Origin of the sequence: Rhodococcus sp. NPDC056743 (assembly GCF_042790355.1) — a bacterium.
Lineage (GTDB): Bacteria > Actinomycetota > Actinomycetes > Mycobacteriales > Mycobacteriaceae > Rhodococcus_F.
The window spans coordinates 493,235-550,905 of sequence record NZ_JBHTZI010000003.1 but is presented as its reverse complement, the minus strand read 5'-3'; the positions used below and the strand labels follow the sequence as shown (position 1 = coordinate 550,905).

Annotated in this window: 50 protein-coding genes, 2 tRNA genes and 1 riboswitch (2 of these 53 running past the window's edge); of the genes, 26 read left to right on the top strand and 26 right to left on the bottom strand. The window is 62.9% G+C overall.

What is annotated here, in order from left to right; all coding sequences use genetic code 11:
* The 4 genes from ACFRFQ_RS09800 to gcvP form a co-directional block, all read left to right on the top strand.
* On the top strand, window positions 1–520 hold the 3' portion of the coding sequence (locus ACFRFQ_RS09800) for a MerR family transcriptional regulator (protein ID WP_033231913.1). Its footprint begins 218 nt before the window's first position; the window shows 520 of its 738 coding nt (coding positions 219–738); the start codon falls outside the window, past its left edge; the stop codon is at window positions 518–520.
* 89 nt (window positions 521–609) lie between these two features.
* Window positions 610–1,083 (top strand): bifunctional nuclease family protein, encoded by a 474-nt coding sequence (locus tag ACFRFQ_RS09795; protein ID WP_138868827.1) that lies wholly within the window; start codon window positions 610–612, stop codon window positions 1,081–1,083.
* A 380-nt stretch (window positions 1,084–1,463) separates the two neighbouring features.
* Window positions 1,464–2,042 carry a MerR family transcriptional regulator gene (locus ACFRFQ_RS09790; protein WP_313905575.1) on the top strand — a complete coding sequence of 193 codons (579 nt, stop codon included), beginning with the start codon at window positions 1,464–1,466 and terminating at the stop codon, window positions 2,040–2,042.
* 213 nt (window positions 2,043–2,255) lie between these two features.
* Window positions 2,256–2,384, top strand: a riboswitch (glycine riboswitch).
* 52 nt (window positions 2,385–2,436) lie between these two features.
* A complete protein-coding gene (gene gcvP, locus ACFRFQ_RS09785; RefSeq protein ID WP_378656193.1) occupies window positions 2,437–5,295 on the top strand; it encodes an aminomethyl-transferring glycine dehydrogenase in 2,859 nt (952 codons plus the stop codon).
* 22 nt (window positions 5,296–5,317) lie between these two features.
* Here gcvP and ACFRFQ_RS09780 read toward each other — a convergent pair whose 3' ends face one another.
* From ACFRFQ_RS09780 to ACFRFQ_RS09740, 9 genes are all read right to left on the bottom strand, one after another.
* Complete coding sequence (locus ACFRFQ_RS09780) at window positions 5,318–6,463, bottom strand: metallophosphoesterase (protein WP_378656190.1); 1,146 nt, start codon at window positions 6,461–6,463, stop codon at window positions 5,318–5,320.
* Window positions 6,463–8,124, bottom strand: a complete 1,662-nt coding sequence (locus ACFRFQ_RS09775) for a hypothetical protein (protein ID WP_378656187.1) — start codon at window positions 8,122–8,124, stop codon at window positions 6,463–6,465. The genes ACFRFQ_RS09780 and ACFRFQ_RS09775 overlap by 1 nt, the downstream gene beginning before the upstream one ends.
* A 133-nt stretch (window positions 8,125–8,257) precedes the next feature.
* A complete protein-coding gene (locus ACFRFQ_RS09770) occupies window positions 8,258–10,441 on the bottom strand; it encodes a malate synthase G (RefSeq protein WP_378656184.1) in 2,184 nt (727 codons plus the stop codon).
* Between the two features lie 106 nt (window positions 10,442–10,547).
* Window positions 10,548–11,816, bottom strand: a complete 1,269-nt coding sequence (locus ACFRFQ_RS09765) for a saccharopine dehydrogenase family protein (RefSeq protein ID WP_378656181.1) — start codon at window positions 11,814–11,816, stop codon at window positions 10,548–10,550.
* 44 nt (window positions 11,817–11,860) lie between these two features.
* Complete coding sequence (locus tag ACFRFQ_RS09760) at window positions 11,861–12,274, bottom strand: universal stress protein (protein ID WP_378656178.1); 414 nt, start codon at window positions 12,272–12,274, stop codon at window positions 11,861–11,863.
* 141 nt (window positions 12,275–12,415) lie between these two features.
* Window positions 12,416–13,858 (bottom strand): SDR family NAD(P)-dependent oxidoreductase, encoded by a 1,443-nt coding sequence (locus ACFRFQ_RS09755; protein WP_378656332.1) that lies wholly within the window; start codon window positions 13,856–13,858, stop codon window positions 12,416–12,418.
* Window positions 13,859–14,039: 181 nt separating this feature from the next.
* A tRNA-Leu gene (locus ACFRFQ_RS09750) sits at window positions 14,040–14,125 on the bottom strand.
* A 97-nt stretch (window positions 14,126–14,222) separates the two neighbouring features.
* Window positions 14,223–14,744, bottom strand: a complete 522-nt coding sequence (locus ACFRFQ_RS09745; protein ID WP_378656176.1) for a hypothetical protein — start codon at window positions 14,742–14,744, stop codon at window positions 14,223–14,225.
* 106 nt (window positions 14,745–14,850) lie between these two features.
* Window positions 14,851–14,936 (bottom strand) — tRNA-Leu (locus ACFRFQ_RS09740).
* Window positions 14,937–15,052: 116 nt separating this feature from the next.
* On the opposite strand from ACFRFQ_RS09740, the gene ACFRFQ_RS09735 reads away from it, so the two are divergent.
* Together ACFRFQ_RS09735 and ACFRFQ_RS09730 are read left to right on the top strand one after the other, a co-directional pair.
* On the top strand, window positions 15,053–16,405 hold the full coding sequence (locus tag ACFRFQ_RS09735; RefSeq protein WP_378656174.1) for a M20/M25/M40 family metallo-hydrolase: 1,353 nt from the start codon (window positions 15,053–15,055) through the stop codon (window positions 16,403–16,405).
* Between the two features lie 59 nt (window positions 16,406–16,464).
* Window positions 16,465–17,001: a YbhB/YbcL family Raf kinase inhibitor-like protein gene (locus ACFRFQ_RS09730; RefSeq protein ID WP_378656171.1), complete on the top strand. Its 537-nt coding sequence runs from the start codon at window positions 16,465–16,467 to the stop codon at window positions 16,999–17,001.
* A 52-nt stretch (window positions 17,002–17,053) separates the two neighbouring features.
* On the opposite strand, the gene ACFRFQ_RS09725 is transcribed toward ACFRFQ_RS09730, so the two are convergent.
* The 3 genes from ACFRFQ_RS09725 to ACFRFQ_RS09715 are packed head-to-tail and all read right to left on the bottom strand — an operon-like array spanning window position 17,054 to window position 19,466.
* Entirely contained in the window at window positions 17,054–18,124 is a 1,071-nt protein-coding gene (locus ACFRFQ_RS09725; RefSeq protein ID WP_033231922.1) for a quinone-dependent dihydroorotate dehydrogenase, read from the bottom strand.
* Window positions 18,125–18,168: 44 nt separating this feature from the next.
* On the bottom strand, window positions 18,169–18,438 hold the full coding sequence (locus tag ACFRFQ_RS09720; protein ID WP_378656168.1) for a DUF5703 family protein: 270 nt from the start codon (window positions 18,436–18,438) through the stop codon (window positions 18,169–18,171).
* Between the two features lie 2 nt (window positions 18,439–18,440).
* Entirely contained in the window at window positions 18,441–19,466 is a 1,026-nt protein-coding gene (locus ACFRFQ_RS09715) for a hypothetical protein (protein ID WP_378656166.1), read from the bottom strand.
* A gap of 187 nt (window positions 19,467–19,653) precedes the next feature.
* On the opposite strand from ACFRFQ_RS09715, the gene ACFRFQ_RS09710 reads away from it, so the two are divergent.
* On the top strand, window positions 19,654–20,055 hold the full coding sequence (locus ACFRFQ_RS09710; RefSeq protein ID WP_378656164.1) for a hypothetical protein: 402 nt from the start codon (window positions 19,654–19,656) through the stop codon (window positions 20,053–20,055).
* On the opposite strand, the gene ACFRFQ_RS09705 is transcribed toward ACFRFQ_RS09710, so the two are convergent.
* From ACFRFQ_RS09705 to ACFRFQ_RS09685, 5 genes are all read right to left on the bottom strand, one after another.
* Entirely contained in the window at window positions 20,036–20,929 is an 894-nt protein-coding gene (locus ACFRFQ_RS09705; protein ID WP_378656161.1) for a heme ABC transporter ATP-binding protein, read from the bottom strand. The two genes, ACFRFQ_RS09710 and ACFRFQ_RS09705, sit on opposite strands and share 20 nt — an antisense overlap.
* On the bottom strand, window positions 20,926–22,011 hold the full coding sequence (locus ACFRFQ_RS09700) for a FecCD family ABC transporter permease (protein ID WP_378656158.1): 1,086 nt from the start codon (window positions 22,009–22,011) through the stop codon (window positions 20,926–20,928). Before ACFRFQ_RS09700 ends, ACFRFQ_RS09705 begins: the two co-directional genes overlap by 4 nt.
* Window positions 22,008–23,021, bottom strand: a complete 1,014-nt coding sequence (locus ACFRFQ_RS09695) for a hemin ABC transporter substrate-binding protein (RefSeq protein ID WP_378656155.1) — start codon at window positions 23,019–23,021, stop codon at window positions 22,008–22,010. Before ACFRFQ_RS09695 ends, ACFRFQ_RS09700 begins: the two co-directional genes overlap by 4 nt.
* Window positions 23,018–23,701, bottom strand: coding sequence for a heme oxygenase (biliverdin-producing) (locus ACFRFQ_RS09690; RefSeq protein WP_378656153.1), 684 nt, complete (start codon window positions 23,699–23,701; stop codon window positions 23,018–23,020). The genes ACFRFQ_RS09695 and ACFRFQ_RS09690 overlap by 4 nt, the downstream gene beginning before the upstream one ends.
* Before the next feature lie 94 nt (window positions 23,702–23,795).
* Window positions 23,796–24,731 (bottom strand): aldo/keto reductase, encoded by a 936-nt coding sequence (locus tag ACFRFQ_RS09685; protein WP_378656151.1) that lies wholly within the window; start codon window positions 24,729–24,731, stop codon window positions 23,796–23,798.
* 245 nt (window positions 24,732–24,976) lie between these two features.
* Between ACFRFQ_RS09685 and ACFRFQ_RS09680 the strand changes: the two genes are divergently transcribed.
* The 4 genes from ACFRFQ_RS09680 to ACFRFQ_RS09665 are packed head-to-tail and all read left to right on the top strand — an operon-like array spanning window position 24,977 to window position 28,040.
* The gene (locus ACFRFQ_RS09680; RefSeq protein ID WP_378656148.1) at window positions 24,977–25,822 is read left to right on the top strand and encodes an undecaprenyl-diphosphate phosphatase; all 846 of its coding nucleotides are present in this window, start codon (window positions 24,977–24,979) and stop codon (window positions 25,820–25,822) included.
* Window positions 25,823–25,880: 58 nt separating this feature from the next.
* Window positions 25,881–26,576 (top strand): histidine phosphatase family protein, encoded by a 696-nt coding sequence (locus ACFRFQ_RS09675; protein WP_378656145.1) that lies wholly within the window; start codon window positions 25,881–25,883, stop codon window positions 26,574–26,576.
* 54 nt (window positions 26,577–26,630) lie between these two features.
* Window positions 26,631–27,230, top strand: coding sequence for a DUF3090 domain-containing protein (locus ACFRFQ_RS09670; RefSeq protein ID WP_138868808.1), 600 nt, complete (start codon window positions 26,631–26,633; stop codon window positions 27,228–27,230).
* Window positions 27,231–27,233: 3 nt separating this feature from the next.
* Window positions 27,234–28,040 (top strand): SCO1664 family protein, encoded by an 807-nt coding sequence (locus ACFRFQ_RS09665; RefSeq protein WP_378656142.1) that lies wholly within the window; start codon window positions 27,234–27,236, stop codon window positions 28,038–28,040.
* Here ACFRFQ_RS09665 and ACFRFQ_RS09660 read toward each other — a convergent pair.
* Window positions 28,037–28,480, bottom strand: coding sequence for a MarR family winged helix-turn-helix transcriptional regulator (locus tag ACFRFQ_RS09660; RefSeq protein ID WP_378656140.1), 444 nt, complete (start codon window positions 28,478–28,480; stop codon window positions 28,037–28,039). The two genes, ACFRFQ_RS09665 and ACFRFQ_RS09660, sit on opposite strands and share 4 nt — an antisense overlap.
* An 87-nt stretch (window positions 28,481–28,567) precedes the next feature.
* On the opposite strand from ACFRFQ_RS09660, the gene ACFRFQ_RS09655 reads away from it, so the two are divergent.
* Both ACFRFQ_RS09655 and mshC read left to right on the top strand, forming a co-directional pair.
* Complete coding sequence (locus ACFRFQ_RS09655) at window positions 28,568–30,697, top strand: MMPL family transporter (RefSeq protein WP_378656138.1); 2,130 nt, start codon at window positions 28,568–28,570, stop codon at window positions 30,695–30,697.
* A 10-nt stretch (window positions 30,698–30,707) separates the two neighbouring features.
* Window positions 30,708–31,949, top strand: coding sequence for a cysteine--1-D-myo-inosityl 2-amino-2-deoxy-alpha-D-glucopyranoside ligase (gene mshC, locus ACFRFQ_RS09650; RefSeq protein ID WP_378656136.1), 1,242 nt, complete (start codon window positions 30,708–30,710; stop codon window positions 31,947–31,949).
* A gap of 59 nt (window positions 31,950–32,008) precedes the next feature.
* Here the strand turns inward: mshC and ACFRFQ_RS09645 are convergent, their stop codons facing one another.
* The 7 genes from ACFRFQ_RS09645 to ACFRFQ_RS09615 all read right to left on the bottom strand — a co-directional run bounded on the left by ACFRFQ_RS09645 (window position 32,009) and on the right by ACFRFQ_RS09615 (window position 43,039).
* The gene (locus tag ACFRFQ_RS09645) at window positions 32,009–32,410 is read right to left on the bottom strand and encodes a hypothetical protein (protein WP_378656133.1); all 402 of its coding nucleotides are present in this window, start codon (window positions 32,408–32,410) and stop codon (window positions 32,009–32,011) included.
* A 128-nt stretch (window positions 32,411–32,538) separates the two neighbouring features.
* Window positions 32,539–36,714, bottom strand: a complete 4,176-nt coding sequence (locus tag ACFRFQ_RS09640) for a TIGR02680 family protein (protein WP_378656130.1) — start codon at window positions 36,712–36,714, stop codon at window positions 32,539–32,541.
* Window positions 36,711–38,141 carry a DUF2398 family protein gene (locus ACFRFQ_RS09635; protein ID WP_138868800.1) on the bottom strand — a complete coding sequence of 477 codons (1,431 nt, stop codon included), beginning with the start codon at window positions 38,139–38,141 and terminating at the stop codon, window positions 36,711–36,713. Before ACFRFQ_RS09635 ends, ACFRFQ_RS09640 begins: the two co-directional genes overlap by 4 nt.
* The gene (locus tag ACFRFQ_RS09630) at window positions 38,138–39,589 is read right to left on the bottom strand and encodes a TIGR02677 family protein (RefSeq protein ID WP_378656330.1); all 1,452 of its coding nucleotides are present in this window, start codon (window positions 39,587–39,589) and stop codon (window positions 38,138–38,140) included. Before ACFRFQ_RS09630 ends, ACFRFQ_RS09635 begins: the two co-directional genes overlap by 4 nt.
* Before the next feature lie 90 nt (window positions 39,590–39,679).
* Entirely contained in the window at window positions 39,680–40,765 is a 1,086-nt protein-coding gene (locus ACFRFQ_RS09625) for a helix-turn-helix domain-containing protein (RefSeq protein WP_378656127.1), read from the bottom strand.
* A gap of 160 nt (window positions 40,766–40,925) precedes the next feature.
* Window positions 40,926–42,095 (bottom strand): MFS transporter, encoded by a 1,170-nt coding sequence (locus tag ACFRFQ_RS09620; RefSeq protein WP_378656125.1) that lies wholly within the window; start codon window positions 42,093–42,095, stop codon window positions 40,926–40,928.
* Complete coding sequence (locus tag ACFRFQ_RS09615; RefSeq protein ID WP_378656122.1) at window positions 42,092–43,039, bottom strand: PAC2 family protein; 948 nt, start codon at window positions 43,037–43,039, stop codon at window positions 42,092–42,094. The genes ACFRFQ_RS09620 and ACFRFQ_RS09615 overlap by 4 nt, the downstream gene beginning before the upstream one ends.
* 51 nt (window positions 43,040–43,090) lie before the next feature.
* Between ACFRFQ_RS09615 and metH the strand changes: the two genes are divergently transcribed.
* The 6 genes from metH to hisG all read left to right on the top strand — a co-directional run bounded on the left by metH (window position 43,091) and on the right by hisG (window position 50,390).
* Window positions 43,091–46,660, top strand: coding sequence for a methionine synthase (gene metH, locus ACFRFQ_RS09610; RefSeq protein ID WP_378656120.1), 3,570 nt, complete (start codon window positions 43,091–43,093; stop codon window positions 46,658–46,660).
* The gene (locus tag ACFRFQ_RS09605) at window positions 46,653–47,351 is read left to right on the top strand and encodes an HAD family hydrolase (RefSeq protein ID WP_378656118.1); all 699 of its coding nucleotides are present in this window, start codon (window positions 46,653–46,655) and stop codon (window positions 47,349–47,351) included. Before metH ends, ACFRFQ_RS09605 begins: the two co-directional genes overlap by 8 nt.
* A 14-nt stretch (window positions 47,352–47,365) precedes the next feature.
* On the top strand, window positions 47,366–48,226 hold the full coding sequence (locus tag ACFRFQ_RS09600) for a rhodanese-related sulfurtransferase (protein ID WP_378656116.1): 861 nt from the start codon (window positions 47,366–47,368) through the stop codon (window positions 48,224–48,226).
* A 57-nt stretch (window positions 48,227–48,283) separates the two neighbouring features.
* Complete coding sequence (locus ACFRFQ_RS09595; RefSeq protein WP_378656328.1) at window positions 48,284–49,144, top strand: pseudouridine synthase; 861 nt, start codon at window positions 48,284–48,286, stop codon at window positions 49,142–49,144.
* A gap of 58 nt (window positions 49,145–49,202) precedes the next feature.
* A complete protein-coding gene (locus ACFRFQ_RS09590) occupies window positions 49,203–49,466 on the top strand; it encodes a phosphoribosyl-ATP diphosphatase (protein ID WP_003944933.1) in 264 nt (87 codons plus the stop codon).
* Window positions 49,467–49,538: 72 nt separating this feature from the next.
* Window positions 49,539–50,390 (top strand): ATP phosphoribosyltransferase, encoded by an 852-nt coding sequence (hisG, locus tag ACFRFQ_RS09585; RefSeq protein WP_378656113.1) that lies wholly within the window; start codon window positions 49,539–49,541, stop codon window positions 50,388–50,390.
* A gap of 82 nt (window positions 50,391–50,472) precedes the next feature.
* Here hisG and ACFRFQ_RS09580 read toward each other — a convergent pair whose 3' ends face one another.
* Window positions 50,473–50,874 carry a hypothetical protein gene (locus ACFRFQ_RS09580; protein WP_378656110.1) on the bottom strand — a complete coding sequence of 134 codons (402 nt, stop codon included), beginning with the start codon at window positions 50,872–50,874 and terminating at the stop codon, window positions 50,473–50,475.
* Between the two features lie 472 nt (window positions 50,875–51,346).
* Between ACFRFQ_RS09580 and ACFRFQ_RS09575 the strand changes: the two genes are divergently transcribed.
* The 7 genes from ACFRFQ_RS09575 to ACFRFQ_RS09545 form a co-directional block, all read left to right on the top strand.
* The gene (locus ACFRFQ_RS09575) at window positions 51,347–51,676 is read left to right on the top strand and encodes an ArsR/SmtB family transcription factor (protein WP_378656108.1); all 330 of its coding nucleotides are present in this window, start codon (window positions 51,347–51,349) and stop codon (window positions 51,674–51,676) included.
* Entirely contained in the window at window positions 51,676–52,338 is a 663-nt protein-coding gene (locus tag ACFRFQ_RS09570; RefSeq protein ID WP_378656105.1) for a cation diffusion facilitator family transporter, read from the top strand. The genes ACFRFQ_RS09575 and ACFRFQ_RS09570 overlap by 1 nt, the downstream gene beginning before the upstream one ends.
* Before the next feature lie 620 nt (window positions 52,339–52,958).
* Complete coding sequence (locus ACFRFQ_RS09565; protein WP_378656102.1) at window positions 52,959–53,603, top strand: MHYT domain-containing protein; 645 nt, start codon at window positions 52,959–52,961, stop codon at window positions 53,601–53,603.
* A gap of 454 nt (window positions 53,604–54,057) precedes the next feature.
* A complete protein-coding gene (locus tag ACFRFQ_RS09560; RefSeq protein ID WP_378656099.1) occupies window positions 54,058–56,871 on the top strand; it encodes an ATP-binding protein in 2,814 nt (937 codons plus the stop codon).
* A complete protein-coding gene (locus ACFRFQ_RS09555) occupies window positions 56,868–57,284 on the top strand; it encodes a roadblock/LC7 domain-containing protein (RefSeq protein WP_378656096.1) in 417 nt (138 codons plus the stop codon). The genes ACFRFQ_RS09560 and ACFRFQ_RS09555 overlap by 4 nt, the downstream gene beginning before the upstream one ends.
* A 5-nt stretch (window positions 57,285–57,289) precedes the next feature.
* Window positions 57,290–57,664 carry a DUF742 domain-containing protein gene (locus ACFRFQ_RS09550; protein WP_378656094.1) on the top strand — a complete coding sequence of 125 codons (375 nt, stop codon included), beginning with the start codon at window positions 57,290–57,292 and terminating at the stop codon, window positions 57,662–57,664.
* Window positions 57,645–57,671 carry the 5' portion of an ATP/GTP-binding protein gene (locus ACFRFQ_RS09545; RefSeq protein ID WP_378656091.1) on the top strand. It continues 561 nt past the right edge of the window, so the window shows 27 of its 588 coding nt (coding positions 1–27); the start codon lies at window positions 57,645–57,647; its stop codon lies off the right edge, out of view. The genes ACFRFQ_RS09550 and ACFRFQ_RS09545 overlap by 20 nt, the downstream gene beginning before the upstream one ends.

The window sequence follows — 57,671 nt, the reverse complement described above, 5'->3', positions numbered from 1 at the left end:
CCTGCCGCTGAAAGTCATCAAGGAACAACTCGAGGCGATCGACAGTGGTGCCGCGACGGTCAGTGCAGACAACTCTGCGCCGCGTCGTCCGCGGGTCCTGTCGATCGCTCCGGGGGAAGTGTCACCCGAGGTATTCCGGGTGGATCGCGAAGTCCGAGTGGGTCGGGCAGATCTACTCGCTCGGGCGGACATCGACGATCGATTCCTGACCGACCTGATTCGCACGGGTCTGATCGTGCCCGGCGCTGCGGGATTCTTCGACGAAGACGCAGTGACGTTGGCTCGGACAGCCAAGGCGATGGCGGAATACGGTCTCGAAGTACGACATCTGCGTGCGTTCAAGTTGGCTGCCGACCGTGAAGCCGGGTTGGTTACCCAGATCGCCGGACCGGTCGCCAAGGGACGTGACGCGGGTGCCCGTGATCGAGCCGAGGAAATGGTTCGAGAACTGGCAGCACTGTCGCTGACATTGCACACATGCCTGGTCAAATCAGCAGTCCGCGGAAGTCTTGATCGCTGAGTTCTCGATCATCTCGTTCCACGCGAATAGAATCTCAGTACGGTCGTGAATGCGGCCACCAGGGTTATTTCAGGTTGGAGGCAAGCTCGATGGGCGAAATGCGTGTGATCGGAGTTCGTGTCGAGCAGCCCCAGAATCAGCCGGTTTTGTTGCTCCGCGAGTCAGACGGTGATCGGTACCTACCGATCTGGATCGGGCAGACGGAAGCCACGGCGATCGTTCTGGAGCAACAGGGAGTCGAGCCGGCGAGGCCGCTCACACACGACCTGATCAAAATACTGATCGAATCCTTCGGCCGTAGCCTGCAGGAAGTCCGCATTGTGGATCTGCAAGAAGGCACGTTCTACGCCGACCTGGTTTTCGACGAGCAAACTACGGTCTCGGCTCGTCCGTCGGACTCCATTGCGTTGGCACTTCGGATCGGGGTACCGATCTTTGCCTCGGAATCAGTCCTTGCCGAGGCGGGATTGATCATTCCTGACGAGCGTGAGGACGAGGTGGAAAAGTTCAAGGAATTCCTGGACACAATTTCTCCGGATGATTTCAAGGCAACTGACGGTTAGCCCGCTATTTCCTACATTGACTTTAGGCTTCAACTCTCAAGTAGAGGTTTAGTCTCATTCGGCGTGTTGCGTTGACCAAAATCGCGCCGGGGTCTTACCGTTGCGAGCGGTGAAGATCGTTGAGCCTTGAAATAGAGTCTGGTCCAGATGCTCTGTCGGGGCGTACTCTAGGTAAGTCCACTCGTGGAATTACGTGCCTCGGATTCACTGCTTCGAAATGTTTGGTGGTTCGAGATCGGCTGACGCGGGTATCCGTTTCTGTTCGGGTATCAGACTCTGCCGCATAGCACAGCGTGATTACACGATGGCGTATCGAGAAGGAGACGGCAGTGGAAGAACAGTCGAACGTAGGCAAGGCGGAGAATTCCGGCGTCGCTGAACTGACTGCAGATCCGGCTGCCCGACCCACGTCGGAAGAGTTGCAGCCCGGATTGTTCCCGGACGACTCCATTCCCGATGATCTTGTCGGCTACCGCGTGCCCATCGCCTGCCAGATCGCCGGAATCACCTACCGTCAGCTCGACTACTGGGCACGTACCGCCCTGGTCGTACCGTCCATCCGCGGTGCAGCCGGTTCCGGTAGTCAGCGTTTGTACTCGTTCAAGGACATTCTGGTTCTCAAGATCGTCAAGCGATTGCTCGACACCGGGATCTCGCTGCAGAATATCCGGGTGGCCGTCGATCATCTGCGTCACCGCGGCGTTCGCGATCTCGCCAACATCACACTGTTCTCCGACGGAACTACCGTCTACGAGTGCACGTCCCCCGAAGAGGTCGTAGACCTGCTCCAGGGCGGTCAGGGAGTCTTCGGCATCGCCGTGAGCGGCGCGATGCGTGAACTCACCGGAACCATCGCCGACTTCCCGGCCGAACGTGCTGACGGCGGCGAAAGCGATCCGAATCCCGAAGACGAATTGGCATCGCGCCGCAAAAATCGTGTGAGCCGCAAGACCGGATAGTGTTCCCGTCGTCACACCCGCTCGGTCGATGTGGTGGCGACGGAAGGCCGGCCCGTCAACTAGACTGGTCCACGCGTCGCCGGCGTACGGGAGAGCCTCGGGTAGTGCTTCACACACCAGTCTTCGATTTGCGGACTTGTCGTGAGCGTTATCAGGGCGCCGAAGGAGCAATACCTCCCCGTCAATCTCTCAGGCACCAAGGACCGTACGGGCTCCGACGCCTCTGGAAAGCGGTGGGATAACCCACCCGCCGACGGGGAAAGGCTGTGGTTCCCGAACGTGACGGATCACTACCGAATCTCTCAGGCGCTCGTGTGTCGAGCAGGCGACAGAGGGGGAGGAACACACCGCAGTCGGTGTGTGTCCTGATCCTCCGATCTGCCTGGGAGTTGTCGTGATCGACGCTGCAAGCCGTAATTTTGCCGACCGCCATGTCGGTCCGAACGCCGCGGAACTCGCGCGCATCCTCGAACTCATCGGGGTCGACTCCCTCGACGATCTCGCCACCAAAGCCGTTCCGTCGGTCATTCTCGACGCTGCACCCGGAGGAATCGCTGCCGGCCTCGACGCCTTGCCGTTGCCGGTCGGAGAGCATGAGGCACTTGCGGAACTGACCGCACTCGCCGCGCAGAACACCGTCGCGACGTCGATGATCGGGCTCGGCTACTTCGACACCCTGACGCCGCCGGTGTTGTTGCGCAACATCATCGAGAACCCGGCCTGGTACACCGCGTACACCCCGTACCAGCCCGAGATCAGTCAGGGCCGCCTCGAAGCGCTCCTCAACTTCCAGACCATGGTCGCCGACCTCTCCGGCATGGAACTGGCCAACTCGTCGATGCTCGACGAGGCCACCGCTGCCGCCGAAGCCATGACGCTTCTGCGCCGCGCGAACCGCAGCAAGTCCCCGCGCTTTGTCGTCGACGCCGACCTGTACCCGCAGACCTTGGCCGTCATCGAGACGCGTGCCGAGCCGCTCGGCATCGAGGTCGTGTCCGCAGACCTCACTGCCGGTCTTCCCGAAGGCGACTTCTTCGGCGTCATCGCCCAGATTCCCGGGGCCTCGGGACGAGTCGTCGATTACACCTCGATCATCGCGGAGGCTCATGAGCGCGGCGCACTGGTTGCCGTCGGCGCTGATCTCCTGGCGATGACGCTCATCACCTCGCCGGGTGAACTCGGCGCGGACGCGTGCTTCGGCACCACCCAGCGTTTCGGTGTTCCGATGGGGTACGGCGGACCGCACGCCGGTTACCTGGCGGTGCACTCCAAGCATGCGCGTCAGCTGCCCGGCCGCTTGGTGGGTGTCTCCATCGACGCCGACGGAGACAAGGCATACCGCCTCGCGCTGCAGACGCGTGAGCAGCACATTCGCCGCGAAAAGGCGACGTCCAACATCTGTACCGCTCAGGTACTCCTCGCCATCCTCGCAGCGATGTACGCGAGCTACCACGGCGCCGAGGGGCTCAAGGCGATTGCGTTGCGCGTCGCCGCCCGCGCATACGCGTTGGCCAACGGCCTGCGTGAAGGCGGCGTGACCGTTGTCCACGATTCGTTCTTCGACACGGTGTTGGCTCAGGTTCCGGGCAAGGCGGCCGACGTTGTCGCTGCGGCCAAGGACTCCGGGATCAACCTGCGTCTGGTCGACGCCGATCATGTTGGCATCTCTTGCGACGAGGCCACCACCGCCGATCACGTCCTGGCAGTGCTCGACGCGTTCGGCATCGAAGACGCTGTTGTCGCCATCGAAGCAGAGGGCAACTCGGTTCCCGCTGTTCAGGAGCGCACGTCCGACTACCTGCAGCACGAAGCTTTCACCCGTTACCGTACGGAAACGGCAATGCTTCGCTACTTGCGTGCGTTGTCCGACAAGGACATTGCGCTCGATCGCAGCATGATCCCGCTGGGTTCGTGCACCATGAAGCTCAACGCGACCGCCGAGATGGAATCCATCACCTGGCCCGCGTTCAACGCGATCCACCCGTTCGCTCCGACGTCCGACGCACCCGGTCTGCTGAAGATCATCAAGGACCTCGAGGACTGGCTGGTCGCGGTGACCGGCTACGACAACGTGAGCCTGCAGCCCAACGCCGGTAGCCAGGGCGAGTACGCGGGTCTGCTCGCAATCCGCAATTACCACCTCAGCCGCGGTGACGATCACCGCGACACCTGCCTCATCCCGTCGAGCGCTCACGGCACCAACGCGGCTTCTGCCGTCATGGCCGGAATGCGCGTCGAGGTGGTGGCGTGCCGTCCCAACGGTGACGTCGACGTCGACGACCTGCGTGCGAAGATTGCCGATCACGCCGAGCGTCTCGCCGCGATCATGATCACCTACCCGTCCACGCACGGTGTCTACGAGCATGAGATCTCCGACATCTGCGCAGCAGTGCACGATGCCGGCGGCCAGGTCTACGTCGACGGCGCCAACCTCAATGCGCTTGTCGGCCTTGCCCGTCCGGGCCGATTCGGCGGCGACGTCAGCCACCTGAACCTGCACAAGACCTTCTGCATCCCGCACGGCGGCGGCGGACCCGGCGTCGGACCGATCGGTGTGCGCGCACACCTGACGCCGTTCCTGCCCGGGCACCCGCTGGCCCCCGAACTCGGCGGTAAGGGCACGATCTCGGCAGCGCCGTACGGCAGCGCGTCCATCCTGCCCATTACCTGGACGTACATCCGGATGATGGGAGCGCAGGGCCTGCGCCGCGCAAGCCTGACCGCCATCGCGTCGGCAAACTACATCGCGCGTCGACTCGACGAGTACTTCCCGGTTCTCTACACCGGCGAAAACGGCATGGTCGCGCACGAGTGCATCCTCGACCTGCGCGGTCTGACCAAGGACACCGGCGTCACCGTCGACGACGTGGCCAAGCGTCTCGCCGATTACGGTTTCCATGCTCCGACCATGAGCTTCCCCGTGGTCGGTACGTTGATGGTCGAGCCCACCGAAAGTGAAAACCTCGAAGAGATCGACGAGTTCTGCGACGCGATGATCGCCATTCGTGGCGAGATCGATCGCGTCGGATCCGGCGAGTGGACGGTGGAGGACAACCCGCTTCGTGGTGCTCCGCACACCGCAGGAAGCATTGCATCGCAGTGGGATCACCCGTATTCACGTGAGATCGCGGTGTTCCCGCGCGGCAAGGCTCGACCCAAGGTGTGGCCGTCCGTGCGTCGTATCGACGGCGCACACGGCGACCGCAACCTGATCTGCTCGTGCCCGCCGATCGAGGCGTTCGCAGGCAGCTAGTCTGCTCAGCCGCTGGAGATCATCACTTCTCGCGTACGAGTTCGAGAACGGTGATCTCCGGCGGCGCGCCGACGCGTACCGGCGGACCCCACGCTCCGGCGCCGCGCGTTGTGTACAGCACGGTGTTGCCGACCTTGTCCAGACCTTGGACCGAAGGCTGCTGCAGCGGAACGAGATAGCGCAGCGGCCACATCTGACCGCCGTGCGTATGCCCGGACAGTTGCAGATCGATGCCCATCTCCGACGCTTCGAGCGCTTGGCGAGGTTCATGCGCGAGCAGCAAGGCAAACGTGTTCGGATCGCGGCCATCGAGTGCGCCAGTCAGATTCGGCTCGTACGGGGCCGGCGACGTGTAGTCGTGGATACCCACGATGTCGATGGTGCCGCCGTCGTGCTGGATCGACGTTCGGCTGTTGCGAAGCGTCGTGATCCCCAAGCTTTCCCACACATCGAGCCACTTGCCGCCGTCGTCGGCATAGAACTCGTGGTTGCCGCTGACTCCGAAGATTCCGTCCGGTGCCCGAAGATCGGCGAGCGGAGCAAGATCGGGAGCAACTTTCGCGACGGTGCCGTCCACGAGGTCTCCGCCGATCGCGATCAGATCGACGTTCTGCGCATTGACGATCTCGACCACCTTGCGGGTGAAGTCAACCCCGCGGGCCGGACCCACATGCAGATCGGTGATCAAGGCGATCCGGTATCCGTTGAAACCCTCGGGCAGGCGTGCCAGCGGGACCCGAATCCGGGAGACCTTCGGGTTCGACGCCTCGTAGACGCCGTACCCGGCGGTGCCCAGCGCCGCGAGTGTGACCGCGGCAGTAGCCAACTGCAAGGTACGACGCTTCGCCGGATCCATCTCCGGTTCTTCCCGGCGTTTACGAACCAGGCGATTGACTCCGGCGCACGCTCCGATGATCAGCAGTCCCGGAATCAGATACAGCCACGACGCCAACCAGACCCACCCGAGAAACCCGACCGGGCGCGCCCACGACGTGGGGAAGACCTCGCCGCTGCCCATACCGATGAGCGTGAGAATCGCCAACAGCACCAATGCGGTGTCGGCGATGCGAGCCCAACGCGGCGGCATGCCGGTTGCGCGGACCAGCCTGCGGTGCAGAAACCACGTGAGAAGCGCAAGAACTACGGCAAATACTGCGATACGCGCCATCAGGACAGCAGGTCCGCGACTGCGGCCGACATCGCGGCGGAGTCAGTCGGGTTTACGCGAATCAATGTTCCACCAGTTCTGTCGGAGACGTCTTGAAGTGTGGAGGCATCACCACTGGCGCCGACAACCAGAACGTCGACCCGAACCGGGCGGGCTGGATCACTCGCTGACGCAATGGCGCTGAGGAGTTCGGCGCGTGTCATCGTCGACTCGTCGGTGGCAGCAGAGGTGACAAGGAGCACGGAGTTGGTTCGATCGGCGTCGTATCCGCTTGTTGCTTCCTTGTACGTTGCGGCCAACGCGGGGTACTTGGTCGCCTTGCCGTCGATACGAAGGTTGTTCAGAGAAGCAGTGAGCTTGGCTCGTTGATCGGCATCGAGCGGAGCGCCGGGAACGACGACGCGCTCGGACGCCGTGGCAGTAGTACCGGGGAAGGCGTGCACCCCGACATCGGATGCGGCTGGACTGCGGACCAACTGAGATTCCAGCGCCGCACTGACCGCGGCCACGTTGGCGCTCATCGACGTCGAGGTGTCCAACAGAATGGTGGTGCTGCGAACGGAAACAGGATTGGCGACAACAGCGTTCAGCGCAGCAGCCGCCTCCGCTGATGCGGGCGTCAACGTGGAGGCAATCTGGGTGGGTTGGAGCGCGCCGAGATCCGGGACGCTCTTGCCTTCGACACGGAATCCGGCGTCGACAAAGATCTGTGACTGCTCCGCAGTACGCATGAATTCGGAAAACTGCGCGGCGGCGCGTGAGGCGGTTTCGTCGATTCCGCCGCCTGCGACGATCACGGCCGGATAGTCAGCGAGCGGGGTTGCGCCGCTGGGGGAGAAAGCCGTCATCTCTGCGTTGGCGGACTGCGCGATCGACTGTTCGATAGCCGGGACGGCTGTGACGGTGTTTGGGGCTCCGCTCGTGAGGGCGGCTAGCGCGTCGGCGGTAGTAGCGGGCGGCGCCGGGAGCGATTGGAACTGTGATGCCAGTGCGCTCAGCGCCGACGTGACTTGGCTGGACTTGGCCTGCTCGACCGTAACGGGTCCGGTACCGGCGCCGGCCGCGGCCGCGGCGATCGCCTGCGTTGCCATGAGCGTCTGCGGGCTGCCGACCGGGAGTGCCAGGGTTGTGTCGCCGAGGGACTGCCATCCCGCATTCACGGACTCCAGCGCGGTTGCCGTCTCCGGCGCGAGCGCCAGGACAATCGGTGAGTTCGCGAGTGATCGTGGCTCTCCGTTGATCACGCCCTTACCGGACAGCGGTGCGAGTTCGAACGAACTGGTCGGAATCCATAGGTTTGGGCGCGGTCCGAGTGCAGCGGAATCCCACTCGGTGCCTGCTTCCAGTGCATTTACAATTTGTGGCGATGCCACTGCATTGACTGCAGTCGTGATGCAGTGATCTCGGATCACTGGTGAAGTCTCGGTGAATCGCTTGGCCAACTGCTCGACCTGCGGTGCAATCGACGGGTCAACCGTGATGTCGAGCGTCCGGTTGCCTTCGACGCACGTCCCTGCTGCTTGCTGGCCTTGGTCGTCGATGCGATTGCCCAGGGCCTTCCACCCGAAGAAGCCGGCCACGATCAGGACTACCGCCACGACAACGAGAATCGGCCCCTTACTGATACCTCTGGCGCCTGACCCGCCGCGATGTTCGCCCACGTACGCTGCCCTACCTTGTTCACTCGACGATCTCTGCCGAGTGTCAGTCTAGTGACGAACCTTCGGGGCCTACGCGAACAGCCTCGACACCGGTAGTGGTGCCGAGGCTGTTCGAGTTGCGGAGTCGCGGTATCTAGGCGTTGGCGGCCTTGTACTCGCGGCGGCGGCGATGCAGGATCGGCTCCGTGTATCCGCTGGGCTGCTTCGCGCCTTCGAGGATGAGTTCCTTGGCGGCCTGGAATGCGATGTTGGAATCGAAGTCGGGTGCCATGTTGCGGTACTCGGCGTCGCCCTCGTTCTGACGGTCTACCACCGGTGCCATCCGCTCGAGAGCGTTCACGACGTCGGTTTCACTGACGATGCCGTGGCGCAGCCAGTTGGCGAGCAACTGGCTCGAAATACGCAGCGTTGCGCGGTCCTCCATGAGTGCGACGTCGTGGATGTCGGGAACCTTGGAGCAGCCGACACCCGCGTCGATCCAGCGGACCACGTAGCCGAGGATGGACTGGCAGTTGTTGTCGAGTTCTTCCTTCTTCTCCGCGTCCGTCCAGTCGGTGCTGGGAGCGAGCGGGATGGTCAGGATGTCGTCGACGCTGGCGCGCGGCTTACCCTTCAGGCCGTCCTGAACGGCGAACACGTCGACGCGGTGGTAGTGCGTCGCGTGCAGCGTTGCGCCGGTCGGCGAAGGCACCCACGCGGTGTTGGCGCCGGCCTTGGGGTGGCCGATCTTCTGCTCGAGCATGTCCGCCATCAGCTCGGTCATGGCCCACATGCCCTTGCCGATCTGCGCCTTGCCCTGCAGGCCGCAGGCCAGTCCGGTGTCGACGTTCCAGTCCTCGTAGGCGCCGATCCACTTCTGCTTCTTCATCTCGGCCTTGCGCACCATCGCGCCGGCTTCCATGGAGGTGTGGATCTCGTCGCCGGTGCGGTCGAGGAAGCCGGTGTTGATGAACACGACCCGGTCGACGGCTTCCTTGATGCAGGCAGCGAGGTTGACCGTCGTGCGGCGCTCTTCGTCCATGATGCCGACCTTGAGCGTGTTCTCGGGCAGGCCGAGGACCTGCTCGACGCGGCCGAACAGTTCGGTGGTGAAGGCAACTTCCTCGGGACCGTGCTGCTTGGGCTTGACGATGTAGATCGAGCCGGTGCGGCTGTTGTCGAGCGGGCCGTTGGCGTCACTGATCGTCAGGCCGTGCACTGCGCAGGCGCTGGTGATCAAGGCGTCGAGGATGCCCTCGGGAACTTCGTTGCCGTCGGCGTCGAGGATCGCGGGGTTGGTCATGAGGTGGCCGACGTTGCGGACGAACAGCAGTGAGCGACCGTGCAGGGCCAGTTCGCTGCCGTCGACGGCGGTGTACTTGCGGTCGCCGTTGAGGGTGCGGGTGAAGGACTTGGCGCCCTTCTTGATTTCCTCGGACAGGTCGCCACGGTTGAGGCCCAACCAGTTGCGGTAGCCGATGACCTTGTCGTCGGCGTCGACAGCGGCGACCGAATCCTCGAAGTCCATGATCGTGGTGACGGCGGATTCGAGGACGACGTCCTTGACGCCGGCGGCGTCGGTGCTGCCGATCGGCGAGGACGCGTCGATCTGGATTTCGGCGTGCAGCCCGTTGTTGCGCAGCAGGATGCTGGTGGGTGCGTCCTTCTCGCCGAGGTAGCCGACGATCTTTTCCGGCTGGGCGAGCGTGGTGACGCTGCCGTCCGCCAACGTGATCTTCAGTTCGCTGTCGTCGACAATGTACTTCGTCGAATCGGCGTGTGATCCCGACGCGAGAGGTGCTGCCGCGTCGAGGAATTCACGGGCCCACGCGATGACCAGATCGCCGCGGACCTTGTTGTAGCCCGAACCCTTCTCGGCGCCGTTGTCCTCGGAGATTGCGTTGGTGCCGTAGAGCGCGTCGTACAACGAACCCCAGCGGGCGTTGGAGGCGTTGAGGGCGAAGCGGGCGTTGAGGATGGGGACGACCAGCTGCGGGCCGGCGGTGGAGGTGATCTCGGTGTCGACGTTGGTGGTCGTCACGGAGAACTCGGCGGGCGTGGGCAGGAGGTATCCGATTTCCTGCAGGAACGCCTTGTATGCGGCGGCGTCGATGGGAGCGCCGGAGTGGTCGCGGTGCCACTGATCGATCTGCGCCTGCAGATCGTCGCGCTTGGCGAGCAGGGCGCGGTTCTTCGGCGCGAGCTCGGTGATGACCTTGTCGGCGCCGGCCCAGAAGGTCTCGGCGTCTACACCGGTGCCCGGCAGAGCCTCCTCGACCACGAAGTCGTAGAGAACCTTGGCAACCTGCAGACTGCCGACCTGAACGCGCTCAGTCATGAATAGCCTCACTTTTCCGAAATCGGAGCACCACGACGGGTGCCATGAACCACAATCAATGTTACTAGTGAGTATCTCGCAGGTGGACAGAGCCTCGATGGATACATCACAACCGGCCTGCGGAGATCTCGAAACCACTGCGACGCAGACGTTCGACCAGGACATCTCCCAAGGCTGTGGCCGGGGTGAGGACGCCCGCAGCGTTGGGTAAGGCTGCGTTATCGGGCAATTCTGCGTTGCTGACAGCAAGACTCAGCGCTGATTCGCCGAGCATCACTGCGGTAGCACTATATCCCGGATCGCCCTTGGCCTTCACCCGCGAGGTGTACCGCGCGCCGGTCGTGGTCGTCGTGAATACGTCGAGCGTGAAATGGCCCTTGCTCTGGGTGTCCTCACTCGGGCCATCACCGGGTGCCGGCAGGACCTTGTCCAGCAGGAAACGCGTCGGCGGAAGTGCCAGGCCCGCAATCAAGGCGCCCAATCCGACGGCAACACCGCCGGCGATCACGGGTGAGACCACCGACGAACCAACGTTCATCACCTCGGTGTACTTGAACTTTCGCCCGTAGGCCCAGTCGCGAAGGGCATTGCTCCGACGGACGACGCGGGTGTTGTACGACGCCATGAAGAACGGCGCCTTCCACCCGTGCAGTGACGGATCGATTTTTCGGCCGTCGACTACCGTGACGTCACTCTGCTTGCCCAGATCGGGTTCACTGGTGCGGTCGGGGCTCAGTGAGTACGGCGAGGCCGCGAGTTTCCGCAGCCGTGCATCGTGTTTCGACGCGTCGATCTGCGTGCGGACCGAATCGATGGTTCCGCCGCTGACACCGCCGCGCAATGACGTGACCACCAGGGTCGTGTCTGTCATTTCTCCGGCGCCGTCTGCCTCGATCAGCTTGTGCAAGACATGCACCCCGAGATCGGAAGGGATGGAATCGAACCCACAGGAATGAATGATGCGGGCGCCCGTCGACACCGCAAGCTCGTGATTGGCGTCGATGCTCTCGCGGTGGAAGAGAACCTCACCGGTGAGGTCGACGTAATGAGTTCCCGCGGCGGCGCATTCGTGAACCAACTGATGGCCGTACTTTGCATACGGGCCGACCGTCGTAGCCACAACGCGCGTTCGCTCGGCAAGTGCCTTCAAAGCAATCGAATCATCCGCGTCGGCGACTACGAGGGGGAATTCGGCGGCGGCCGCACCCAAGCCGGCCCGCACGGCCGTCAACTTCTCGAGGGAACGCCCGCCGAGCCCGATCTTCGTTCCGGCGGGTGCATGCTGAACGAGGTATTCGGCAAGGAGTTTGCCGACGAAGCCGGTAGCTCCGTAGACGATGATGTCGAGTTCGCGGTCACTGTGGGGTCCGGTCATGTAGTCAGCCTACAAACGCGGATCCCTCTTGGATGTGAGTGAGCTCACTCCGCAGGCAGCGGTTCCTTCACGACCAGGATCGGGACCTCGACTTCAAGCAGTAGTCGCTGTAGCGGGCGCTCGAGCAGAAACTTGCCGATGGGGGACATACGACGTGTTCCCACGATCAACAGATCGGCTTCGACGGCATCGACCAACTCCACCAAAGCGGTCACCGGATCGCCGTCATGTTCGGTGGTGCGCAGTTCCCAGGGCGTATGCGCGAATCCGCCGGCGTCGAGTGCCGACTGGATCTCGCCGCGCAAAGCCGCGCTGTCCTCGTCGGTGTCCGGGACATTGACATCGTCGAGTACGTGCAGAACGACAAGTTGCTCACGCCGATTCACCGATTCGCGTGCTCCGTGGACAATTGCCGCCCGGCCCTCCGGGCTGTCCTTGTGTACGACGGCAATCGTCATGGTTCCTCCGAGGCAGTGAGCAGTGTCGGGGTCCATTATCGCGTGCATTGCCGAGCGCTACCGCAAATGCGGTACTCGACACGGCCGCTAGGGGGTGTCGAGATCACCACATCGCGAGGGGGAGGTGTGTGGGGTCACCACTCACCAGGGCGAGGGCTTGTAGTCCTTGAGGAAGCAACCGTGGATGTCGACGCCCAGCTCGCCCTGAACGATGGGGTCGTAGACGCGAGCGGCACCGTCGACCAGGTCGAGCGGAGCGTGAAAACCTTCGTCGGCGAGGCGCATCTTGGTGAAGTGGGGGCGCTCGTCGGTGATCCACCCGGTGTCGACGGCAGTCATGAGGATGCCGTCCTCGAGCATTTCCTTGGAACTGGTGCGAGTCAGCATGTTCAGTGCTGCTTTGGCCATGTTGGTGTGCGGGTGACCAGGACCCTTGTACGCGCGGCTGAACTGGCCTTCCATTGCGGAGACGTTCACGACGTACTTACGACGCGCTGCTGCTGCCGCCATCGACGGGCGCAGGCGTGAGACGAGAATGAACGGGGCAACCGAATTGCAGAGTTGCACTTCGAGAAGCTCGATCGGATCAACTTCCTCGACGGTCTGCACCCAGCTGTTGGTGTGCGCGAGGTCGGGGAGAAGTCCGCCGGCATCGATGGCGATGCCCTGCTCGATGCGGTCAGGTGATGCGGATTTTGCTACCAGCGCGAGCGAGCTGACGGCGTCGGCGGAAAGATTTCCGGAGGTGATGGCCGCGACGTCGGACAGGGATCCGGCCAGTGCTGCGGGATGTGCGTCGCTGGTCTTGCCGAATGTCACGACATCGGGGAGCTCACCCGCAGGCAGTGCGCCGGATTCGGCGTCGACCAGAGCGCCGTACGCGCCGGGGGAGCGGCGGACCGTCTGCGCGGCGTTGTTGATCAGGATGTCGAGGGGGCCTTGTGCCGCAACGGAATCGGCAAGGGCAACTACCTGAGCAGGGTCGCGGAGGTCGATGCCGACGATGCGGAGACGGTGAATCCAGTCGGCGCTGTCTTCCATCGCCTTGAAGCGCCGGATCGCGTCGTTGGGGAATCTCGTGGTGATCGTCAGGTGGGCACCGTCGCGCAGGAGGCGCAGAGCGATGTACATGCCGATCTTGGCGCGGCCACCGGTGAGGAGTGCGCGGCGTCCGGTCAGGTCTGTGCTGGCGTCACGCTTGGCGCGAGAGGTTGCGGCGCAGTCCGGACACAACTGGTGATAGAACGCGTCGACCTGGGTGTATCGCTGCTTGCAGATGTAGCAGGGACGCGCCTTGATGAGGGTGCCGGCGATTGCTCCGGCGGTATTCGACGTGATGGGGATGCCGGCGGTTTCGTCGTCGATTCGATCCGGTGATCCCGTTGCCGTTGCGGCGACGACATTGCGGTCGGCTTCGTTGACTGCTGCACGCGAGGCAAGGCGGCGCTTCTTCTTGAGGCGTTTGAACAGATGGCCGACGGCGCGCTGCATGGTGATCGAGTCGGGATGCTCGTCGTCGAGTTCGGCTGCTTCGCGCAGAACCTTCAAGCAGATTTCGAGTTCTGCGGGGTCGAGTCCGGCCAGTTCTGCTCCCGCAGATTCTGAATCCGTTACGTCGAACTGCCGTGTGTCTGTATCCACGTGAACTTCTGTTCCATCTCGATCGCCGCTCGCGCGGTCTGTTCCCGGTGCGGGAACTTGGCCCTTTACGAGAAAAGCTCCGGTTCAATGAACCGGAGCTTTTCCTGTCTGTCTCAACACAGAGTGTCCGAGGGGGGACTTGAACCCCCACGTCCGTTAATAGGACACTAGCACCTCAAGCTAGCGCGTCTGCCATTCCGCCACTCGGACTCGGCCCCGATTTCTCGGCGCTGGGAAAGAGTATCCCAGGCTGTCCCGCTCTCCCAAATCGCGTGGACAGTGTGCCCGTTTGTCCTGTTCAGGCGGGTCAGCTGCCGCTGCCGAATGGCCCTGGATTTGAATTGACCGGGTAGGCAGCGACCGCCATGATCACCGAACCGTCGCAGGGACCGCCGTCGATGTCGGTGCGCCACGAACCGACCAGGGTGCCGTCCGGCTGTGGGGTGTAATAGGCCACGGAATGAGCCGGCGCCCACACTTTGGGTACACCCTCACCTTGATAGCAGTCCCATTCCCAGTCGTACGGATGAACCCAACTGGTGCCGTCCCACGTGTATTGCGCAGGCTGAGGCAAAGTCGGATTTGCCGGCGCGGGCCCGGCGATCACGGTGGCGACACAGGGGCCGGCGGAACAATTGGTTTCGAAAGTGTAGACATCGGAGAAATCCGGTTCCCACTGACTTGCCGCGAGGCTGGTGCCGGTTTTCGAGGCTGCGAACCGCTTGACCGAGTAATCGCCGTCCCAGGTCTGCGTAGCGGCTCCGGCAGGCAATGTCGCGGTCATCATCGACGTGCCGATCAAGGCTGCGACCAGCAATGATTTTCGCATAGACGAAGTCAAGCACAAGGGATGACCGAATTTCTGGCGTTCGGTACATAGTGAACAAAAAATGACCCCAGCTTGATCAGCTGGAGTCATTGGTTGTTTATTCGAGTGTCCGAGGGGGGACTTGAACCCCCACGTCCGTTAATAGGACACTAGCACCTCAAGCTAGCGCGTCTGCCATTCCGCCACTCGGACTCGGCCCGATTTCTCGGTGCTGGGAAAGAGTATCCGATTCGGTGAGGTTGCCCAAATCGCCAGGTCGGACCATGTCCATGCCGCCGCGACGAGTGTTTCGGTGGTAGGAAAGTGACATGTCCTTATCGCCAAAAGATTCAGGCCCTTCTCGCGCCGAAAACGAAGTTGTCGACCTCGTCAGCTCTCTGATCCGGTTCGACACGTCCAATACGGGTGAACTCGAAACAACCAAGGGTGAACGGGCGTGCGCGGAATGGGTCGCTGCCCAACTACAGGAAGTAGGTTACGAGACCGAATACGTCGAATCCGGTGCGCCGGGCCGTGGAAACGTGTTTGCCCGGTTGAAGGGTGCAGAGTCCGGCCGTGGCGCCTTGATGTTGCACGGTCACCTGGACGTCGTCCCGGCCGAGCCTGCCGACTGGAGTGTGCACCCCTTCTCCGGCACGGTTCAGGACGGATACATCTGGGGGCGCGGCGCCGTCGACATGAAGGACATGGTCGGGATGATCCTGGCTCTGGCGCGCCAGTTCAAGGCAGAGGGAACAGTGCCGCCGCGCGATCTCGTGTTCGCGTTTGTCGCCGATGAAGAGGCGGGCGGTAAGTACGGCTGCCAGTGGCTCGTGGAGCATCGCCCGGATCTGTTCGAAGGCGTCACCGAGGCAGTCGGCGAGGTGGGCGGGTTCTCGCTGACCGTTCCCCGTCCGGATGGAACCGACCGTCGTCTGTACGTCGTGGAGACGGCAGAAAAGGGACTCGGCTGGATGCGGCTGACGGCAAAAGGCCGCGCCGGACACGGGTCCTTCCTGCACGACGACAATGCCGTCGCCATATTGGCCGGTGCCGTTGCGCGTCTGAGCGCCCACGAGTTCCCGATTGTTCTTTCCGATTCTGTTGCGGAATTCCTTACCGCAGTCAGTGAGGAGACCGGACTCGACTTCGACCCGACGTCACCGGACATCGACGGGACCCTCGCGAAACTGGGCAGCATCTCCAAGATCATCGGAGCAACATTCCGCGATACCGCCAATCCGACGATGCTCAAGGCCGGCTACAAGGCAAACGTCATTCCTCAGACTGCCGAGGCCGTCTTCGACTGCCGCGTGCTTCCCGGCCGGCAAGCAGAGTTCGAGCGCACCGTCGACGCCCTGATCGGGCCCGACGTGACCCGCGAGTGGATCACCAAACTCGACTCGTACGAGACAACCTTCGACGGTCATCTTGTCGACGCGATGAACGACGCAATCCTGGCGCACGATCCCGGTGCTCGCACCGTGCCGTACATGCTCTCCGCAGGTACCGACGCAAAAGCCTTCGCGAAGCTCGGGATTCGGTGCTTCGGCTTTGCGCCGCTGCAGCTGCCGCCGGAACTCGATTTCACCGCGCTGTTCCATGGCGTCGACGAGCGCGTGCCGGTGGACGCACTACTGTTCGGAACACGTGTGCTGGAACATTTTCTGCTCAATTCCTGAACGCGTAGACAGTCACCGAGTACGAGAAACAGCGATTACTGAAAACAGAGAGGATTCGCATGGCTTACGATCCGTACGAACCACTGCCGAAGCTCCCGAGCTTCGAGCTGACCAGTGAAGACATCACTGCCGGAGAGCCGCTGAAACTCGCGCAAGCAAGTGGCGCGTTCGGCGTTCCCGGCGGGCAGGACATCTCACCGCAGCTGTCGTGGTCGGGTTTCCCCGCCGAGACGAAGAGCTTCGTGGTCACCGTGTTCGATCCGGATGCTCCGACGGCGTCGGGATTCTGGCACTGGGCCGTGGCGAATATCCCGGCTTCGGTCACCGAACTGCCTGCCGGCATCGGAAGTGCGAACAGCACTGACCTTCCGGAGGGAACCGTGACGCTGCGCCACGACGGCGGCGGCTTCGGTTACATCGGCGCCGGCCCGCCTCCCGGACACGGTCCGCATCGGTACATCGTTGCGGTGCACGCACTCGACGTGGACAAGCTCGACGGAGTCACGGCTGATTCTTCGCCCGCGTTTCTCGGCTTCAACGTGTTTGCGCACGCAATTGCGCGCGCAACGCTGACCGGTACGTTCGAGGTCGAATAACGCACTGTGCGCCTTTGTTAACCGCCCGCGGTTAACAAAGGCGCACAGCAGTTCAGCGGGGGTTCTCCGCGCCGACGGCCTGACTGATCGACGAGAAGCCCGCCGCGCGAACACGCTTCGCGATTCCCTTGTGAATACTGCGCGCCCAGAACGGGCCGCCGTAGATGAAGCCCGTGTAGCCCTGCACCAAGGTTGCGCCCGCGAGAATCCGCTCCCACGCCTGATCAGCTGTTTCGATACCGCCGACCGAGATGATGGTGAGCTTGTCGCCCACCCGCGCGTACAGCCGCCGAAGTACCTCGAGTGAACGGTCCGCGACGGGAGCACCGGAGAGTCCGCCGGCGCCGATCGCAGCTACCTCGGCATCGGGCGTCTTCAAACCGTCGCGGCGAATCGTGGTGTTCGTGGCCACGATGCCTGCCAACCCGAGTTCGATCGCCAGATCGGCAACGGCGTCGACGTCCTCATCGGACAGGTCAGGGGCAATCTTCACCAGCACCGGGATATGGACGGTATCGAGCACGGCCTGCAAGAGTGGGCGCAGCGACTCGACGGCTTGCAGGTCACGCAGACCCGGGGTGTTCGGAGAGCTGACGTTGACGACCATGAAATCTGCGAGTGGTCCGAGCAATTGGGCGCTGGCGGTGTAATCGGCGGGTGCGTCCGCGGCGTCGACGATCTTGGTCTTGCCGATGTTCGCGCCGATCGGCACGGTGACTCGGCGCTGACGGAGGAAGTTCGCGGCATGCCCGGCGCCGTGATTGTTGAATCCCATGCGGTTGATCAGTGCACGGTCGGCAGGCAGTCGGAAAAGTCGTGGCTGTGGATTGCCGGGTTGCGCCTGGGCGGTGACGGTGCCGATTTCCGCGAATCCGAAACCGAGCGGACCCCACGCGTCGACGCCGGTCGCGTCCTTGTCGAAGCCCGCGGCCAAACCGAGTGGGGCAGGAAATGTCAGTCCGAACGCCTGACTGCGCAGTACCGGATCGTCGAGAACGAGAACCTTCGCCACGAGCCACCTGATCGGTGCAAACCGGGTCACCAGTTTCATCGCGGTGAAGGCCAGGTGGTGGATGCGTTCCGGGGGAAGCCGGAACATCAGGCTCAAGAGCAGTTGGTACACGATTCTCCTGCTTGTCTGGTGAGATCTTCGATGAAACGGGCGGCTCAGTGAGCAATGCCGTCCGGGTTGTCCACGTGTAACGGTGTTTTCTTGCGCCGCAGCAGGACCCGACGGCTGCCGTCGGGGTACAGCCGCACCTGCGAGAGTTCCCAACCGCCGAACTCTGCGGAAATCGCCAGGCGCATCGACGCCGTCACTCGTGAGACGTGGGGCGGTAGTTGCAGCGGCAGATAGTCGAACACATCGTCGGACATGTCCCACTGCGGTGACGGAGTACGACGCAGATGTGGTGACAGACCGTTGTGCCGCTGCATCGTCAGCCGTTCCGAGTCGGGATGACCTGTACGCCGTCTCCGGTTGCGGAGCCGACGACGAGGGTTCCGGTACTCGGGTCGACCGCGAGGGAATTGGGCTGACGTACGGTGTTGAATCGGTTCGTTTCCACTGGGATCCCCGACGAGAGGTCGAGTCCGACAACTTCGTTGGAAGCCGTCAGCGTTACCCATACACGATCGGCGGTCTCGTCGTAGGCCACTGCGTACGGCGAATCGCCGACCGGGAACCGCTGGCGCAGGAGAAGGGGATCGGCGGTGAAGACCAACAGTTCGTCACCGGTGGTGTCGGTGACGAGAATACGACCGAAACGGTCCGTCACGAGATGCGTCGCGCCTTCTCCAGCACGCAATGCCGATCCGAGTCGATCTTCCTCGAGGTTGATGTCGGTGAGCGAGGTCTGGCGATGATCGAGGGCGCTCAGGTTGTCGCCCGTGACGGCAAGTTCGTCGACTGATGCGAGGCCCGAAATAGTTTGTGATGTATCAGAACTCCGGTCGACAACGTGAACTGTGCCTCGCTCGGTTCCGATCGCGATGCGGCCGTCGGCCAGCTCGACGGCGGAGTTGGCCGGGTCAGGGGAGGGAAACGTCGTCTGCTCACCGGACGTCAGATTCAGCTTCACAACCTGGTTGTCCATGGACAACAGTGCGTTTCCGTCGGACGCGATGGACACGTCGCGGATGTTGCCGTCGATTCTGATGTCGCGGCCCGCGACTGGCGCGCCTGCGGACTCGACATCGTCGGCCGCGATGATCCGAACACTGGGCGGTTCCTGCGATACGAGAAGTACGTTGCGCGTAACCGGATCAAATGTGATGGAATCGATCCGACCCGAATACGGATGAACGACGCCGTCGAGCGAATTTGTCGTGGCAGGCGACACTACGGCGGTTGCCGGATCAATCGTCTGGAGCTTGGTCTCGCCGTCGTCGGAAGAACATCCTGTCACCAGCATCAACGCCGCCCCCATCGCTGCTGTGGTGGTGCGGAGCCCAATGCGAGTCATGGTGTTGAATCCTCGTTTTCTACTCGAGACGGTGGTTCAGCGGAGCGCGCCTGCACTCGATCATCCCTGATCGCTGCGAATTGGTTTTCATTGCATCGGAGTGCACCGGTCATTCCGTCCGCTGATCGCACGCGATACCGTACAAATACGGATTGCCGCCCACGCGGCAATCTTCGAGGAGCTCACTGTGATTCCTGTCGAACCCACCGAATCCGCTGCGGATCGACCTGGCGGACCTTTCGGCGATTTCGAGATCGAAGATATTTCGGTAGGCCCGTATGCCCACGGTTTTGGCAGGTCGGAGGGGAAAACTTTTGCGTTCAGGGTTCGCAAAAGTGTGCTGTACGTCGAGGTGTACCGCGATTATTGCGAGCGCACCGTGCCGAGTTCCGAGGACGTGATCGCCACGGCCAATCGTTCGGTGACCGATGTGGACCTGACCGATGAACGCAGCATTTCTGCTGTGGTGCGAGACGCAGTCCATTCCGCGGAGTCGGATTCGTCACATTCTCCGGCTCGAGGTTCCGGTGTGACCACGTTGCGCGGAGTGCTCGATCGGCTCGGTTCGATTATCGATTCCGTTCGCTGACACCGGCTTGCCGACTTTCCGTGTTCATCGAATCACGCCGCGGTATCACCAACGTCGCGCCGGTCCGTGGATGATCGAACACTTCCACGGGATAGCCGTAGACACGGGTGAGCAGATCTTCACGCAGAACCGACGCCGGTGGACCGTCGGCGGCAATGCGGCCGTTTTCGAGGACGACGATCCGGTCCGCATAGGCGGCGGCCAACGCCAGGTCGTGCAGAACGACCACGACGGCGTCACCGTCGGCGGCGCGGCTGCGTGCGACGGACATGACCGCTTCCTGATGTCCGAGATCGAGTGCGGCGGTGGGTTCGTCGAGGAGGACCGTCGACGTTTCCTGCGCCAGAACGCGGGCGAGCGCCACCCGGGCTTGTTCGCCGCCGGACAGTGCGGCAAACGGCCGATGGGCAAATGCTTCGACGTCACAGGTCTTCATTGCCGCCGCGATAGCGTCGCCGTCGCGATCCTCCCGGGCGGTGCCGGCCCACGGCGCGCGGCCCATCGTGACAACTTGCCGAGCGGTGAACGAGAAGCCGATGGTGTGTTTCTGGGGGAGTACGGCACGTCGTCTGGCCATGTCCAACGGCGTCCAGTGATTCAGGTCGGTTCCGTCGACGTCGACGCGGCCTGAGACGACGGGCTGATCCCCTGACAGCGCGGCGAGGAGCGTCGACTTTCCCGCGCCGTTCGGGCCGACGAGGACAACTACTTCGCCGGCGCGCACGTCGACGCTGACGCCTTCGAGGATGTGCCTGCCGCCGCGTTCGACGGTGATGCTCCGCGCTTGCAGCGTGATGTCACCGCTCTGCGGATTCGACGGTTCTGGTGGCGTCCGTCCGAACAGTTCGCGCCAGTTCCGGACGATGCTGCTCATGCCCATCCGCCTTGCTGTGAACGGGTGCGTCGGAGGAGCCAGAAGAAGAAGGGGCCGCCGACGAGCGCTGTGAGCATTCCGAGGGGAAGGTCGGCGTTGTCGATCAGGGACCGGGATCCGAGATCGGCGACGAGCAGAACCAGCGCGCCGGTCAGTGCGCTTGCCGGGATGAGGGCGCGGTGACCTGGACCGACGACGATGCGCATGAGGTGGGGAACAACGAGTCCGACGAACAAGATGATGCCGGTGAAGGCAACGCTCGCCGACACCAGAAGCGCGACGATCAAGACCGCCACCTGTCGCAGCCGTTCGACGTTGACGCCCAGGTGCCTGGCGGCGTGTTCGCCGAGAGCGAGGAGATCGAGGCGCGACGCGATAGCCATGGTCGCCGCGATTCCGGCGACGGCCATCGGTGCCACGACCATCACCGAACTCCAAGTGGCGCCGTTGAGGCTGCCGAGTTGCCAGAACACGATCTGATCACGTGCCGACGGGCTGGCGATGAAGGTGAAGAAGGCGATGAGTCCGCCGGCAAATGCGTTCACTGCCACACCGGTCAGGACCAAGGTGACCACTTCGGTCCGGCCCTCGTGGCGGGCGAACAGATACACGATTGCGGTAGTTACGAGTCCGCTGACAAAGGCGGCTGCGGCGATGGCCCAGCCGGCGACAAAACTTCCTCCGACCACGATGACTGCGCTGGCGCCCACCGCTGCACCCGATGACACACCGATCACACCCGGTTCAGCCAGAGGATTCGCGAAGACGCCTTGCAGTAGGGCGCCGGAGCATCCGAGTGCTGCGCCGACGCAGATGGCCAGAACGACGCGGGGGAAGCGAACCTCCCACAGCGTGACTTCGCCGCTGGGGTGGGCGGGCATCGGCCCGATGTCCAGGCCGATGCGGTGCATGATGCTGCCGAGCACCTCGAGTGGTGACGTCGGCACCTGACCGATGCACGCAGACAGCACGGCGACGATCACCAACGCGACGGTGAGTCCGATCAATACCCCGCTCACTCGTGAGCGTGATGTCGGTCGTGGTGCCGATTTTTCGACGGCTTTATCTGTTTCTGTACTCACGAATCAGCGGGTCCGTAGATTGCTTCGGCGAGCGATTGCATCACTCGCCCCGTATTGGGGCCGAAGCTGAGCAGCACGCCGTCTTCCATGTCGACGACCCGCTGGTTCTTTCCGGCCGGGGTCTGGGCGATGCCGGGGATCTTCTCGAGACCGTCGATTCCGCCGATGGACGCGAGACCGTCGGTCATCATCAAAAGCGCGTCGGGCGCTGCTGCGATGAGTGCCTCGCTGGTGATGGGAGCAAACTTCTGCGTGATGCCGGACGCTGTTCCGGCGTCGACGGCGCCGAGTGCCTCGATAAGCGAATCGGCTCCGGATCCGTCACCGCCGATCATGGTGATCGCTGATCCGCGGAGGTAGAGGAACGCGATCTTCAGAGGATCGCGGTCATCGGGGACCAGGTCCCGCGCTGCGTCGATTTCGCTCTCGGTTCGATTGACCAGTGCCTTGCCCTGCTCCGGCACACCGAGAGCGTCGGCGACCGCCTGGATTTGTGACGGGACGCCTTCGAGCGTGCGGGTCGGATCGAAGAAGACAACGGGGATTCCGGCTGCCCGCAGTTGGTCCTGCACACTCTGTGGGCCGATGCTGGTGTCGGTGAGAACGACGGTCGGGTTGAGATTGAGAATCGCTTCGGCACTGAGCGACGAACCGCCCACCGTCACGACCGGGACGTCTTCGACGGCCGGGAACTTGGCCGCCGTGTCGCGCCCGACCAGATTGTCCCCGAGCCCGAGTGCAACGGCCGTGGCGGCAAAGGTCCCGTACCTGTCGGCAGCGACGATTCGGCTGTTGTCCGTGATCGTGACCGGGACACCGTCGAAGCCTGTGACGGTGGTGGGCAGCGCGGCAACGGGATTCTCGCTCACCGGTGTGGGGCTGGAGTCCTCGAGCACCGCAGTGCGAGCCTGCGTTGAGCCGGCGCCCCCGGCGTTGTCCGCCGACCCACACGCGACCAATCCGAAACCGGCAACCGCGACCAGTGCTGCGGCGGCCCAACGCTTGCTCATTTGACGAGGTAGCTCTCGATGTCACCCTCCAGGTCGGCAAACAGATCACCGTTGAGGCGGTAGGCCAGATTGACCTCGTCGATGAACTTCTGCTGATCGTCGGGGGAAATTGGGAGCGCGTCGAGGTTCGCGCGGTACGCGTCCTTGAACGGCTTGGGCTTGGGGATGCCGTCGAAGATGTAGAAACGCAGGCCGTCGGTTTCGAAACCGTACGCGCGCTCGAGCATGCGGCGGATGATCTGGCCACCGGACAGATCTCCCATGTAGCGGAGGTAGTGGTGCGCCACGAAGCCGGCCGGCCAGTCGAAGGCAACTTCCTGCAACCGCGCCACGTACCGCTGCGTCGCGGGCAGGGCCTCGAGGCTCTCCCGCCAGTTCGGTCCATTCAGGAACTCGAGATCGGCTTCGAGTGCCGCGACGCGGAGGAGATCGTCGGAGAGGAACGGGTTGACCAGTGCGTTGTCGGCATGCGCACGGCCGGCTTCTTCCAGGCTTGTGTAGACCAGGTACGTCTGTCCCAGTAACGCCGCGTATCCGGCGGTGGTCAGTTCGCCGCCGAGAAGAGCGCCGACGAACCGTGACTGCTCGGTTTCGCGGTGCGCTGCGTCGGTTTGCGTCTTGATGCGTTCGGAGAACGCCGACGCGTCGGCAGGACTGTGGTCTACGTCAAGCGTGGTCATAAGTTCTCCTCTAGTTCAGGAACGTGTTATCTACTAGGTTAGCCTGCCCTCGCTATATGGGTAATTCGGGTATTTCGATGAGTGAGACCTGCAGTTACGCACTCACGTCGTCGAGTGCTGCAGCGATCGCAGCGGGCAACTCGAGTTCCTCGGCTACCAGCACACCGGTCAGTTGCGCGAGATCCCGAGTGCCGACTACGGCGCTGGCAACTCCCGGGCGATCGCGAGCCCACGCCAAGGCAACAGCCAACGGTGAGGTACCCAGACCGTCGGCGGCTGTAACGACCGCGTCGACAACCCGTACCGAGGAATCGGTGAGATAGCTCTGTACGTGGCCGGAATGAGCCTCGTCGGCCCCGCGGGAATCGACGGGAATCCCGCCCCGGTACTTGCCGGTGAGAACGCCGCCGGCGAGGGGGACAGCCGCAAACACGCCGACGCCGTGGTGTGATGCTGCGGCAAACAATTCCTCTTCGACGCCGCGAGCCAAGAGTGAGTACTCGGCTTGGGTGGCGGTGAGAGTTGTTGTGCCGCAAGCGCCGACAGCGGTAGCCAACTGCCAGCCCAGGTATCCGCGCACGCCGACGTAGCGCACTTTGCCGCTCGAGACCGCGTAGTCGAGAGTTGCCGCGACCTCGTCGACCGGGGTCAGTGGATCCCAGGTCGCGACCTGCCACATGTCGAGGTAATCGGTGCCGAGTTCGCGCAGTGTTGCGTCCAATTGGCGGAGCAGGCCACGCCGTGAGCAGTCGACGCGATCCGTGCCGATCGGGTTGGGATTGATCCCGGCGCTCGAGCTGACGATCAGTTCGTCGCGGGGGACGACGTCGTCGAGAAGTTCGGCGAGGAGTCGTTGCGCGGCGCCGTCACCGTACGCGGGGGAGCTGTCGACCAGGGTTCCGCCGGCCTCCGCGAAAGCCAGAAGTTGTGCGGCGGCCTCGTCGCCGTCCGTGTCGCGTCCCCAGGTCAGTGTGCCGAGCCCAAGTCGAGACACCCGAAGTCCGCTCGTTCCGACTGATCTGTGTTTCATCAATGCCGTCCATCTCACGCCCGACCCGAGTGCGTGCGTCGCACCCGGGAGTTCTCACCACGTGCAGACTAGTGCTCGCCCGACCGAACTCGGGGGATTCGGGCATCAGCGTGCCGGACTCGGCACGTCAGGCGACGCCCCGGTAGCGTGACGCCAGTGAAAAGTGAACTCGCCCCACGAAACTGTTGTGTAGTAATCCCATTCGAATCAGTCCGGTTCGAAAAATTTGTGCAGGCGGTTCTCTGATGGGTGAGGCAATGACATGGCTACAGGCCATGGTCCTGGGACTCGTGCAGGGATTGACCGAATTTCTTCCCGTCTCGTCGTCGGGGCATCTGCGTATCGTCTCCGAGATCTTCTTCGGAAGTGATGCCGGTGCGTCCTTCACCGCGGTGACTCAGCTCGGCACCGAACTTGCGGTCCTGATCTATTTTGCGCGCGACATCGTGAGGATCGTCACCGCATGGTTCCGCGGGTTGTTCCATGCCGAGCATCGCGGTGACCTCGATTACCGCATGGGTTGGTACGTCATCATCGGTACTATTCCCGTCGGTGTTCTCGGTTTCCTGTTCAAGGACCAAATCCGTACCGGCGCACGCAATTTGTGGTTGATCGCGACGATGCTCATCGTGTTTGCGCTCGTTATCGCAGCCGCCGAGTACTACGGACGTAAGTCCCGACCCATCGAATCTCTCACAGCGCGTGACGGCATCATCATGGGTTCGGCGCAGGCGCTTGCCCTCATCCCCGGGGTGTCCCGTTCGGGTGGAACCATCAGCGCTGGTCTGTTTCTCGGACTTACGCGTGAGGCCGCTGCACGCTATTCGTTCCTGTTGGCTATCCCGGCGGTGCTCGCGTCGGGGCTCTTCAGCCTTCCGGACGCCTTCGAACCTGCGGGCGAGGGGCTGAACGCCAGTGGCCCCCAGCTGTTCGTCGCGACGGTCATCGCATTTGCTGTCGGCTACGCGGCCATTGCGTGGTTGCTCAAGTTTGTGGTCAATCATTCGATGTATTGGTTCGTCGGGTACAGAATCGCTCTCGGCGTAGTCGTCCTTGCGCTGCTGGCCACAGGGGTTGTGTCCGCGACATAACGCCGGTTTCGACGTCGACCGTCCGCCGCTCCCTGCCCCGCCCCATTAGGGTTATGGCATGACAGTTGTCCTTCTGCGGCACGGGCGGTCGACGTCCAATACGGCCCACACACTTGCCGGTCGAACGCCGGGTGTGGAACTCGACGATCACGGCCGGAAACAGGCCGACGGCGTTGTCGACAGGTTGGTGGGTCTCGACATTGCCGAGATCGTCCGCTCGCCGCTGCTGCGGTGTGAGCAGACGGTGGGTCCGCTTGCCGCCGACCGCGGATTGACCCCCGTCGTCGAGGAGCGCCTCGTCGAGGTGGACTACGGCCAGTGGACCGGTCGGCCGCTGAAGGACTTGCTCGAGGAACCGCTGTGGAAGGTTGTGCAGCGGCACGCATCGGGCGCCGTCTTTCCCGACGGTGAAGGTCTGGCGCAGGTGCAAGCGCGGGCGGTAGCCGCGATTCGTGAACACGACAGAAGGCTTGCCACGGAGCACGGCAAGGATGTCGTCTGGATTGCCTGTACACACGGCGACGTCATCAAATCCGTACTGGCAGACGCGTACGCGATGCATCTCGACTCGTTCCAGCGCATCGTTGCGGAACCGGCGTCGATGAGTGTGATCCGGTATTCCACCACCTCGCCCTTCGTGCTTCGGGTCAACGACACGGGAGACGCATTGGCGGCGATCGGTCAGGCCAAGGCGGCCACCAATGGCTCCGCGCCTGAGCAGGAATCCGTGCCAGGCGGCGAGGTCGGAGTGTGATCGTGACGGATAATGGGTATCCAGGGAAGTTCCGCTCGAATTCGAGGAGGTGCAATGTCGCGCGCGATTCACGTATTTCGCACCCCTGACCGATTTGTCGCAGGGACCGTGGGAGAACCCGGTGACAGGTCTTTCTATCTCCAAGCCGTGCACGAGGCACGAGTTGTGAGCGTGTTGCTCGAAAAGCAGCAGGTGCAGGTACTGGCCGACCGGATGGGGCTACTCCTCGAAGAGGTGCATCGCCGTTTCGGCACCGAGGTTCCACCGGAAGCCGGTGACATCACCGACCTCAGTCCGCTGGTTACTCCACTCGATGCCGAATTTCGCGTCGGCACGATGGGATTGGGCTGGGACGCCGATGCCGGTGCCGTCGTGGTGGAACTTCTTGCAGTAAGCGAAACCGAGTTCGACGAGTCGGTAGTGCTCGACGATTCGGACGACGGACCCGACGCGGTCCGCGTGTTCTTGACCCCGGAGCAGGCGCGCGAATTCTCGCTGCGATCCGAGCGAGTGATCGCCGCCGGTCGTGCGCCGTGTCCGCTGTGCGGCGAACCCCTCGCTCCGGACGGACATATCTGCGTCAGGACAAACGGCTATCGGCGCGGTGATTCCTTCGGATTCGCGATCGACGACGCAGACTCCGACGAGGACTGAGCGGTGTCGAGGCCATCCGGCGTGGACGTCCAACTCGAGGGCGAGCTGACAGTGATCGGTCAGATCACCACTGCCAGCAATGCAACCCTGGTGTGCGACGCCGTTCTCGGCGACGAGTCGATGCGGGTCGTCTACAAGCCGGTGCGCGGCGAGCGCCCGTTGTGGGACTTCCCGGACGGGACTCTCGCGGGACGCGAAGTAGCCTCGTATCTGGTGTCGGAAGCTCTGGGGTGGGGTGTTATCCCGCGAACGGTCTTGCGCGACGGACCTTTTGGTCCGGGAATGGTGCAGAAATGGATCGACACCGTCGACCGTTCCGCTGATGTGCTCGGCCCGCCGGAGATCGTGGATCTCTGTAGCCCGGACAATGTTCCGGCGGGATGGTTCGAGGTTCTGCAGGCGTTCGATTCCGCGGGGGAACCGGTGTCGCTGATTCACGCCGATGATCCGCGGCTTCAGCGGATGGCAGTCCTCGATCTTCTCATCAACAACGCAGATCGCAAGGGCGGTCACGCCCTCGAAGGGATCGACGGCTCCGTGTACGGCGTCGATCACGGCATCTGCATGCACACGGACAACAAACTGCGCACTGTGTTGTGGGGCTGGGCGGGACAACAAGTTCCCGGGCCGTTGATCGCGGATGTCGCGGAGTTCGTGACAACCGTCGACGGTCGTTTCGGTGACGAACTCTCGGAACTGGTCACAGACGACGAAATCGCGGCGCTGGCTCAGCGGGCGCGCGAACTGACTCTGTCAGCAGTCATGCCCGTGCCGAACGGGCATCGAACGATCCCGTGGCCGGCGTTCTAGTTTTCGTTGTACTTGGGATTGAGTTCCGGGGACCGAACCAGCCGAAGTAGCTGTTCGCGCAGTGCCGAAACATCGCTGAAACCGAAGGCGAGGGCGGCTTCGTCCTTTTCGAGTTCGAGTAGACGTTCGTAGGTTGCCCGGCCGGACGCGGTGATGGCGATGAGGCGTCGGCGTTCGTCGCGTGGATCGGTGTCCCGGGTGACGTACCCGGCTCGCTCAAGGCGATCGACGGTCCGACTCATCGTCTGGTCGGTGACCCGAGCCGTTTTGGCGATGTCCCGCTGCGATGCGGGGGACGTGGCGATGGAATGCAGGACTATCAGGCCGGCGTGCGTCATGTCCTGGCTGCGTAGGACCTGTTCCCATGAGTGTTCGACGAGGCGCGCCGCAGTGGACAACAAGCGGCCTGTCGGCCAGTTTTCGAGCCCGTCCTCGGCCACTCTCCTGCCTTCCGTTTGCAATTGTTCAGCTTACTGAACAAAATAGGGGACCACCACGCATCAGCCAACCCGAGCTCAGGAGAAACCGTGAGCACACCCACGAGTACGCGTCGTCGCCTGAGATGGATTGTGCCAGCTCTGCTGGTAATCGGCTGGTTGGCGATCGGAGGTTTCGGTGGGCCGTTTGCCGGAAAACTGAGCACAGTGCAGCAGAACGACAACACGTCCTTCCTGCCCGCATCGGCGGAAGCAACCGAGGTGTCGAAGCTCCAGGAAGGTTTCACCGATACACGATTCGTTCCGGCGATTGTCGTCGCAGAACGCTCGGGCGGATTGCAGAGTGGCGACAGCACCTTCCTGACGGACACCGTCGGAAAGTTTGTCGGCACCGAAGGATTCGGTGACGCGAGCTCGCCCGCGATTCCGTCGGCGGACGGTCAGGCGTTGCAGCTGTTCCTGCCGATCGACAGCACCGTCGAGGTCAAGACCTCGGTGAAGGAACTGCGCGCCGCGCTCGAATCTGCGCCGGAGGGGTTGACCGTACTGGTGACCGGTCCGGCCGGTCAGGTCGCTGATCTCTCTGCCGCATTTGCCGGTATCGACGGTCTGCTGTTGTTGGTGGCCGGATCAGTCGTGATTCTGATCTTGATCGTGGTGTATCGCAGTCCAATCCTGCCGTTTGTTGTCATTTTCTCGGCGGTCTTCGCGCTCGGCTTGTCGAGTCTGTTGGTGTATCTGCTGGCGGACGCCGACGTCATCGCGTTGAACGGTCAGAGCCAGGGCATCCTGTTCATCCTGGTGTTCGGCGCCGCGACCGACTATGCGCTGCTGCTCGTCTCGCGCTACCGCGAGGAACTGCGTATCGAGCAGGACAAATACTCGGCGATGCGGGTGGCGTGGCGTGCCACGCTGGAACCCGTCGCGGCATCAGCCGGCACCGTGATCGCGGGTGTTCTGTGCCTGTTGCTGTCGGACCTGAACTCGAACCGCGGTCTGGGGCCGGTCGCTGCCATCGGAATCGCCGCGTCGTTCCTCGCCTCGATGACATTCCTGCCTGCCATCCTGGTTCTGTTCGGCCGCACCGCATACTGGCCGACGAAGCCGAAGTTCGACGCCGACGTCGCGCATCACGACGAGGCGAACGATCACCGTTTCTGGGCCGGACTTGCAGCCCGCATCGGGCGGCATCCGCGCCGCTTCTGGGTCGCGTCGACGCTGGTGCTGGTGCTCTTCGCGCTGATGATGCCGCAGTTCAAGGCCAGCGGTGTGGCGTCGTCCGACGTCTTTCTGCTCGACGTGGACTCGGTGGCGGGCCAGGAGATTCTCGGTGATCACTTCGACGCCGGATCAGGTTCCCCGGCAATCGTGATCGCTGATGCGGATCAGCTGGATGCTGTAGTCGCGGCAGGTCGAGTCGACGGAGTCAGTGACGTCACTGTCGTGCAGAACGGGGGAGCGCCGCTCGTCGTCGACGGCCGTGTCTCGCTCGAGGCGACGCTGACCGATGCCGCAGATTCGATCGAGGCCGAAAACACGATTGTGCGACTACGTGATTCAGTCCACTCCGTCGAAGGGGCCAACGCCTTGGTCGGTGGAGTCACCGCAACGGATCTCGACACCAAGACCACGTCGACCCGCGACCGCACGCTGATCATTCCCGTGGTTGTGCTTGTTGTCTTCGTGATCCTCGCACTGTTACTGAGATCACTCCTTGCGCCGCTGCTGCTGATGGGCACGGTTGTGCTCTCTTTTGCTGCGACACTGGGTATTTCGTCGCTCGTGTTCGATCACGTCTTCGGATTCCCCGGCGCAGATCCGGTGGTGCCGCTGTTCGCGTTCGTGTTCCTGGTCGCACTCGGGATCGACTACAACATCTTCTTGATGACCAGAGTTCGGGAAGAGGCGCAGAAGATCGGCACGCGGGCCGGCGCGCTCCGCGGACTGACCGTCACCGGCGGTGTGATCACGTCCGCCGGAGTTGTTCTGGCAGCAACCTTCTCGGCCTTGGCTGTGATCCCGCTGTTGTTCCTCGCGCAGATTGCCTTCATCGTGGCCTTCGGTGTGCTCCTCGACGCGCTCATCGTCCGATCGCTGCTGGTCCCGGCGCTGACCTACGACATCGGGCAGAAAATCTGGTGGCCGAGCAAACTGGCGTCAGCGCCCGAACCGGTGCCAGATCAGCCAGCACCTTCCGAGCCGTCGACGAGTCTCCACTAGGCTCGCCAGTATGCAGTCTTGGTCCGATACCGCACTCCCGTCCGTACCTGGTCAGGGTCCGCCGTTGCGGCTGTACGACACAGCCGACCGTCAGGTTCGTCCGGTTACCCCCGGGAAGACCGCCACAATGTATGTCTGTGGCATCACCCCGTACGACGCCACCCATCTTGGGCACGCCGCCACGTACCTCACCTTCGACCTCGTGAACCGCATCTGGCGCGACGCCGGACACGACGTTCACTACGTCCAGAACGTGACCGACGTGGATGATCCGCTCTTCGAACGCGCCAACCGCGACGGCGAAGACTGGATGGTTCTCGGGATGCGCGAGACAGCGTTGTTCCGGGAAGACATGGAGGCACTGCGCGTGCTTCCGCCCAAGGACTACATCGGCGCGGTCGAATCGATCAACGAAGTTGTCGAACTCGTCGAGAAGTTCGTCGCGTCCGGCGCTGCGTACATCGTCGACGACGCCGAGTTCCCCGACGTCTACTTCCGGGCCGACGCCACCGAGCAGTTCGGGTACGAATCCGGCTACGACCGCGAGACGATGGAGAAGTTCTTCGCCGAGCGCGGCGGCGATCCGGATCGCGCCGGCAAGCGTAATCCGCTCGACGCGCTCGTGTGGCGGGCCGTGCGTCCGGGCGAGCCGTCATGGCCGTCACCGTTCGGACCGGGTCGCCCCGGCTGGCACATCGAGTGCGCGGCCATCGCACTCAACCGCATCGGCTCCGGCTTCGACGTCCAGGGCGGCGGCAGCGACCTCATCTTCCCGCACCACGAGTTCTCGGCAGCACACGCCGAATGCGCCACGGGCGATCGCCGTTTTGCGCGTCACTACGTCCACACCGGCATGATCGGTCTGGACGGCGAGAAGATGTCGAAGAGTCGCGGCAACCTCGTGTTCGTCTCGAAACTTCGTGGCGAAGGAGTCGACCCCGCAGCGATCCGTCTCGGACTGCTCTCCGGTCACTACCGCCAGGACCGGGCCTGGACCGAACAGGTCCTCGAGGACGCTCAGGCGCGTCTGAAGGTCTGGCGTGAGGCAGCGGCCCTGAATACCGCTGCGTCCGCCACGGACACCGTCGCCCGTCTGCGTCAGCATCTCGCCGACGATCTCGACACCCCCAAGGCTCTCGACGCCCTCGATGGTTGGGCACGCCGCGCAATCGAAGGTGGGGGATCCGACGCACAGGCACCAGGCGAGTTCGCCGATGCCGTCGACGCTCTGCTGGGTATTTCGCTGCGCTGAAGTATCTGCTGTGCGCCTTTGTTAACCGCGGGCGGTTAACAAAGGCGCACAGCGTGCTTTCACGGGCACGCCGGTACGACCATGTCGTAGATCTCGTCGATTTGGGCTTGGGTCGGAACAAGGCCGTTGTGCTCGGCCTGATCGCGTATTTCGTCGCTGACTTGTTGTTTGGTGTCGCCATCGGCAATGTCGTCACATGTGTCGAGGACGATTTCCTTGATGTCCTGGTCGTCTCGATCCCGTGAAAGATCCGGGTAGCGGGTGCGGAACGCAACAACAAATGCCGTGAGTTTCCCCTGATTCACAGCGCTCATATCGCCGGTCGACGTTCCGGCAGGCATTTTCATCGTTACTTGACTGGCGCGACCGTTGTCCGGGTTCTGCGCGTCATCGTCGCTTCCGCAGGCACACACTGTCGAGACTGCACCCACGATCATGATTGTTGCGATGGTTTTCTTCATGTCGCCTCCGTCTCGGGGGATTCGCGCTCATGGTTGAGAATCGCGTACCCATCCTGGGTGCTTCCCATTCCGAGACGACATGCTGTGTGCCTTTGTTAACCGCGGGCGGTTAACAAAGGCGCACGGTGCTAGGCGTAGTCGAGTGCACCCTCGGCAGGGGTGGGCACCCTTCGGCGCAGCGGAGATCCGAGAGCTCGCGCCAAGTCCGTTCCGTCGTGCTCGGCGAGCAGTTCACCGTTCGACCACACCAGTAGCGCGGCGCTGACGGCTTGCTCGGCCGTGGAGTGCGCCAGGTCGTAGTGCGCGCACCCCGGTACGTCGGCGTACGTGATCCACAGGTCGTACCCCGTCATGAAGAGGTCCAGATCGAACTGGACGCTTAATCCCAACAACTCGCTTCGACCGTTGTCGTCGACGCCGGCAAAGGCCTCGTCGAGTGCGAGGAGTCTCGGCGCGTGCGGATCGGCCGAATCGAGCATGACGTGCGCAGCCGCGAAGAGTGGCAGATGCAGTGACACCGACTGCTCGCCGCCGGACAGGGCGCTGTGCCGGGCGACGGTGAGCCTGTCTTCCTTGCCTTCGCCGCTGATGAGGGTGAAGGAGAAGAATCGCCACTGACGGTAGTCGAGTGCCGACGACAAGATCTCCGGGTACGACCGCTCGGGGTGCGCCGCCCGGGTAGTGCGAATCTGCGTCGCGAAATGTGCGCGCAGGGTCGCCAACTCGTCCACGCCCAGCGCCGACGCATCTCGATCGAGCAGTTTGGAGATGGCCCGCGAGCTCTCGTCGAGGTTGTCGGCCAGAACCCAGTGGACGCCGATGGTGTTGCCGGACGACATGTGCCGCTCACGCATTTCGGTGCCCATCTGCGCGATGAGTTCGCGGGCGTCGACGGTGCGTTCGTGAATCTGCTGGGCCAGACCGGTGAGCAGCGCATCTTCGAGAATGCGACGTTCGGATTCGGTGAGCAACTGTTCCTGATCGCCGCGCGCTTCGTGGATCCGGGTCGCGAACTCGCCGATCGAGGAGTGTCCCTGCTCGTCCTGCACGCGGACGACGGTGAGCCCGTCCGGTGCGTCCCACTGCAGGCGGTAGTCCTGGCCGGCGGCAGCAAGCTGGGCGTCGAATTCCTGCAGCGCGGACGTCAGAGCCGTGCGAGTGGCCTTGCGGGCGCCGTCGGTGACGCGAACCGTCGACGTTGCCGCGTCGAGCGCACGGTACAGCTTGTCCACGTCTTCGGGGAGTACCGGCGGGTGCGGGGCGTCGTCGGTCCGGTCTTCGTTCTGGATCCGGTAGACGAGTTGATCGGGGCTCATCCAGGCAGCGGAACTGGCCGGCCAGCTCAGGGGTTCGGTGATACCGAGCAGTTCCAGCAGATCGGGTCGCGCATAGGGCGCGAGTTGCTCTGCATCGCTGCGTGTTTCGGTGAGGGTGTGTCGCAGGGTCTCGACGGCCGTGTTGTACGCGCCTTCAGCGGTGCCGATGTGGAGCACGGCCGCGTCGTAGGCCTTACGGGCGGCGCGTTGGTCGACTTTGCATTCCTCGATCTTGGCGCGTGCCTTGGCGAGGTCGAGATCGATTTGTTCGGCACTTGCACCGAGGGTGTCGCGCAAGGTTTCCAGGCGTTGGACCTGTTGGAGCAGACTCTCTTCCGCGATCGCTGCTTCTTCGGCAAATTCCTCGGCGTTGGTGCGTGACTCGTCGAGACGATCGCTCGATTCGCGTTCGAGTTCCACCTCTTTGGCGTGCTCGCGCCGGCATCGCAGGGCCACGTCGCCTTGCTTTTCGAAGTGTCGAATCGCCGCTGCCAATGAATCCAGTTCGCGGCCGACGTGCGGGGTCCGGTGCGTCGACGCCGTAGCGCGCAACTGCTTTTCCTTGGCGGCGAGATCCGCTATCGCCGCGTCGAGTTCGCGCTGTGCGCTCTCGGTTGCCTCGGACCGCGTACGCAATGCGCCCGCGGATTCGGCGACGGCCTTGAGTGCACGCAGAATCGAGCCGGTCTTGGGGAGTTCCTTTGCGGCGGCCGCAAGGTGAGTCAACTGCTCGTTGGTTTGCGCCACCAGAGCCGTGCCGGCGTCGATTGCCGCGTCGAGTTCACCCAGCGCCGCGTCGATCTCGGTGATCCGGGCAGCGCGGCGACGCGCGCGGGCCGTGGTGCCGATGTACTCGGCGTCGGTCTTGACGTGTCGTCCGTGGACAACACCCTGCCAGAATCGGCCGTCGACGCCGATCGCCACGGCGGCCGTGGTGGTGTCCGCGCTCTCGACCAGGCTGATCGAGGCGAGAATTCCCTGGACCTGTGCGTCGGGGACGTCGGAGCTGCCTTCGACCTCGAGGACGTCCGCGAGGGTGCGTCCCTTCGGACGCTGTTTCGCCGGGAGCGCCGTGAGGAATTGCTCGCTGACGAATTCCGGAAGCTGCTCACCGGGGACTACCCAGCCGTCCAGCATGTTTGCGGCCTGCAGTGCGGATTCGATTCCCGTGGCGACCTCGGGTTCGACGGACTCGGCAAATCGAACAAGGCTCCAGAAGGGAGCGCCCGGCAGGTCCTTGCGGCTGTCGGTGCGGGCGTGGAATGCCGGCGGAGCGTCGTCGTGTTCGGCCGAAACGGCTTTGCGTTCGGCTTTCAGTGCCGTGACGGAGGCGCGGGAGGCGACGATTTCCGCTTCCGCAGAGCGTCGACGCTCCCGTAGGGCCTCGATTCCGGACTCGGTGTGTTCGGCGAGCACGGCCGCCAACGTCGGGGCGTCTTCGTCACCGACCGCCGACAGGGCTCCGTCCAACGCCTCGAACAGTGAGGTATCGGCGCCGGCAGCGGCATAGCGTTCCGAATGCCCTGTCCACCACGAGCGAAGACCGGTGGCACATTCGCTGCGAGCCAGTTCGACGGCGGCTTCACCTTCGAGGACAGCAGCTTTGGCGGATTCGAGGAGTTCCTGGCCGCGACGTGAGGAGTTCTCGGCGCGGGTCCGCTCGGTGGTGGCCTTTTCGACAGTGGCGAGGGCGGCCCGCACCGCACGAACGTCGCCGTCGCGTTCTTCGGCGTGGCCGCGCACCGCTGCGGTGATCTGGTCGCTGCGGGATCCGTCGGGCAGTGGTGTCCAGACGATGCCGGCGTCTTCGGCGCCGACGCGCAGTTCGTCCTCGGCCCGCGAAAGTGCTTCGGCGGCGCGGCGTACCGACGCGGTGGCCTTGTCGGCTTCGTCGCCGCGCTGCGCCAATGTTGCCTGCGCCTTGCGGGACTTGTCGGCTTGCTGCTCGGTGGACAATTTCAGTGTTGCCACTGCCTGCGCGAGGTCGTCGAGTTGCTGCTTGCCTTCGTACGCGCTCGAGCGTTGCAGCGCTTCGACATTGGCGCGGGCGTGATCGAGGGCCTGCTCGGCGGCATTGAATCGTTCTTCGGCGGCGGCGCGGGCTTCTCGGCTCCGCAACTGAGCAACAGCCGACTCGTCCATGGCGGCAACACCTTTGGTGACCGCAGCCAGTCGAGCGCCGACCTGTTCGATCTCGCCCCGAGACTGCTGACGCAGATACTTGGTGTAGACACCGATAAAAGTCTGCGCTGCACCGTCGGCAGCGGCCAGCCCCTCGAGTGCGCGGCCGACTTCTTCCATGTCGCTGAACGAGCGCGCAGCTTCGAGCACCAGCTGGTCGTCGAGCGGACGCAGACCGTCGGTGAGCGCCTGCGAAAGGCCCTTCGGGTCAAGGTTCTTCGCGAGCTGTGGACGACGCAGCGTCAGGATCAGATTGATCAGCTGGTCGTAACGCTGCACGCCGAGGCCGAACATGCGCGCGTCGATGGCCGTGCGGTAGTCCAGCGGACGGTCCGTGATCGCGTCACTGCCCAGTTGCTCGGCCAACTGCTTTTTGGTCAGCGGACGATCGTCGCTGCCGATCAGCGAGAAGTCGACACCCACCCGGCCGTCGGCGACGAAGTACCAGCGGGTGACCTTGTCGTTGGTGCGGCTCGCACGCATGCCGATGCCAACGGTGACGGCTTCGGGGTCGTCGAGTGAGCCGCGGCAAAACTCCATCCACACGTACGAGTGCGCGGTGTCCTGTCCGCGGTAGAGCAGATTCGACTTCATAGTGCGTTCTTCGCCGGCAAAAGGATTGAGCCGACGCGGCTCGATACGGCCGTCGAACACGAACGGGAACAGCACCTCGAGGGCTTTGGTCTTGCCGGAGCCGTTGGGGCCGCGCAGGACCAGGCGTCCGTCGGCGAAGGAGAATTCCTGGTCACGGTAATCCCAGAGGTTGATGATGCCGGCCCGGGTAGGCCGGAAACGGGCGCTGTTCATGCGTTTTCTACCTCTGGTTCTTCTGTGCTGCCGGAAAATTCGGAACTGGACTCGGGTGCGGAGTTGTCGACCGCAAAATCGATGAGGGGATCGCGTTCGCGGACATTGACCACGACGTCGCGGTAGCGCGCGAGTACGGGCAGAACCAGAACTCCGCCGGGAACTGCGTGCGTCAGGCGTAATCGCTGCAGCAGGCCGAGCGAGTGTTTCCGTAGTCCGTTGTGATCCGCCTGCCATTGCGCCGCAAACGTCCGGCCGAACTGATCCACCAATTCGGTGATCTTGTCCGCCAGCCACGTGTCGTCGATCAGGGGATACGTTGCCGGTTCCGGGGGATCGGCAGGCTCCGAAGCGGGTTCGACCGGCTCGGCGTCCTCGTCCGCCAGGTCCTCGAAGATTCCGGCCTCGGGGATCGCCGCATCGAGTTGCTCGATCAAGTGGTCGTCGGACTCGAGGGGGAGCGGAAGTTTCGGCAGTTCCGGCGCGTCGACATCGAGAATTCGATCGGCGATTTCCCCGGCCAGCAGCAGTGCGACCTGGGCGATCGTGCCGGTGCTGGGAAAACGCACGTCCGACAGGCGTCCGGTGGGATCGATCATCGCGATTCCCTCGGCCCGGCGCTCGGCAACCAGCCCGGTCAGCATTTCGACGTCCGACGCGGTCTTGGGTTGGGCTAACGCGATCAGCTCATGCTGATCCAGTTCGCCGGCCAGCACCACCGGGCGTTCGACGAGAGCGCGGCGCACCCGTCGACCGATTGCCTTGGCGTCCACGGGAACTCCGTCTTCCTCCGCCGCCTGTGATGTTTCGGCAGCCAAGAGCCCGCGAATGGAATGCAGGTGTTGCAGAGCGCGCGGTGGGCGGAACAGTGCTACGACGACGGACCGGTCGATGTCGTAGAGCGCTTCTCCCGCTTCGGGATTGGACGCCCAGCCGTTCGCGTCTCCGTCGGCCAATGCGATAGCGCCGCGAACACCGAGCCAGCCGACGGCGTCGACAAACGCGTCACGATCGGCGCCGCGGTCGGTGGACAGTTCGACGCCGTCCACCTGCGCGGCGTCGGCAGCCACGTGATCTGCCAACTCCGACAACGTGATCTGGTTGCCGGCGCGACCCAAGGCAGCCAGGCACAGTGCGAGGTACGAGTATCGGGTGCGGTCGAAGGTGCGCTCGGTTGCAGTCTGGGCGGGTGCCGACGGGTTGAGGCGGTCGGAGACCGTGAACAACCGGGCCGTCGTCTCGGTGACTTCGAGGCGGTATCCGAACAGATCCAGGAGGTCGTCTCGAAGTTCCGTAGCCCACCGCCGCAGCAGTGGAAGCGCCGCGCGATCCGGATACGACGTGGTAACCAGGTGATTCGACAGGATGACCCGCGCGGCTCGCTGATACGAATCGAGCGCAAGGGGAGTGATCTCGCGAGCTCTCATCGAACGCTGACCTCGATGCCGTCGAGGTGCATCCGGCCACGGGCGGTGGTGATGGTGGTGGAACCGTCGGACGGGCTCAGCGTCAGTTTCACCCCGTTCTCGCTACCGGTGGAACTCTTGACGCGGCCGACCACCGGCACGCGGGCCGTGAGTGCGGCATTGAGCAAACTCAGCAAAACTTCGGTCTCCTGCTCGTTGAGCTCACGTTGATACACACCGTTGGTGGCCAGGGATTGTGCTGCGGCACTGCGGGTTCGCTGCGCGGCGAGCTGTTCTTCGCGTAGTCGTCTGATGCTGCCGTCGTTGCGGGCGACCTTGCTGGGCAAACCCGGTGACGGTGGGCGTCCCGTTTCTGCCAGGGTGCGGGCAATTTCGACGGGCGGTGCCTCCCACCAGGATCGGTGGTGCGAAATGATGTCGGCGTCCGGATGAACCATCGACAGGTGGCGCGGGCGACCGAGGTCGAACACGGCCTGGAACAGTGCATGAGCCGCGTCCTCCGACGGTGTGGCGGCAAACCATCCGGCGAGGTGCCGCAGCTGGCTTTCGCGGCTGATGCCGCCCCGGCGGGTTTCCGTGACGCGGCGCAACAGGGCGAGCACTGCGGCGATCGCGCTCATGGTGCCTTCGCGTAGGCGCTCGGACTCGCTGATCCCGGTCTCTGCGGAGACGAACCACGCGGTCAAGCCGCGCCAGCGGGCCATCCAGTCGTCTTCGCGTTCGGCAATCGGGACGAACACTCGCTCGTCGCTGGCCGCGGCCAGCCGGATCATCCGGTCGACACCCGTCGATTCGACGTGCTCGATGGCTTCCTTGAGTTTTGGTGCGTACCGCGCGAGGTCGGAGCTGAACTCACGCATGTGCGTCAGCAGGGCGTCCTTGTGGTTCAAAAATGCCTGCGGTGTGACTTCCGTCGTCCGAACAAGATCGCCGAGCGTGAGGTAGAAGTGCGCAGCGCGATCGGCCATGTCGGAGAGCGTCGAGTCGAGGCGCTTGAGTTTGCGGAAAATGAGGTCGCCGTCTGCCGTTCGATTTGCTTCGGCCAGTTCCGACATGTCGGCCAGAAGATCCGCCAGCGCCAGACGTGACAGGGAAGAATTGTCGAGTCTGGCGGCAAGAACGTCCTCGACGGACCGGTACACCTGATAGCCGGCCTGACCGAACTGATACACGAAATGCCGGTTGCGGTACTCGGCTAGCGACGCGGCGCGGGTACCGTCGTAGCTGCGTTCGAGGATTTCCCACACGTGGAGCTGATCGAGCAGCGGCGCGATCTCGGCTGACGACAATTGAGCGGCAGGGTCCGATCCGCCGATCTTCTCGAGGATCTGCGCGACTGTTCCCGAATGAAGCAGGACCGTGTAATTGGCGCGTGCGTGGTCGAATGCGCGGAGTACCCACAGGTACTCGGCGCGCTTCTCGGCGACCGTGAACGAAAACAGTTTCAGTCGATGGGTATCCGCGTACGCCGTCGCTACGCCCGCGATATGCGTTTCATTCACCAGGACAGCGTAGGCGAAACCATCGGCCGAATTTTCCTATGGTCGATCCTTGGCTGGGGAGGCGGCGCGTCGCCACTGCGATTCGTTCTCGATCATCCAGCCCATGAGGTGATCGGCCGCCGCTTCGTCGGCATCCGGGCCGACAAGAAGATCGGCGTAGGCCTGGCTCGGCGACACGATCCGGATGCCGTCGCGGGTGAGAATTCGGTCGAATACCGACGGTGACAGGGGAGCGGTGACCCACACATCGGCACCGGTCTCGACGCGGCGCAGACCCAGCGCGTCGGCAAACTGGTCGACGTTGTCGGCGTGGAAATGAGCACGCTGAGTGGGTGCGTATCTGGCGAACGGTGCGGCGGCGACAGATGCCGTGCCGGCATAGATGTGCCCGCTGAGCTGGCGGAGTTGATCGAAGAGCGCTTCGAGTCCGTCCGGAGCGTGAAAGCCGTGCGGTGTGGGGGCTTTGGCGACGGATTCCTGTGCCCACTCGCGGAGCATTTTCTGCCAGTTGACGTCGGCGATACCGCCGCGGGGGAGTCGGGTCACCAATTCGCGATCCGCGAGGGTTTGCACCACCCGATATGTCGCGCCTGTTGATGCGCCGGCCAAGCGAACCAGAGCGGTGATCGCCAGCGGCGGGGCAAAGTCGGCGAGCGCCCGTACGACTCGCGCCGACGGATCGCCGGCGAGCTGACCTGACGGCCGTCCGGGGCCGCGCCACGGATCTGCGTCGGCGCCTCGGCCTCGCACCCAGACGGCAGGACGATCGGCGGTCAGCGAGACGTTGCCGGTCGCGTCGGCGTAGGAGAGTGCATGGGCGTCGAGTTGGCGACGCACCGGTTCGGACAGGTATTTGGCGCAGACGAACCCGGTCAGCCCGGTGGGGAAGCGGTCGGCGATGCCGGGAACGTCACTGCTGAGCACCCCGTGTGCGGCGTAGACGCCGAATTTGGCGATCGACCCGTCAGGGGAGCGCAGGTCGAGACGGAGAGGCGCCTCCGACAGGTCGGGGGAGCGCTGCGTCGACAGCGACCAGGTGGCGGGCAGATTTTCTTCGAGGATCGCGACGGATCGCCGAAAAATATCGATGGGGCGCTCGGGTTCCGACTCGGATTCACTCATTGTTCCATTGTATCAATATCTGTCGACGACGGAAACACCAGATTTTCCGAATATTTAGTGGAGACACAATCCGTAACAACGACCTCACTTCGCCTAGTCGGCGCACCTCAGACGCCAAAAAGAATCCAACAATCCCCGACAGCCGGGGTCAGGCCGGCGTCTACGCTGACGGTTTCTGCCGGGGCATGATCAAGGGGGCCACGGCAGCCAGTAGAGCTGCAGGGATCAGGAAACTTGCGATGGACGAGGCGTCGTAAATCGGTGTGAGGGCCAGGGGAGCGAGTGCTGCGCCGCCGAATCGCATTGCCTGCACAACGGATACCGCGCCACCGCGATTCGGGCCCTGCGAGCCGAGCACCGCTGCATTGACTCCGACGAGCACGAACTGACTCGCAATACCGGCAATAAACCAGGCGATAGCGATGGCGGGGATGACGGACGCGAGTCCGACAACTGCGACGAGGACAGCTCCGCTGATCGCACCGATGGTCACTGCCTTTCGCGCGCCGATGCGGTCGATCAGGATTCCCACTCGTCGGGCGGCGATGATGCCGGCCAGGCCGAACAGCGTCAGCATCAGACCGCGGATGGTGGGCGAGAGGCCGAATTCATCCTCGAACCGGAATGCCAGTAGGAAGCTCAGTCCGCCGAGTGCGCCCCAGCCGAGTAGTGCGGCGACGCCGATCCGCAGCACTTCCGGCCGCAGTGCGTCGCGGAGTCGGGCGGGTGCGGCCGACGGAGGTGCTGTGGTTTTGGGCAAGCCGACGGCGCCCAGAACTCCGGCAACCATAGCGATGACGAGAAATGCGAGGCGCCAATCGAATTCGGCTGCGAGGCCGCCGATCAGGGGAGCGGACGACTGGCCGGCGGCCTGAAACGCACCGAAGGCGCCCAGCGCGCGGCCGAGTCGGGCCTGTGGCGTTGCCGCTGCCAACGATGCGAGCAACAGGGGAGTGGTGAAGGCGTTGGCGCTACCTTGCAGGACCCGGGCGGCAAGGAAGATCTCCAGCGACGGAGCCAGGAAACATGCCAACGACGCGGCCACGTACACGCCGTACGCAATGCGGACGGTCCGCACCTTGCCCCACCGTGCGCCGAGGGTTCCCGACACCAGCATCAATGCCGCAAATGGCAGGAGGTACGCCGTGAGCGACGACGCGGCCGCAGATGCCCCGACCCCCAGATCGTCGCCGATCTCGGGGAGAACGGACGCGACCACGCCGCCGCCGAACGGGCCGAGAAACCCGCCGGCGTACAGCGCGATCAGTTGAAGGCGAAGACGAAGAGATCTGGGGTTCTGCGTGTTTTCATCGAGAGAAGTGTTGCTCACAGACCGAAACTACCGGGGCCCCGTCGCCGTAGGTAACGCTCGAATTCGGCAGCGATCGCGTCGCCGTCGATCTTGGCGATTGCCTCTGTGATATCGGTCTCAGCGTCACCGCGCTCTTCCAGAGTCCGCACGTACTCGCCGATTTCCTCGTCGTCTGCAGTCATTTCGTTGACCGCTTCTTCCCAGTCCTCGGATTGAGCGGGCAGTTCGCCGAGTGGTACCTCGATATCGAGAACGTCTTCGACTCGCTGCAGAAGCGCCACCGTCGCCTTGGGGTTGGGCGGTTGAGACACGTAGTGCGGCACCGCTGCCCAGAACGAGATGGCTGGCACGCCGGCTCGGACGCACTCGTCCTGAAGGACTCCGGTAATTCCGGTGGGGCCTTCGTAGCGGGTCTGCTCGAGGTTGAAGCGAGCCGCTGATTCGCTGCTGTAGGCGGTTCCGGTCACCGGTACCGGGCGGGTGTGCGGCGTGTCCGCGAGAAGTGCGCCGAGGATGACTACCGTTTTGACGTTCAGTTGGTCGATCAGCTCGAGCAGATCTTCGCAGAAGCTTCGCCAACGCATGTTCGGCTCGATGCCGTGAAGCAGAACGATGTCGCTCTCGCTGCCGGGCGGTGAGCACACGGACAATCGTGTGGCAGGCCACACGATTTCTCGGGTGACGCCGTCGACTTGCCGAACGGTGGGGCGGTTGACCTGATAGTCGTAATAGTCCTCGGAATCGAGTTCCGCGAGCGGTTGGGCGTCCCAGATCAGTTCGAGGTGCTCGATGGCGCCACTGGCAGCGTCACCTGCGTCGTTCCAGCCTTCGAAGGCTGCCACGAGAATGGGATCGCGCAGCACGGGGATATCGCCCTCGAGGCGATCAGGGCTCTCGAAGGCCGCGGAATCATCAAAATCGACCGGGCCGTCGGGAGTGACGGGGAACTCACTTGGACTCACCCACCCAGCCTACGGCCAGAGCATCGAGGAGCGCCCACTACTCTGGACGGCATGTCTGCCCCATTTAACTCTGCCCTGCTTGATGCGTTGAATCAGCGCGTTGTCATCGGCGACGGAGCGATGGGCACCATGTTGCAGGCCGCGGACCTCACACTAGATGATTTCCTCGGACTAGAGGGGTGCAATGAGATCCTCAACGACACCCGCCCCGACGTGCTCAAAGACATCCACCGCGCGTACTTTGCCGCCGGTGCCGATGCTGTCGAGACCAACACTTTCGGGTGCAACCTGCCCAACCTCGCCGACTACGACATCTCGCATCGAATCCGTGAGCTTTCCGAGAAGGGCACTGCCCTAGCTCGTGAGGTAGCTGACGAGATGGGTCCAGGCCGCGACGGTATGGCCCGTTTTGTCCTCGGCTCGATGGGTCCGGGAACCAAGCTGCCCAGCCTGGGCCACGCCCCGTTTGCCGTCCTGCGTGACGCGTACACCGAATCCGCCCTCGGCATGATCGAGGGCGGCGCCGACGCCATCCTCGTCGAGACCTGCCAGGATCTCCTTCAGGTCAAGGCTGCGATCCTCGGTAGTCAGCGGGCGATGGAGCAGTTGGGCCTGCGGATTCCGATCATCACGCATGTGACGGTCGAGACCACCGGAACCATGCTTCTGGGCAGTGAGATCGGTGCCGCGTTGACGGCACTCGAGCCGCTCGGTATCGACATGATCGGACTGAACTGTGCAACCGGTCCGGCAGAGATGAGCGAGCACCTTCGCCACCTGTCCAAGTACTCGACGTTGCCGGTCTCGGTCATGCCCAATGCCGGCCTCCCGCAACTCGGCCCCAACGGCGCCGAATACCCGTTGACCGCAGACGAATTGGCCGAAGCCCTCAGTGGATTCGTCTCCGAGTTCGGTCTCGGCATGGTTGGTGGCTGCTGCGGAACCACGCCCGATCACATCCGGGCAGTCGCCGACGCGGTCCGCTTGGTGGAGAAGGCGCAGCGCACCCCGATTCACGAGGCCAGCACGTCATCGCTGTACTCGGCTGTCCCGTTCGAGCAGGATGCCAGCATCCTGATGATCGGTGAGCGCACGAACTCCAACGGTTCCAAGGCTTTCCGCGAAGCGATGCTGTCCGCGGATTACCAGAAGTGCCTGGACATCGCGAAGGATCAGACTCGCGACGGCGCACACATGCTCGACCTCAACGTCGACTACGTGGGCCGCGACGGCGCTGCCGACATGTCCGCGCTTGCCAGCCGGTTGGCAACGGCGTCGACGCTGCCGATCATGCTCGACTCCACCGAACCTGCGGTTCTGCAGGCCGGGCTCGAGCACCTGGGTGGGCGCTGCGCGGTCAACTCTGTCAACTACGAGGACGGTGCTGGTCCCGAGTCGCGTTTCCATAAGATCATGACGCTGGTCAAGGAGCACGGCGCTGCCGTTGTCGCGTTGACCATCGACGAGGAGGGCCAGGCGCGTACGGCCGAGACCAAGGTCGCGATCGCCAAGCGTCTGATCGAGGACATCACAGGCAACTGGGGTCTCGCCGAGTCCGACATCATCGTCGACGCGCTCACCTTCCCGATCTCCACCGGTCAGGAAGAAGTGCGCCGCGACGGCATCGAGACCATCGAAGCTATCCGTCAGCTCAAGGCCGCGTACCCGGAACTGCACTTCACGCTGGGTATTTCCAACATTTCCTTCGGTTTGAACCCCGCAGCCCGCCAGGTGCTCAACTCGGTGTTCCTGCACGAGTGCACCGAGGCCGGCCTCGACACCGCGATCGTGCACGCCTCCAAGATCCTGCCGATGGCCCGGATCCCGGAAGAGCAGCGGGTGACAGCACTCGACCTGGTCTACGACCGTCGCAGTGAAGGGTACGACCCCCTGCAGAAGTTGATGGAACTGTTCGAGGGCGTTTCGGCGGCGTCGGCCCGCGAGTCACGCGCCCAGGAGCTTGCTGGTCTGCCCTTGTTCGATCGGCTCGAGCGCCGCATTGTCGACGGTGAGCGCAACGGCCTCGACGACGATCTCACCGAGGCGATGACGGTCAAGTCCCCGATCGAAATCATCAACGAGACATTGCTTTCGGGCATGAAGACCGTCGGTGAACTGTTCGGTTCCGGTCAGATGCAGTTGCCGTTCGTTCTGCAGTCCGCTGAGGTCATGAAGGCCGCTGTTGCTTTCCTCGAACCGCACATGGAGGCCACAGACGACGACGGCAAGGGTCGACTTGTCATCGCGACGGTCAAGGGCGACGTCCACGACATCGGCAAGAACCTCGTCGACATCATTTTGAGCAACAACGGCTATGACGTGGTCAACCTGGGTATCAAGCAGCCCATCGCGACCATTCTCGATGCCGCGATCGAGCACAAGGCCGACGTCATCGGCATGTCCGGCCTGCTCGTGAAGTCGACGGTCGTCATGAAGGACAACCTCAAGGAACTGAACTCCCGCGGTGTGGCGGAACAGTTCCCGGTTCTGCTGGGCGGTGCGGCACTGACGCGTTCGTACGTCGAGAACGATCTACAAGAGGTGTACGACGGTGCGGTCAGCTATGCCCGCGACGCGTTCGAAGGCCTGAATCTGATGGATCAGATCATGACGACGAAGCGTGGCGGCGGACCAGCACCGGACAGCCCCGAGGCAATTGCCGCCCGCGAGAAGGTTGCCGAGCGGAAGGCTCGCCACGAGCGTTCCAAGCGGATCGCCGAAAAGCGCAAGGCAGAAGCAGCTCCCGTTGTCCTGCCCGAACGCTCGGATGTCGCAGCCGACCTTCCGGTCCCGACGCCACCGTTCTGGGGCAGCCGCATCGTCAAGGGTGTGGCACTGTCCGAGTACGCCGGTCTGCTCGACGAGCGCGCACTGTTCCTGGGGCAGTGGGGACTTCGCGGTCAGCGTAAGGGTGACGGTCCGACCTACGAAGAGTTGGTCGAAACCGAAGGCAAACCGCGCCTTCGTTACTGGCTGGACCGGTTGACGGCCGAAGGCATTCTTGCGCACGCCGCAGTGGTTTACGGTTACTTCCCGGCCGTGTCCGAGGGTGACGACGTCATCGTGCTCACCGAGCCGAAACCGGATGCACCGGAACGATTCCGGTTCACCTACCCGCGCCAGCACCGGGATCGTTTCCTGTGCATCGCGGACTTCGTGCGCTCACGTAAGGAGGCCGAGGCCTCCGGTCAGGTAGACGTTCTCCCGTTCCAGTTGGTCACCATGGGGCAGCCGATCGCGGACTTCGCCAACGAGTTGTTCGCGTCGAACTCGTACCGCGACTACCTCGAGGTTCACGGCATCGGTGTACAGCTCACCGAATCGCTTGCCGAGTACTGGCATCGCCGGGTCCGTGAGGAACTGGTTCTGCCGGGCGGCCACTCGGTTGCCGAGCAGGATCCCACCGATGTGTCCGGATACTTCGACCTCGAATACCGCGGCGCGCGTTACTCCTTCGGCTACGGCGCCTGCCCGGACCTCGAGGACCGCGCCAAGCTGGTTGCGCTGCTCGAGCCGGAACGCATCGGCGTCCACCTCTCGGAGGAACTGCAGTTGCATCCGGAACAGTCCACTGACGCATTTGTCCTGCACCACCCGGAAGCCAAGTATTTCAATGTCTGAGTTGTTGACCGAGGTATCCGAAACGACGCTAGGTGGTGTCCTGTGGGACATGGACGGCACCTTGCTCGATTCGGAGAAACTGTGGGACGTTGCGCTGCGTGAGCTGTCGCTGCGTCTGGGTGGGCCGATGACGGAAGCGACGCGAGTCGCCGTCATCGGCGCTTCCAGCCCGTTTGCGCTGGCGACGGTGTTCGATTCACTGGGTCTCGAGCAGCACCCGGAGGCAGTCGCCGAGGCGAAGGACTGGATGTACACCCGCGTCGGCGATCTCTTCGAAGACGGAGTGACCTGGCGTCCCGGCGCGCAGGAGGCACTTGCGACGGTTCGCGACGGGGGACTTCTCTCGGCTCTGGTAACCAATACCGAGCGGGTTCTGGTCGATCGCGCTCTCGGGATGCTCGGGCGAGAGTTCTTCGACCACAGTGTGTGCGGCGACGAAGTAGCTCAGGGCAAGCCGGCTGCGGATCCGTACCTGCGGGGTGCGCATCTTCTCGGTTTGGAACCGGCGCAGTGTCTGGCGATCGAGGATTCACCGACGGGTACGGCCGCTGCCACCGCTGCAGGCTGCGGTGTGCTGGTTGTTCCCTGTGAAGTAGATGTTCCGGTCGGTCCCGGACGAATCTTCCGGGAGTCGTTGACGGACTTGTCGATTCACGATCTTCACGACGTTCATGCGCGTGCGGCACGTTAGGCTGGTGTAGGAAAGTGTCCATTCCCAAAATTGTTCTGTTCTACCAGTTCACACCGTTGGCCGATCCTGAGGCGATCAGGTTGTGGCAGCACAGCCTCGCCGAGTCCAACAATCTGACCGGCCGAATTCTGATCTCGCAGCACGGAATCAACGCGACGGTGGGCGGCGATATCGAGGACGTCAAGCGATACGTGCGTGGCACTCGCGGGTACGAACCGTTCCGCACGGCCGACATCAAGTGGTCGGACGGACTCGGCAACGATTTCCCCCGCCTGTCCGTCAAGGTGCGCAGCGAGATCGTGACGTTCGGCGCGCCCGACGAACTCGAGGTCGATGCGACGGGTGTGGTGGGCGGCGGCGTCCACCTGGCACCGAAGGAACTGCACGAACTGGTCGACAATCGCGGCGACGACGTTGTCTTCTTCGACGGACGCAACGCCTTCGAAGCGGAAATCGGACGCTTCCGCGACGCCGTTGTCCCGGACGTGACAACGACACGAGATTTTGTCAGCGAACTCGACAGCGGCAAGTACGACCATCTCAAGGACAAGGCCGTTGTCACCTATTGCACCGGGGGAGTGCGCTGCGAAGTGTTGTCGTCGTTGATGCGTTCACGCGGTTTCGGTGAGGTGTACCAACTCGACGGTGGGATCGTCCGTTACGGCGAGACGTTCGGTGACAAGGGTTTGTGGGACGGATCGCTGTACGTCTTCGACAAGCGGATGAACATCGAATTCTCGCCAGAGGCAAAGGTGATCGGTGTCTGTGTCGACTGCGGAACGCCGACGCCGCGCTTCCGCAACAGAATCGACGGAGACGGACGGACCCTCGAATTGCTGTGCGAGAGTTGCTCACCCGATCTCGAACAGGTCTAAGGCGTGCCCAAGGCTCCGCTGCCGATCCGAGACGGACTCGGCCCGGATCGGCTTCGGATGCCCCGGGAGTCCGACGCACGCACCGTCCTCGAGTTTCTGGTCGGTGAGTTCCCCGGCGAGCAGGAGCATTGGAACGCACTGGTCGCGGCAGGCGGCGTCGTCGATGAGCACGGGCGGACCATCACGGGTGCAACTCCGTATCAGCCCACCCGCTATGTCTACTTTTACCGCGAACCACCAGCCGAAATCCCGGTCCCATACGAGATCGAGATCCTGTACCGCGACGAACAGATCCTGGTGATCGACAAACCGCACTTCCTCGCGACCATTCCGCGCGGAGCGCACATCGTCGAAAGCGCCGTCGTCCGCCTACGCCGTGACCTAGATCTCCCCGATCTGGCGCCGGTGCATCGGCTGGACCGTATGACTGCCGGTGTCATCGTCTTCACCGTGACTCCGGAACTGCGACGGCCGTATCAGGAACTGTTCGCGGAGCAGAAGATCATCAAGGAGTACGAAGCCATCGCAGGTTTCGATCCGGAATTGACGTTTCCGCGCATCGTTCGGAGCCGCATCAACAAGGTGCACGGCGAGATGACCGCCACCGAAGTCGAGGGCGAACCGAACAGCGAAACCCGAATCGAGTTGGTCGAGAAACTTACCGATTCTGCTGGTAGCCCGCTCGGTCGATACCGGCTGTTCCCGAAAACCGGGCGCACACACCAACTGCGGCTGCATCTGAATTCGATGGGCATCCCCATCGTCGGTGATAACTACTACCCGCACTACCGTCCGGCAGCCTCAGGTGACTTCTCCACACCGCTGAGGCTCCTCGCTCGGGCACTGGAATACCCGGATCCGATCACGGGCAGCGCTCGCCGGTTCGTCAGTACCCGCGCTCTCGATCAGGGCCTGTGACGGGCCAGCCTGTAGGCCTGTGAAAATCCGTTCCGCACTCGTGAAAGAATAGCTACCCGTGAAGACCTTCGAATCCTTGTTCGCCGAGTTGACCGAGCGTGCTGCCACCCGTCCCGAGGGGTCCGGCACCGTCGCCGCCCTCGATGCCGGTGTTCACGCACAGGGCAAAAAGGTCATCGAGGAAGCCGGTGAAGTGTGGATCGCTGCGGAATACCAGAGCGATGAGCAGCTAGCCGAAGAAATTTCTCAGCTCTTGTACTGGACTCAGGTGTTGATGGTCGGCCGCGGGCTGACCCTCGAAGACGTGTACCGACATCTGTGAAGAGGATCTGACCCGACAATTCCGGTTCCCTTTTCCCACGTCTGACCACACCTTCCGAAAGGACGTTCACTGATGTTGCGCGTCGCAGTTCCCAACAAGGGTTCGCTGTCCGAGTCCGCCGCCGAAATCCTCAGCGAAGCGGGCTACCGCCGTCGCACCGATTCGCGAGACCTGACGGTTCTGGACCTCTCCAACCAGGTCGAGTTCTTCTTCCTGCGCCCCAAGGACATTGCCATCTACGTCGGATCGGGTGAACTCGATCTGGGCATCACCGGCCGCGACCTCGCCGGAGATTCCGGTGCACCGGTTTCGGAGCGTTTGGCACTCGGATTCGGTCGCTCGTCGTTCCGCTACGCCGCACCTGCCGGCAAGGACTGGACCGTTGAAGATCTTGCCGGCCTGCGTATTGCGACGTCGTACCCGAACCTGGTTCGCGCTGACCTCGTCGCTCGCGGCATCGAGGCTTCCGTTATCCGCCTCGACGGCGCCGTGGAGATCTCGATCCAGCTCGGCGTCGCCGACGCTATCGCCGACGTAGTCGGTTCCGGCCGCACGTTGCGTCAGCACAACCTTGTTGCCTTCGGCGATTCTCTGTGCGATTCCGAAGGTGTCCTGATCGAGCGCACCGGTGCCCCGCAGGATGACGCGGCGCGCAACCAGTTGATCGAGCGTGTTCGCGGAATCGTGTTCGCTCAGCAGAACCTGATGATCGACTACGACTGCCCGCGCAGCATCCTCGACGAAGCAATCAAGATGACGCCGGGCATGGAATCTCCGACGCTGTCTCCGCTTGCCGATCCGGAATGGGTCGCCGTGCGTGCCATGGTTCCGATCAAGGGGCACAATCAGGTGATGGACGCACTGGCTGAACTTGGTGCCAGGGCCATCCTCGCGTCCAACATTCGTTCGGTGCGCGCATTCTGATCGGTTAGCCTGATTCTTACCAAGCACAATGTGGCCGCTCGCCCGCTAGGGTGAGCGGCCACATTTGTGTGTCAGGACTGGTTTACCACCCTGAACTTCCAGGTGATCCGAAGTTGCTGGGCGACAAGGAGAAATTGGCGCCCGCCAGAGCGAAGCCCAGAACGAATTCCAACGAGGTGCCCACAAAGGAGTCGCCGAAGGAGTCGTTCACCGCTTGAGGCGCCGAGGGGCGAGCACCGATAGAGGGCATCATCAACTCGAGCGGAAGTGTGCCGGGCGGGAGGTTGAGGATGGCGTTGATGTCGTAGATGGTGTTGTCGCCGGCGTTGGTCACCGAAAACGAGATGCTGCCGAAGTCGGTGACCGGACTGTCGGCAGATGCTGTGGCGACAGGACCGCCGAGGGCAATCGCGACGGAGAGGGCGCCGGTTCCGAGCACCGCGGCGGTCCGGGACCAACGAGCAGGCGTTTCGAGACTATTCACAGATGTCCCCCTTTTCGTGGTGACTGCATCCGTGCGCGGGATGCGGAGCAGCCACGAGATTGCAACCACTACCGAGGAAGATAACGGACATTCCACTCATTGTGGGGTTGTTCAGCACAAAGTGTTCCGCCACCGAACGGAAAGCGTGTGCGCGCCCGAAGCATCTCGAGTTGCACTGCCGAAGAACTTTCGGCGCGCGTCCCCAGTGGCTTCGCCTGCCTGCGTTGATGCTGAATGGAGGGCCGGGAATCTCTTGGCGCACAAGGATTCCGGGCTCTAGGCCGAGCTGCGATATTGGGGCGCACCGTCCTATTGGATAGGTTCGGCCTCGGTTACGCGATCGCTGCGATCGTCATCTGCCTGGCGGTTGTGGCAGTAGTCGCCTCGTACGACATTGGGGGACAGGTCACGCCCGGCCGATGAACATCAGTTCAGAATTTTCTGAATACATGTTTGCATGTACTGTCTATTTATGGAGACATTGGTTCACCGTGACGCCCTGGTTCGGTTCGGTTACGCCCTGTCGGATCCGACTCGGACGCAGATTCTGCTGAGCCTGCGCGCCGGGCCCGGATATCCCTCGGAGATGGCTGAAAAGATCGGAGTCTCTCGCCAGATCTTGTCGAACCATCTTGCCTGCCTTCGCGGGTGCGGGCTCGTGGTAGCTGTGCCGGAAGGGAGACGCAGTCGCTACGAACTCTCCGAACCTCGGATCGGCCGCGCGCTCGACGATCTGATCGGCCTCGTCCTGGCCGTTGACCCGTCATGCTGCCCGGACGCAGACAGGAAAGGATGCTGTTGATGGCATCAGATCTCGGCCTGCCCGGAACGCGACCGCCACTGTCGGACGAACGGCGGCAAGTACTTTCACGCCGCATTCGACTGCTTGTCGCAGCGACCATCAGCTACAACGTGCTCGAAGCGATCATCGCTCTCACCGAGGGCGCGCGGGTTTCCTCAACGGCGCTGATCGGCTTCGGCCTGGACTCGGTAATCGAAGTGTCCTCCGCTGCCGCCGTTGCCTGGCAGTTTTCGGGAAAGGATCCAGAAGCGAGGGAGAATATTGCGCTCCGGATCATCGCCTTCTCGTTCTTCGGCCTCGCCGTGTATGTCGCCGTCGACGCCGTGCGATCGCTGTTCGGGATCGGCGAGGCGCAGCACTCTACTGTCGGAATCGCTTTGGCCGCGGTCAGTTTGGCGATCATGCCAATGTTGTCGTGGGCGCAGCGCCGAACTGGCCGCGACCTTGGATCGCTGTCCGCGGTAGCCGATTCCAAACAGACGCTCCTGTGCACCTATCTGTCTGCTGTCCTCCTGGCCGGCCTGCTGTTCAATGCACTCCTCGGGTGGTCGTGGGCCGATCCGATTGCCGCCCTGATCATTTCCGTAATTGCAGTGAAGGAGGGGGTCAACGCATGGAAAGGCGACACCTGTTGCACTCCACCAGCAGGCGCAGCTGCCTAGCTGTAACCACCAAGCGCTGCAACCACTTCCGCGTCCAGGCGGCGAGCACTTCCGGGGGTCCGGATCGACCGCAATTTAACGAGCGGCTAAGAATTAGTTTGTGGTGAAGATCCAGTCGGGGTGAAAGGTCGCGTGTAGGAATAGCAGCGCGCTGACCTTCGATGCAACGTGCACGTGTTCTCTTCAGTGTTAAGTGCAGCGGTTTTCGAAGGGCTCAACACTTACATTCGAAGGTTCGAAGCGAATAGTCAATATGGTGATCTGTCACCGATCGCATCGACGCATTCGAGTATCGCTTTTCGAAGCAGCAGGACCGGCCTTACTCATTCTTCGGCAAGTCTTCGTCGATTCTGCGCATCGTGGTCACTCTGCACACTTCACGTCGTCTTGGAGTGGTCGTGTCGGCAACAGAAAGCTCTGTGAGAGAGTGCATCAATTGAAAGCTACAACAACAATCTGAAGGAACTTGCATGTCGGATGAAATGCACCACTTCTCGATGGGAATCTGGCTGCTTGGATTGGCCTTCGTTGTTTCTGTCGTCGGATCGGTTGTCGGATTGGCATGTACACGTCATTCCATAAGTGCGACGACGAGCGGATCACGAATACGCTGGTTGTTAATGGCGGCACTCTCAATCGGCGGTGTCGGCATCTGGTTGATGCACTTTATCGCGATGCTCGGTTTTTCCGTGCCGGGTAGCCCCATTCGATACAGCCTGCTGTGGACGGTCGTCTCGGCGCTGATTTCAGTGACCGCCGTATTCATCGGTTTGCTGATCGTCGGCACGAGTTTCCGGTGGAACCGACTCCTCGTCGGCGGCCTCGTCATGGGCGTCGCGGTCAACGTCATGCACTATACGGGTATGCGCGCCTTGCGCTTTCAAGGCGAGATCCACTATGACGTGTACCTTGTAGCGCTCTCACTCCTGATCGCTGTCGCCGCTGCCACAGTCGCATTGTGGTTCACGATGATTCTGGAATCTGTGGTTCTGCGCTTCTTCGCTGGTGTGATCATGGGAGTTGCAGTAGTCAGCATGCATTACACGGGAATGGCCGCTGTAGAAGTTGTTCATGATCCGTCGGCAAAAGTTCCCGAGGGTCTCCAAGTGTTCTCATTTCTTTTCCCGGTCTTCGTGCTCGGACTCTTGACTCTGGCCATTCCGATCGTGGCAGTCTTGACCAATCCGGATCACACGACCGCGCATATGGATTCCGCTGCTGATGATCTGGCCCTGGAAGCACGGGAATTCGCGATGCGAGACTGAACCGCTGATTGGGGCCAAGGTTCTGTCCGGACAGTTTTGATTCAAAGTTCGATGTCGCCGTCACGCGCTTGGTTGCCGAGGTCTCAGGCTCGGGCCGCGAACACGGAATTCTGCGATGACTTCGGATATCGCGATCAATCCGGTCGCGGTCAATGCGGAATCGAAACGCACAGCGGAAGGTCGCATCGGTACTCGAGCACCCCTTGCGGCCCATCAGCAGCCGCTTGCGGTTCGGCCGCTGAGACCCGCCGCCATGCCGACAAACAAGGCCACAAGGCCGACATAACGGACAAAAAATCCGGACAATAAGGACTATCGGGGCGATGCGATAGAAATCATTCTGTTACCGTTCAATCGCTTTCCTTCGATTGCACGTAGTCGAAGGGACTCGGGCGATTCCCTGATCGGGGGGTTGACAGACTTTAATAGCAGACGCGAAGAGGCATTGGTCCGGATGAAACACGATGCACACACAACCTCGTGGTGGTCGATCGCCGAATGGCGCCTCGGTTGGAAGGTTGTCGCAGTCGTCGCGGTTCCGATGCTCGTCGCCGTCTTGCTCGGCGGCTTCCGGATTCAGAGCGAACTGACCGACGCAGCGAACCTCAACACATCGGCCGAACGTACATTCGCCGTCCCCGCAGCACTTCGCCTGGAACAAGCCCTCAACGACCTAGCCGTCGCAGCCGCCTCCGGCGCCGAAACTGCCACTGCCACCGCGGCAGTCACAACCGCACTGCAAGAATTTGCTACCGCCGGGACTGTCTTCCAAACCGACACGGCGCTTTACGACCAGGTCATCGAGACTTTGCAGAACAGTCGAGCGCTCGTCGACGAAGTTTCGGCCGGCTTGGATTCTCCAACGCGTCTGGTCGCCCGTTTCAACGAGGTGTCGACCCAGCTCTGGATACCGTTCTCCGATCTGATGAACAAATCCCAGTTGCCACTTCTGCGCCAGCGCGGTGCTGAGTTCGCTGCCCTGTGGGGGGCCCGTCGAGCGCTCGCCAATCAGCACATTCTGTACGGTTCCGGCGACCTCGATCAACAATCGCGAACCATCCTCACTTCCAGTGCCGGCGCAGAACTCTCGGGCCTCGGTGGACTTATGCCTATCGCTACGGCAGGTGGGGTGCTCCCGCCAATCGAAGCGGACAGTGCACAGGATCCCTTTGCCGTGCTTAACTCCCTGCGGGCATCGGCGCAGAGTCGCGTCGGCGAAATCGGTGCCACCGCATCGACATCCCCTTTGAGCAGCGATATCGGCATCGGCCTGCAGACTAGTAGCGATCAGTACGACGCCATCACCGATGCAGCAATTGACCGGTTCGTCCCCACTGTGACCGCCGAAACCAGCGCTTCCCAATCTGCAGCGCTTCGAGACGCCGCGCTGGTTATCGGTGCCGTACTCGCTGCACTCGCCCTTGCCCTGATTATCAGTCGCTCGCTGGTCGATCCCATCCGCCGCCTCCGATTCTCAGCTCTCACAGCATCACGACACGGACTCCCCGACGCGATCGAGCGAATCCGAGCCGGCGAGAGAATAGCCGATCTGGAAATCCCTCGGGTGCCCATCGATACCCACGAGGAAATCGGACAACTCGCCCGCGCGGTCGACGACATGCACGGTCAAGCCATCACCCTCGCCGGCGAGCAGGCAGCACTCCGTCGCCAGGTCAACGACATGTTCGAAACGTTGTCACGGCGAAACAAGTCGCTCGTCGACCAGCAACTCGGCCTCATCGAGCAACTCGAGCAGGACGAAGACGATCCGAACCGCCTCGGGAATCTCTTCCGCCTCGACCACATCGCCGCCCGAATGCGACGCAACAGTGACAATCTCCTCATCCTTTCCGGCACTGAAGGGCGACGCGTACGAACCGCTCCGATCGCCCTTGCCGACGCACTACGCGCTTCGGTCTCCGGAGTCGAGGACTATCAACGCGTCGAACTCGGACAGATTCTCTCGGCAGTCGTCAGTGGCCAGGCCAGTGCAGATGTCGTGCACCTCATGACCGAACTTCTCGACAACGCTCTGCGCTACTCACCGCCCGAAACGATGGTGACGATCGATGCCGCACGGACGAACGACGGTTCTGTGCTCGTGGAGATAGCCGATCTCGGCATAGGGATGTCCTCGGCCGACCTGCTCGACGCCAATAGACGCCTCTCTTCGGGAGGTGAAATGAGCCCAGACACCGCGCGCCACATGGGACTCTTCGTGATCAGTCGCATCAGCCGTCGATACAATATTTCAGTCCGCTTGCGCCCGTCTGGCAGCACATCCGATCACAGTGGCATCACCGCCATGGTTCACCTACCGGTGGCACTGCTCGTCGCACCACGCGACAATGCGGTTCGAACGCCGACGCCTTCACTTGGTGTTCCGGTCCGCACAGTTGCTCCGATTCACGCTGTTGCAACAGTCCAACGCGCAGAAACTTCCGCGGCCGAGGCACCGGAAATATCGGTGAACGGGCTGCCGCAGCGCAAACCTCGAAACTCCAGTGCGGTCACCTTGCCGCCAGCTGTTTCCGGTGCTCCTACCGTTGTCGTATCGCAGACGCACGCAACTGCGGTTCCCTCGGCGAACACACTTCCTCGCCGTACACCAGGAAACAGCGGGGTGCCCGGCATTGGTAATACCCTCGCAACCGAACCGGTAATTGCAGCGCCAACCGACCCGGAAACGCCTGTCACTCAGTCGGATAGCAGCGAGTCCACCGTCAGGAATCCCGCGCCGCGGCATCTGTTCGGCAACCCCAATCCGACCAACACAGCGGCATTTTTCGCCTCCCGAACGCGCGACTCGACACCGCCGCGCGTGGACGTTTTCAGCGCGGATGCTTCCGAAGCTACTGCAGAAGCTCCGCCGACTGCGTCCCCGATCTTTGCCCGAATGGTGTCCGAGTGGCTGGTCGATCCCACAGACGACAACTCCGGTGCCACGGGCGGATTCATCTGGAAGACCGAAGCCGACGAGGGTTGGGTGGCCGCGCGCGCGTCATCGGATATGCCCGTCACCCGGATCTCCGACTCAGGGCTCCCGATCCGGGACCGCGGAGCGCGATTGGTCCCCGGAACTGTCGGAACCACGAATATCCCTCCCCAGTCCGGATCCCATCGGCAGAGTGTCGACCGGGAAAACACAAGACGGGGATGGAGTGACTACCAATCCGGCGTCAGCCGTGGACGACGACACGCTCACAGCGAGAACAACCCATCCCTGCATGCGAACACACATGTGCAGAAAGACGAAGGAGAACAGTGAATCCTGTCGGAGCCCCAGAAACTCCTCGCGCACTCGACTGGTTGGTGTCGGGCTTTGCGCGCGACGTTCCGGGAGTAAGCCACGCCATCATCGTCTCTGCTGACGGATTGCTGAGCGCGGCAAGCTCGCACCTTCCGCTCGATCGCGCCGACCAGTTGGCCGCTGTGACTTCGGGACTCGCCAGCCTCTCAGCCGGTGCGTCGCGACTGTTCGACGGTGGTGCCGTCCTGCAGTCAGTTGTCGAGATGGAGAACGGTTACCTGCTGCTGATGGGTGTCGGCAGCGGCGCCTACCTCGCTGCACTTGCCGTCGCGGGATGCGACATCGGTCAGATCGGCTACGAAATGGCCACTCTGGTCGACCGAGTCGGCACAACCATGGATATCGCTCCCAGATCAGGTCGGGATATTTGAACTCGATGCCCCATCATCACTCCGAGCACATTGATCCCGAACCGAGTCTCGTTCGCTCGTATGCACTCACCGAAGGCAGGACGAAGCCGTCCATCGACCTTCCGCTCGAAGCGATCGTCGCAACGGTAGAGGATGTCATCGCCCAAAACCTTGCACCCGAGGACATCCGCGCGTCGATTGTCGCGCTGTGTGGGCAACGAATCTCGATTGCGGAAATCGGTGCATACCTTGGTGTTCCGATCGGGGTGGCTCGGGTGCTGGTGGCAGATCTTGTTGTCGCCGGGGCATTGGAAGTACAAGCCACTCTGCGAAGCGATGCGACTGCGGTCGAACGCCTCGACCTGATCGAAAGGACCCTCCGTGGACTTCGGGCACTCTGACGCGTCG

What these genes read in the sequence shown, in the direction of transcription:
- ACFRFQ_RS09595 (WP_378656328.1), top strand. Translation starts at nt 48,284, where the DNA reads ATGCCCCGGGAGTCCGACGCACGCACCGTCCTCGAGTTTCTGGTCGGT.
- ACFRFQ_RS09745 (WP_378656176.1), bottom strand. Translation starts at nt 14,744, where the DNA reads ATGCGAAAATCATTGCTGGTCGCAGCCTTGATCGGCACGTCGATGATG.
- ACFRFQ_RS09575 (WP_378656108.1), top strand. Translation starts at nt 51,347, where the DNA reads ATGGAGACATTGGTTCACCGTGACGCCCTGGTTCGGTTCGGTTACGCC.
- ACFRFQ_RS09565 (WP_378656102.1), top strand. Translation starts at nt 52,959, where the DNA reads ATGGCGGCACTCTCAATCGGCGGTGTCGGCATCTGGTTGATGCACTTT.
- ACFRFQ_RS09760 (WP_378656178.1), bottom strand. Translation starts at nt 12,274, where the DNA reads ATGACGATTGCCGTCGTACACAAGGACAGCCCGGAGGGCCGGGCGGCA.
- ACFRFQ_RS09720 (WP_378656168.1), bottom strand. Translation starts at nt 18,438, where the DNA reads ATGCAGCGGCACAACGGTCTGTCACCACATCTGCGTCGTACTCCGTCA.
- ACFRFQ_RS09795 (WP_138868827.1), top strand. Translation starts at nt 610, where the DNA reads ATGGGCGAAATGCGTGTGATCGGAGTTCGTGTCGAGCAGCCCCAGAAT.
- mshC (WP_378656136.1), top strand. Translation starts at nt 30,708, where the DNA reads ATGCAGTCTTGGTCCGATACCGCACTCCCGTCCGTACCTGGTCAGGGT.
- ACFRFQ_RS09635 (WP_138868800.1), bottom strand. Translation starts at nt 38,141, where the DNA reads ATGAGAGCTCGCGAGATCACTCCCCTTGCGCTCGATTCGTATCAGCGA.
- ACFRFQ_RS09680 (WP_378656148.1), top strand. Translation starts at nt 24,977, where the DNA reads ATGGGTGAGGCAATGACATGGCTACAGGCCATGGTCCTGGGACTCGTG.
- ACFRFQ_RS09560 (WP_378656099.1), top strand. Translation starts at nt 54,058, where the DNA reads ATGAAACACGATGCACACACAACCTCGTGGTGGTCGATCGCCGAATGG.
- metH (WP_378656120.1), top strand. Translation starts at nt 43,091, where the DNA reads ATGTCTGCCCCATTTAACTCTGCCCTGCTTGATGCGTTGAATCAGCGC.
- ACFRFQ_RS09685 (WP_378656151.1), bottom strand. Translation starts at nt 24,731, where the DNA reads ATGAAACACAGATCAGTCGGAACGAGCGGACTTCGGGTGTCTCGACTT.
- ACFRFQ_RS09765 (WP_378656181.1), bottom strand. Translation starts at nt 11,816, where the DNA reads ATGACCGGACCCCACAGTGACCGCGAACTCGACATCATCGTCTACGGA.
- ACFRFQ_RS09570 (WP_378656105.1), top strand. Translation starts at nt 51,676, where the DNA reads ATGGCATCAGATCTCGGCCTGCCCGGAACGCGACCGCCACTGTCGGAC.
- ACFRFQ_RS09770 (WP_378656184.1), bottom strand. Translation starts at nt 10,441, where the DNA reads ATGACTGAGCGCGTTCAGGTCGGCAGTCTGCAGGTTGCCAAGGTTCTC.
- ACFRFQ_RS09645 (WP_378656133.1), bottom strand. Translation starts at nt 32,410, where the DNA reads ATGAAGAAAACCATCGCAACAATCATGATCGTGGGTGCAGTCTCGACA.
- ACFRFQ_RS09625 (WP_378656127.1), bottom strand. Translation starts at nt 40,765, where the DNA reads ATGAGTGAATCCGAGTCGGAACCCGAGCGCCCCATCGATATTTTTCGG.
- ACFRFQ_RS09715 (WP_378656166.1), bottom strand. Translation starts at nt 19,466, where the DNA reads ATGACTCGCATTGGGCTCCGCACCACCACAGCAGCGATGGGGGCGGCG.
- ACFRFQ_RS09605 (WP_378656118.1), top strand. Translation starts at nt 46,653, where the DNA reads ATGTCTGAGTTGTTGACCGAGGTATCCGAAACGACGCTAGGTGGTGTC.
- ACFRFQ_RS09690 (WP_378656153.1), bottom strand. Translation starts at nt 23,701, where the DNA reads ATGACCACGCTTGACGTAGACCACAGTCCTGCCGACGCGTCGGCGTTC.
- ACFRFQ_RS09735 (WP_378656174.1), top strand. Translation starts at nt 15,053, where the DNA reads ATGTCCTTATCGCCAAAAGATTCAGGCCCTTCTCGCGCCGAAAACGAA.
- ACFRFQ_RS09780 (WP_378656190.1), bottom strand. Translation starts at nt 6,463, where the DNA reads ATGGCGCGTATCGCAGTATTTGCCGTAGTTCTTGCGCTTCTCACGTGG.
- ACFRFQ_RS09670 (WP_138868808.1), top strand. Translation starts at nt 26,631, where the DNA reads ATGTCGCGCGCGATTCACGTATTTCGCACCCCTGACCGATTTGTCGCA.
- hisG (WP_378656113.1), top strand. Translation starts at nt 49,539, where the DNA reads ATGTTGCGCGTCGCAGTTCCCAACAAGGGTTCGCTGTCCGAGTCCGCC.
- ACFRFQ_RS09695 (WP_378656155.1), bottom strand. Translation starts at nt 23,021, where the DNA reads ATGAGCAAGCGTTGGGCCGCCGCAGCACTGGTCGCGGTTGCCGGTTTC.
- ACFRFQ_RS09550 (WP_378656094.1), top strand. Translation starts at nt 57,290, where the DNA reads ATGCCCCATCATCACTCCGAGCACATTGATCCCGAACCGAGTCTCGTT.
- ACFRFQ_RS09730 (WP_378656171.1), top strand. Translation starts at nt 16,465, where the DNA reads ATGGCTTACGATCCGTACGAACCACTGCCGAAGCTCCCGAGCTTCGAG.
- ACFRFQ_RS09640 (WP_378656130.1), bottom strand. Translation starts at nt 36,714, where the DNA reads ATGAACAGCGCCCGTTTCCGGCCTACCCGGGCCGGCATCATCAACCTC.
- ACFRFQ_RS09675 (WP_378656145.1), top strand. Translation starts at nt 25,881, where the DNA reads ATGACAGTTGTCCTTCTGCGGCACGGGCGGTCGACGTCCAATACGGCC.
- ACFRFQ_RS09705 (WP_378656161.1), bottom strand. Translation starts at nt 20,929, where the DNA reads ATGAGCAGCATCGTCCGGAACTGGCGCGAACTGTTCGGACGGACGCCA.